Annotated in this window: 43 protein-coding genes and 1 riboswitch (2 of these 44 running past the window's edge); of the genes, 25 read left to right on the forward strand and 18 right to left on the reverse strand. The window is 40.0% G+C overall.

Annotated features, from left to right (window positions below; translation table 11 throughout):
* From C4F49_RS13085 to C4F49_RS13110, 6 genes are all read left to right on the forward strand, one after another.
* Positions 1-432, forward strand: the 3' portion of a protein-coding gene (locus C4F49_RS13085; protein WP_196936278.1) for a FecR domain-containing protein. Its footprint begins 588 nt before the window's first position; the window shows 432 of its 1,020 coding nt (coding positions 589-1,020); its start codon lies beyond the left edge, outside the window; the stop codon is at positions 430-432.
* A gap of 62 nt (positions 433-494) precedes the next feature.
* Positions 495-3,530: a SusC/RagA family TonB-linked outer membrane protein gene (locus C4F49_RS13090; RefSeq protein ID WP_196936279.1), complete on the forward strand. Its 3,036-nt coding sequence runs from the start codon at positions 495-497 to the stop codon at positions 3,528-3,530.
* Between the two features lie 11 nt (positions 3,531-3,541).
* Complete coding sequence (locus tag C4F49_RS13095) at positions 3,542-5,233, forward strand: RagB/SusD family nutrient uptake outer membrane protein (RefSeq protein ID WP_196936280.1); 1,692 nt, start codon at positions 3,542-3,544, stop codon at positions 5,231-5,233.
* A 36-nt stretch (positions 5,234-5,269) separates the two neighbouring features.
* The gene (locus tag C4F49_RS13100; protein ID WP_196936281.1) at positions 5,270-7,276 is read left to right on the forward strand and encodes an FAD-dependent oxidoreductase; all 2,007 of its coding nucleotides are present in this window, start codon (positions 5,270-5,272) and stop codon (positions 7,274-7,276) included.
* A 2-nt stretch (positions 7,277-7,278) separates the two neighbouring features.
* The gene (locus tag C4F49_RS13105; protein WP_196936282.1) at positions 7,279-8,922 is read left to right on the forward strand and encodes an FAD-dependent oxidoreductase; all 1,644 of its coding nucleotides are present in this window, start codon (positions 7,279-7,281) and stop codon (positions 8,920-8,922) included.
* A 67-nt stretch (positions 8,923-8,989) separates the two neighbouring features.
* On the forward strand, positions 8,990-9,643 hold the full coding sequence (locus tag C4F49_RS13110) for a DUF4919 domain-containing protein (RefSeq protein WP_196936283.1): 654 nt from the start codon (positions 8,990-8,992) through the stop codon (positions 9,641-9,643).
* A gap of 453 nt (positions 9,644-10,096) precedes the next feature.
* On the opposite strand, the gene C4F49_RS13115 is transcribed toward C4F49_RS13110, so the two are convergent.
* The 4 genes from C4F49_RS13115 to C4F49_RS13130 all read right to left on the reverse strand — a co-directional run bounded on the left by C4F49_RS13115 (position 10,097) and on the right by C4F49_RS13130 (position 14,134).
* Positions 10,097-12,376, reverse strand: a complete 2,280-nt coding sequence (locus C4F49_RS13115; protein WP_196936285.1) for a multicopper oxidase domain-containing protein — start codon at positions 12,374-12,376, stop codon at positions 10,097-10,099.
* A 12-nt stretch (positions 12,377-12,388) separates the two neighbouring features.
* A complete protein-coding gene (locus C4F49_RS13120; protein ID WP_196936286.1) occupies positions 12,389-13,228 on the reverse strand; it encodes a DUF3347 domain-containing protein in 840 nt (279 codons plus the stop codon).
* A gap of 96 nt (positions 13,229-13,324) precedes the next feature.
* Positions 13,325-13,657, reverse strand: a complete 333-nt coding sequence (locus tag C4F49_RS13125) for a hypothetical protein (RefSeq protein ID WP_196936287.1) — start codon at positions 13,655-13,657, stop codon at positions 13,325-13,327.
* Between the two features lie 33 nt (positions 13,658-13,690).
* Positions 13,691-14,134: a hypothetical protein gene (locus tag C4F49_RS13130; RefSeq protein ID WP_196936288.1), complete on the reverse strand. Its 444-nt coding sequence runs from the start codon at positions 14,132-14,134 to the stop codon at positions 13,691-13,693.
* 163 nt (positions 14,135-14,297) lie between these two features.
* Between C4F49_RS13130 and C4F49_RS13135 the strand changes: the two genes are divergently transcribed.
* Positions 14,298-15,059 (forward strand): LuxR C-terminal-related transcriptional regulator, encoded by a 762-nt coding sequence (locus C4F49_RS13135; protein WP_196936289.1) that lies wholly within the window; start codon positions 14,298-14,300, stop codon positions 15,057-15,059.
* 13 nt (positions 15,060-15,072) lie between these two features.
* Here C4F49_RS13135 and C4F49_RS13140 read toward each other — a convergent pair whose 3' ends face one another.
* From C4F49_RS13140 to C4F49_RS13155, 4 genes are all read right to left on the reverse strand, one after another.
* On the reverse strand, positions 15,073-15,687 hold the full coding sequence (locus C4F49_RS13140; RefSeq protein ID WP_196936291.1) for a deoxynucleoside kinase: 615 nt from the start codon (positions 15,685-15,687) through the stop codon (positions 15,073-15,075).
* Positions 15,688-15,696: 9 nt separating this feature from the next.
* Positions 15,697-16,695 (reverse strand): tryptophan--tRNA ligase, encoded by a 999-nt coding sequence (gene trpS / locus C4F49_RS13145; RefSeq protein WP_196936292.1) that lies wholly within the window; start codon positions 16,693-16,695, stop codon positions 15,697-15,699.
* 224 nt (positions 16,696-16,919) lie between these two features.
* Entirely contained in the window at positions 16,920-17,360 is a 441-nt protein-coding gene (locus C4F49_RS13150; protein WP_196936294.1) for a nuclear transport factor 2 family protein, read from the reverse strand.
* A 378-nt stretch (positions 17,361-17,738) separates the two neighbouring features.
* Positions 17,739-19,919: an ATP-binding protein gene (locus tag C4F49_RS13155; RefSeq protein ID WP_196936296.1), complete on the reverse strand. Its 2,181-nt coding sequence runs from the start codon at positions 19,917-19,919 to the stop codon at positions 17,739-17,741.
* Positions 19,920-20,168: 249 nt separating this feature from the next.
* Here C4F49_RS13155 and C4F49_RS13160 point away from each other — a divergent pair, with 249 nt between their 5' ends.
* Positions 20,169-20,672: a pyridoxamine 5'-phosphate oxidase family protein gene (locus tag C4F49_RS13160; protein WP_196936297.1), complete on the forward strand. Its 504-nt coding sequence runs from the start codon at positions 20,169-20,171 to the stop codon at positions 20,670-20,672.
* Positions 20,673-21,151: 479 nt separating this feature from the next.
* Here the strand turns inward: C4F49_RS13160 and asnA are convergent, their stop codons facing one another.
* From asnA to C4F49_RS13175, 3 genes are all read right to left on the reverse strand, one after another.
* Positions 21,152-22,156, reverse strand: a complete 1,005-nt coding sequence (asnA, locus tag C4F49_RS13165; RefSeq protein WP_196936299.1) for an aspartate--ammonia ligase — start codon at positions 22,154-22,156, stop codon at positions 21,152-21,154.
* A 158-nt stretch (positions 22,157-22,314) separates the two neighbouring features.
* On the reverse strand, positions 22,315-22,641 hold the full coding sequence (locus C4F49_RS13170; RefSeq protein ID WP_196936301.1) for a HesB/IscA family protein: 327 nt from the start codon (positions 22,639-22,641) through the stop codon (positions 22,315-22,317).
* A 79-nt stretch (positions 22,642-22,720) separates the two neighbouring features.
* A complete protein-coding gene (locus C4F49_RS13175; RefSeq protein WP_231388312.1) occupies positions 22,721-23,893 on the reverse strand; it encodes a cysteine desulfurase family protein in 1,173 nt (390 codons plus the stop codon).
* Positions 23,894-23,973: 80 nt separating this feature from the next.
* On the opposite strand from C4F49_RS13175, the gene C4F49_RS13180 reads away from it, so the two are divergent.
* Complete coding sequence (locus C4F49_RS13180) at positions 23,974-24,852, forward strand: mechanosensitive ion channel family protein (protein ID WP_196936303.1); 879 nt, start codon at positions 23,974-23,976, stop codon at positions 24,850-24,852.
* Positions 24,853-25,149: 297 nt separating this feature from the next.
* Here C4F49_RS13180 and C4F49_RS13185 read toward each other — a convergent pair whose 3' ends face one another.
* Genes C4F49_RS13185 through C4F49_RS13200 form a run of 4 tightly spaced genes read right to left on the reverse strand, consistent with a single transcriptional unit; the run spans position 25,150 to position 27,849 of the window.
* A complete protein-coding gene (locus C4F49_RS13185; protein WP_196936305.1) occupies positions 25,150-25,437 on the reverse strand; it encodes a Trm112 family protein in 288 nt (95 codons plus the stop codon).
* Positions 25,418-26,071 (reverse strand): thiamine phosphate synthase, encoded by a 654-nt coding sequence (locus tag C4F49_RS13190; RefSeq protein ID WP_196936307.1) that lies wholly within the window; start codon positions 26,069-26,071, stop codon positions 25,418-25,420. The genes C4F49_RS13185 and C4F49_RS13190 overlap by 20 nt, the downstream gene beginning before the upstream one ends.
* The gene (locus C4F49_RS13195; RefSeq protein WP_196936308.1) at positions 26,071-27,126 is read right to left on the reverse strand and encodes an AIR synthase-related protein; all 1,056 of its coding nucleotides are present in this window, start codon (positions 27,124-27,126) and stop codon (positions 26,071-26,073) included. Before C4F49_RS13195 ends, C4F49_RS13190 begins: the two co-directional genes overlap by 1 nt.
* Positions 27,127-27,849, reverse strand: a complete 723-nt coding sequence (locus C4F49_RS13200; RefSeq protein ID WP_196936310.1) for a class I SAM-dependent methyltransferase — start codon at positions 27,847-27,849, stop codon at positions 27,127-27,129.
* A 73-nt stretch (positions 27,850-27,922) separates the two neighbouring features.
* Positions 27,923-28,016: riboswitch (TPP riboswitch) on the reverse strand.
* Positions 28,017-28,737: 721 nt separating this feature from the next.
* Here C4F49_RS13200 and C4F49_RS13205 point away from each other — a divergent pair.
* From C4F49_RS13205 to C4F49_RS13215, 3 genes are read left to right on the forward strand one after another with little or no spacing between them, the layout of a single operon-like run.
* Positions 28,738-31,878 carry a SusC/RagA family TonB-linked outer membrane protein gene (locus C4F49_RS13205; protein WP_196936311.1) on the forward strand — a complete coding sequence of 1,047 codons (3,141 nt, stop codon included), beginning with the start codon at positions 28,738-28,740 and terminating at the stop codon, positions 31,876-31,878.
* An 11-nt stretch (positions 31,879-31,889) separates the two neighbouring features.
* Entirely contained in the window at positions 31,890-33,260 is a 1,371-nt protein-coding gene (locus C4F49_RS13210; protein WP_196936313.1) for a RagB/SusD family nutrient uptake outer membrane protein, read from the forward strand.
* Positions 33,261-33,303: 43 nt separating this feature from the next.
* On the forward strand, positions 33,304-35,847 hold the full coding sequence (locus tag C4F49_RS13215) for a M14 family zinc carboxypeptidase (protein WP_196936315.1): 2,544 nt from the start codon (positions 33,304-33,306) through the stop codon (positions 35,845-35,847).
* A gap of 68 nt (positions 35,848-35,915) precedes the next feature.
* Here the strand turns inward: C4F49_RS13215 and C4F49_RS13220 are convergent, their stop codons facing one another.
* Positions 35,916-36,269 carry a helix-turn-helix domain-containing protein gene (locus tag C4F49_RS13220; RefSeq protein ID WP_196936317.1) on the reverse strand — a complete coding sequence of 118 codons (354 nt, stop codon included), beginning with the start codon at positions 36,267-36,269 and terminating at the stop codon, positions 35,916-35,918.
* A 218-nt stretch (positions 36,270-36,487) separates the two neighbouring features.
* Between C4F49_RS13220 and C4F49_RS13225 the strand changes: the two genes are divergently transcribed.
* From C4F49_RS13225 to C4F49_RS13280, 12 genes are all read left to right on the forward strand, one after another.
* Complete coding sequence (locus C4F49_RS13225) at positions 36,488-37,909, forward strand: arylsulfatase (RefSeq protein ID WP_196936318.1); 1,422 nt, start codon at positions 36,488-36,490, stop codon at positions 37,907-37,909.
* Between the two features lie 126 nt (positions 37,910-38,035).
* Entirely contained in the window at positions 38,036-39,787 is a 1,752-nt protein-coding gene (locus C4F49_RS13230; protein WP_196936319.1) for a DUF4091 domain-containing protein, read from the forward strand.
* A gap of 93 nt (positions 39,788-39,880) precedes the next feature.
* The gene (locus C4F49_RS13235; RefSeq protein ID WP_196936320.1) at positions 39,881-40,426 is read left to right on the forward strand and encodes a lipocalin family protein; all 546 of its coding nucleotides are present in this window, start codon (positions 39,881-39,883) and stop codon (positions 40,424-40,426) included.
* Between the two features lie 649 nt (positions 40,427-41,075).
* A complete protein-coding gene (locus C4F49_RS13240; RefSeq protein ID WP_196936321.1) occupies positions 41,076-41,942 on the forward strand; it encodes a hypothetical protein in 867 nt (288 codons plus the stop codon).
* A gap of 178 nt (positions 41,943-42,120) precedes the next feature.
* Positions 42,121-43,089, forward strand: a complete 969-nt coding sequence (locus C4F49_RS13245; protein ID WP_196936322.1) for a TolB family protein — start codon at positions 42,121-42,123, stop codon at positions 43,087-43,089.
* Positions 43,090-43,109: 20 nt separating this feature from the next.
* The gene (locus C4F49_RS13250; RefSeq protein ID WP_196936323.1) at positions 43,110-43,718 is read left to right on the forward strand and encodes a hypothetical protein; all 609 of its coding nucleotides are present in this window, start codon (positions 43,110-43,112) and stop codon (positions 43,716-43,718) included.
* A 50-nt stretch (positions 43,719-43,768) separates the two neighbouring features.
* Entirely contained in the window at positions 43,769-45,793 is a 2,025-nt protein-coding gene (locus C4F49_RS13255; RefSeq protein ID WP_196936324.1) for a tetratricopeptide repeat-containing sensor histidine kinase, read from the forward strand.
* Positions 45,786-46,406 (forward strand): response regulator transcription factor, encoded by a 621-nt coding sequence (locus C4F49_RS13260; RefSeq protein WP_196936325.1) that lies wholly within the window; start codon positions 45,786-45,788, stop codon positions 46,404-46,406. Before C4F49_RS13255 ends, C4F49_RS13260 begins: the two co-directional genes overlap by 8 nt.
* A gap of 279 nt (positions 46,407-46,685) precedes the next feature.
* Positions 46,686-47,417 carry a YXWGXW repeat-containing protein gene (locus C4F49_RS13265; protein WP_196936326.1) on the forward strand — a complete coding sequence of 244 codons (732 nt, stop codon included), beginning with the start codon at positions 46,686-46,688 and terminating at the stop codon, positions 47,415-47,417.
* 75 nt (positions 47,418-47,492) lie between these two features.
* On the forward strand, positions 47,493-48,641 hold the full coding sequence (locus C4F49_RS13270) for an efflux RND transporter periplasmic adaptor subunit (RefSeq protein WP_196936327.1): 1,149 nt from the start codon (positions 47,493-47,495) through the stop codon (positions 48,639-48,641).
* 6 nt (positions 48,642-48,647) lie between these two features.
* Complete coding sequence (locus C4F49_RS13275; protein ID WP_196936328.1) at positions 48,648-51,815, forward strand: efflux RND transporter permease subunit; 3,168 nt, start codon at positions 48,648-48,650, stop codon at positions 51,813-51,815.
* Between the two features lie 17 nt (positions 51,816-51,832).
* Positions 51,833-53,212, forward strand: coding sequence for an efflux transporter outer membrane subunit (locus C4F49_RS13280; protein ID WP_196936329.1), 1,380 nt, complete (start codon positions 51,833-51,835; stop codon positions 53,210-53,212).
* A gap of 26 nt (positions 53,213-53,238) precedes the next feature.
* Here the strand turns inward: C4F49_RS13280 and C4F49_RS13285 are convergent, their stop codons facing one another.
* A complete protein-coding gene (locus tag C4F49_RS13285; RefSeq protein WP_196936330.1) occupies positions 53,239-53,952 on the reverse strand; it encodes a response regulator transcription factor in 714 nt (237 codons plus the stop codon).
* 26 nt (positions 53,953-53,978) lie between these two features.
* Positions 53,979-55,394 (reverse strand): sensor histidine kinase, encoded by a 1,416-nt coding sequence (locus C4F49_RS13290; RefSeq protein ID WP_196936331.1) that lies wholly within the window; start codon positions 55,392-55,394, stop codon positions 53,979-53,981.
* Between the two features lie 275 nt (positions 55,395-55,669).
* Between C4F49_RS13290 and C4F49_RS13295 the strand changes: the two genes are divergently transcribed.
* Positions 55,670-57,671, forward strand: the 5' portion of a protein-coding gene (locus tag C4F49_RS13295) for a SusC/RagA family TonB-linked outer membrane protein (RefSeq protein ID WP_196936332.1). It continues 1,094 nt past the right edge of the window; only the first 2,002 of its 3,096 coding nucleotides appear in the window; its start codon is at positions 55,670-55,672; the stop codon falls past the right edge of the window.

A 57,671-nucleotide genomic window follows, 5' to 3' on the forward strand; every position in this document is an offset into this window, starting at 1 on the left:
CTGGAAGGGAAGATTGTTGTCGAAGATGTCGAAAGAGCAAAAACGGGACAGATTTTCCTAGATACAGACCATTCCTTGCTGATCAATCCAAAGACATTTAGCTATACCATTGAGGGCAAGCAAAAATCAAGTTCTGGTAAACATTGGAAATTTGATCAGGAGGAATCCGAAATCCTCGGGGTTCTAAGTACAGTAGAATGGAGCAATTCAGAGGTTAAATTTTTGAAGATCGAAAATCAAGAATTATTTCACGTAATCGAAACAGTATTTGGAATTGCGGTCATCGCAAAAGACGATTCAATTTTACATGGAAATTTCACAGGAAGTCTATATAGGGGAGATGATATAGAAACCTTGATTGGAAATTTCTGCCAACTAAATAATTGTTCGTTTCAAATGAATGAGAACATGATTGAGATAACTAAAAATTAAGAAAGGAAAAGCATGAGCTAAACACATTCGAATAAAAAAATTATAACTCTAAAAACTAATTTATGATAACCAAATTAATAAACTACTTGCTGGTTGGCATGTTGCTATCTACCTATATAGCAGCGAGCGCCCAATCACCTATTCTTACAACGGGTAAAGTCATTACCATCGATGGCAAAGGATTGCCGGGAGCTACAGTTAAATTTGTAAATGCCCAAAATAATGAATTGGTCACGGAAATTTCGGCTGACGAAGATGGCGTGTTTCAGATAAATTCGCTATCCGATAAAATAGTCTATAACATATACGCGCAGCACGTTGGTTTTCACCAAGAAGCCATCCTCAATTTCGTCGTATCTGCCAACAAAACCAATTCGATTTTAATTCGTCTCAAAGATGATCAATCGGAGATTGACGAAGTTGTCGTTGTTGGATATGGCACTCAGAAAAAAGTAAATCTGACCGGTGCGGTTTCAACTGTTTCAGGAAAGGACATTGCAACACGTCCTGTCGGACAGACCACAGCCGCCCTTCAGGGGATGGCTCCAGGAGTCACCATTACCCAACGTTCTGGAAAACCGGGAAGTGATGGCGGCGATATTCGGATCCGTGGAATCGGTACGCTTGGTAGTGCTGGGCCAATGGTGTTAATTGATGGAATCGAAGGCTCAATCAATAACATCGATCCGAATTTAATTGAATCAGTTTCTATTTTGAAGGATGCCGCTTCTTCGTCAATCTACGGATCAAGAGCAGCAAATGGTGTTATTCTCGTGACTACAAAACGTGGCGCTGGCGATAAGATTTCGATTTCTTACAACAATTATTTCGGCTGGCAAAACCCAACAAACATGCCAGAGATAGTCAATGCGTTAGATCATATGTTGCTGACCAATGAGGCATACACCAATGTCGGAAGTTCTCCACTGTATCCTGAAGATATTCTCGAGGCTTATCGTTTGCAAGGTTCGGGCAGCTCGGATCAATATCCAAATACCGATTGGCAAAAGGAATCCTTGTTGGGAAACGGTTTCCAACAAAGTCATTTCGTCACCATTAACGGAGGAACCAATAATGTAAAAATGCTTGCTTCCCTCGGATATTATGACCAAAACGGTCTGACGCTCAACAGTGGTTTTAGGAGATACACGATCCGCAACAACATCGATATCAAATTTTCAGAGAAATTTTTGGCGAAGATCGATCTTCAATATGTGAATCCAATAGTGACTTCTCCATCAGCAGGGATAGAAAATATTTTTCAATGGATGAACAGTATTCCTGCAAATCAATCTTTCCGTAATTCGGATGGAACTTGGGGATTGGGATGGAATGGAAACAATTCGGTTTCTGCCGCAATGGATGGTGGCGTATCGCTAAATAAAGCACCGTTTGGGTCGATCAATGCGAGTGTTATTTACAAACCTTTAGATTGGCTGACCGCAGAAGTAAATTATGCGCCAAAATATGCTACTCAAGTAAATAAAAATTTCAGGGAAGTTGTGCAATCTCATCATCCAGATGGAACGCCAAGCTTCGCTGTGCCTGTGCGTGCTTCGCTCACTCAGTACAGTTCGCAAGATATGTACAATAACATGCGTGCGACGGTAAATATGGCCAAAGATTTCGGAGATCATAACCTGTCCCTATTGCTTGGTGCCTCTAGGGAAGATTTTACAACAGATTACATACAAGGTTTTCGAGATATTTTTGTCTTGCCGGAATTCCCAGTCTTGGATGCTGGTTCTGCTTTGAACCAATCCGCGACAGGAAGTGCTTCGGAATGGGCTTTGCAATCATTTTTCTCCAGATTCAATTACAACTACAAACAGAAATATTTATTGGAGCTCAATGCACGCTATGATGGGTCATCTCGTTTTCTAAAAGGAAACCGCTATGGTTTCTTTCCTTCGATGTCCGCAGGATGGCGCTTCACGGAAGAATCTTTTATGTCAGAAGCGAAGTCATGGCTGAATGAAGGTAAAGTTCGTTTTTCTTGGGGACAGCTAGGAAATCAAAACATTGGAACCTATCCAGCAGTTGCGGCGTTGAACCTCGGATCTTATACTTTAGGAAATGAAATTATTAATACAGCTGCGCTGAATGATCTATCCAATCCAAACATCACCTGGGAATCTTCGGAGGAGAAAAATTTTGGTATTGACTTAACCTTATTCAGGAATTTTACCTTGACTGCTGATTATTATTCGCGCAAGACAAGCGATATCTTGTTGCAGTTGAATATCCCTTTGATTTTGGGTTTGAATCCACCTTACCAAAATGCAGGAGTTGTTGAGAATAAAGGCTGGGAAGTTTCCTTGGGTTATCGGAATGATTTCGATAAAGAGTTTCGATACAGCTTTACGTTCAACTTATCGGATGTAAGGAATAAAGTGTTGGATATGAAGGGAATCAACCAAACTGGATTGACCGTCAACCGTGAAGGTTTTCCGATCAATTCTATTTTCGGATACGAAACAGAAGGCTATTTTCAGTCTGCTGATGAAATTGCAAGCCATGCTACACAATTTGGAACCTTGGCGCCTGGCGATCTGAAATACAAAGACCAAAATGGAGATGGGAAAATCAACGAGAGTGATAAGGTCATTATCGGAAATCCGATCCCAAGATATACCTACTCATTAAATAGCAACTTCTCGTACAAAGGAATAGATTTAAGCTTCTTGCTGCAAGGTGTCGGGAAAGCTAACGGCTATTTGTATGGCGCAGGGATCCAGCCTTTCACAACAACGGGCGCTATCGGAGGAACCATCCGTGAAGATAACAAAGATCGCTGGACTCCAGAAAATCCGAATGCGGCCTATCCGCGCTTGGCTTTTGGTCAGAATAACAATCAGCAGGCTTCGCAGTTTTGGATGCGCGATGCATCTTACCTGAGGCTTAAAAATCTGCAGATCGGATACAAGATTCCATTGAAAAACAATACGATTAAAAACCTTCGTGTTTTTGCCAATGGATCTAATCTATTCAGCATTGATAATTTCTGGGAAGGGTATGATGTCGAAGCGCCAATAGGCGTTGGAAATTATTATCCTCAGGTTCAGGTGTACACATTTGGTGTTGACGTTACTTTCTAAATTATAAAGAAATGAAAATATTTAAAACATGGAAATATTGCTTAGGATTGGTAATATTTAGTTTAACTGTTCAATCTTGCGATGATTACTTAGACCGTAAACCCTTGTTCGGTCCCTCGGATGAACAATATTTTGCGAATTTGGATGAATTGGTTTTGGTCGTTAATGGACTATATAGCGCAATGGTGTTTCACCCGATTGATGATATGCCGGTAAACATGACGATCGATGATGCAACGGATATTGGCTGGGACAGAAATACCTCCGCTTTGCAATCCATTGGGCGTGGCGATCATGATAGTAATAATGGTTATGTATTAAGCATTTGGACAAATGCATACAAAATAATCGGCAAGTGTAATTTCGTATTAAATAATATCAATAAGCTAGATGGAAAGATTGATGCGGCAATTTATAAGCGTTATGTCGCGGAAGCTAAGTTTATCCGTGCCTACACGTATCAGTATTTAGCTGATTATTTTGGTGGCGTGCCTTTGATGACGAATTCTGTAACCTTGAGCGAAGCACAAGTTCCCAAAGTCTCAAAAGATGCTGTAATAGATTTTGTTTTGGAAGAACTTCAAACAGCGTCTGTTGATCTGCCAGTCAGTTATGGCGGTGCAGACGTCGGACGTGCCACGAAAGGTGCTGCATTGGCTATTCGCGCAAGAGCGGCATTGAATAGCGGACGTTGGAGAGAGGCGGAGCAATCGGCGAAAGCCGTTATGGACTTGGATGCTTATAGTTTGCATGATGATTATGGGGAACTGTTTTCATACGCTGGCCAAAATTCGAATGAAATTATTTTTGCTTACCAATATTTGCGTTTGCAAAATACGAGAACGCATGGCGTTACGCGCGCATTCTTGTCAAGAAACGCGCAGGGCACATCGAATAAAATTCCTTCTCAATCCCTTATCGATGCCTTTTTATGTACGGATGGGTTAGAGATCGATAACTCGCCAACATTCAATCCTCAAAAGCCTTTTGAAAACCGAGACCCGAGATTATCTTTTACCGTTGCTTTGCCAGGTTCAGAATTTTTTGGCTTCCAGTTTGAAACGCATAAGGATAGCATACGGGTTTGGAATTACGCATACAATACATCCATTCCGATGCGAATTGCAAATGAAGATGCGATCAATGCTTATGCCTCGTTTTCGGGCTATTGCTGGAAAAAATATGTGGATTTTCTGGATAAAGATTTCACGATGCAGTCGGAATTGAATATTACCCAGTCTCGCTATGCCGAAATTTTATTGATTTATGCGGAAGCAAAAATAGAATTGAATGAATTAGATGCAACAGTGTACGACGCGCTAAATGATTTGCGCAGTCGCCCAACGGTAGATATGCCGATAATTGCTGCTGGTAAAAATCAATTGCAGCTAAGACAAATTGTTCGAAAAGAACGTTTATATGAACTGGCAAATGAAGGTTTTAGAATGGTCGATTTGAGAAGATGGGAATTGGCTGATAAATTTATGAATTCGAGTTTATACGGAAGGATTCCGAAAGGGCTGTTGAGCAATGCGCCTAGCATTGATGAAAATGGATTTGTAGATTATTCAGGCGTTGCAAATAGAGCAGAAATGAGGGTGATTGAAGTGCGGAAATTTAATCCAGCCAGAGACTACTTGTGGCCAATACCAAACATCGAAACAGTCACCAACAGTAACTTGGAGCAGAACCCAGGGTATTAAATTTTGAAAATTTAGTTAAACATAAAGAAACAAAACATGAAGAAATTAATGAGTATAGCCATACTGGTTTTAGCTAGTCTGACGGGGTTGAAAGCTCAGCAACAGATAAATGTCGATCTGTGTATTTATGGAGGAACTTCCGCAGGAATCATTGCCGCTTACACAGCGTCGAAAGCGGGCAAATCAGTATTGATTATCGAACCAAGCCAGCATTTGGGAGGCTTAAGTTCGGGTGGGCTTGGGATGACCGATATCGGAAATAAATACGTCGTGAAAGGATTGGCGTTGGATTTTTACCGCAAGCTCGGAAAGCATTACAATACATTTGAGCAATGGATCTTTGAACCTAAAGTTGCTAGCGCAATTTTTATGGATTATTTGAAAAACTGCGATGCTAAAGTCATGAAAGGTCGTGTATTGAGCAAAGTGAACAAAAATGGAACAACAATAGAAAGCGTAGTTATTCACGATGCTGAAAAACCAACAGCAGGGCAGGCTGTTGTAAACGCTAAAATATTTATGGACTGCACCTATGAAGGTGATTTGTTTGCACTTGCTGGCGCTTCCTATCATGTTGGGAGAGAAGATAATGCAGTTTATGGAGAAACGCTAAATGGTGTACAGCTCTTGGACGGCCATCAATTTCCTAACGGAATAGATCCATACGTAGAAAGAGGCAACAAAAATAGCGGTTTACTATGGGGGATCAATGCAGATCCCGTCTTGCCAAAAGGAACTGGCGATAAAAAAGTACAGGCTTACAATTACCGAATTGCATTAACAAATGTTCCAGCGAATCGGGTAGAAATTACAAAACCTGAAAATTACGATCCAGCGAAATACGAAGTGCTAAAACGGCAGAAAGAAATTCAGAAATGGAAAAGTCTTCAAGATGTTTTTATTTGGTCATTGATGCCCAATGGAAAAACAGATATCAATAATCGGAATGGTTTTTCTACAGACATGATCGGCGCAAACTGGGCGTATCCAGAAGCCAATTATGAAGAACGGAAAAAAATTATCAAAGCGCACGAGGATTATACCAAAGGTTTACTATACTTTGTTGGAAATGACCCAGCTGTTCCAGAATTTATCCGTCAGGAAATGAAAACTTGGGGATATCCGAAAGACGAGTATGTTGACAATAAAAACTGGTCGCCCCAATTGTACATTCGCGAAGCGAGAAGATTGGTAGGAGAATTGGTCATGACGCAACATCATTGCCAGGGTAGGGAAGTCGTAGCCGATGAGGTCGGTTATGCAGCTTATACCATGGACTCGCATAACTGTGATCGGGTGGTGGTTAATGGCATGGTTAAAAATGAAGGTAATGTGGAAGTCGGTGGATTTCCTCCGTTTCCGATTTCTTATCGCGCGATCATTCCTAAAAAAAATGAAGTCAGCAATTTAATTGTTCCCGTCTGTCTTTCAGCAAGCCACATCGCTTTTGGTTCGATTAGAATGGAACCTGTGTTTATGGTTCTGGGACAATCAGGAGCCGTGGCGGCATGTCTAGCCATTGATCAAGGCACGGACGTTCATGCCGTCAATGTGGATGATATCAAGCGAATCTTGAGTGAAAACCCAAAAGCTGACCATCGACAAGCAGATGAACTGATTCATGTTTCAGATTCAGACTTAGTTTCATTGACTGGAAATTGGGAAAATGGAAAGTCCAAAGGATATGGAATGAGCTATAAAGAAGCCGATTCGGAAGCAACTAGCGTAGCGAAATTCAATACTTCGAAAAATTTTAAATCTGGTAAATACAAACTTTATACGTATTTTCCCAAAACTGAAGCAAGTTCTTCGACCTTAACCATCAATGTCTTTAACGGAAAAGATGTAAAATCCAATTTGGTTGACTTGAATAAAGTTGAAATCAAAGGACAGACAACGAGTACTTGGGTTGACTTAGGTGAATATGCTTTTGACACAGCTTCAGATAAACCTTATATTGAAATTAGTACTGAAAACACAAACGGAACAGTTGCGGCAAATGCTGTTTTGCTTGTGCCGATTACTGACCAAAAAAATAAATAAACATGAGAAGATTTAATCTGACCTTCGTATTCATTGCCATATTTGCTTTTTCTGCTGCTTATGGGGCCTCTGTTCATAAAGCTGATGTGGTGATCTATGGTGGAACATCTGCCGCGATCACTTCGGCGGTAGAATTAAAAAGATCCGGTAAATCGGTTATTATCGTATCGCCCGACCTGCACTTAGGTGGATTATCATCCGGAGGATTAGGTTTTACCGACACCGGAAATAAAGCTGTAATCGGCGGCTTGGCACGTGAATTCTACCAAAAAGTTTACGACCATTACGAGCAAAAAGATGCATGGCTTTGGCAGACTAAAGAATCTTATGGAAATAAAGGACAAGGCACGCCAGCGATGGATGGCGCTAACCGAACAATGTGGATTTTCGAACCCCATGTTGCCGAATCCATTATGGAAAATTGGGTCAAAGAATATGATTTGCAGGTTTTTCGTGAAGAATTTTTGGACCGTTCTTCGACTGGGTTAACAAAAGAAAACGGGAAAATTATTCGATTCAAAACATTGAAAGGCAACACATTTGAAGCCAAGATTTTTATTGACGCAACTTACGAAGGCGATTTGATGGCAGCTGCGGATGTTAGCTATCATGTAGGTAGGGAAGCGAATGCCGTGTACAATGAGAAGTGGAATGGCGTCCAAGTTGGCGTGCTGCATCATGACCATTATTTCAAAACGGATATCAGTCCTTATGTTATTCCCGGAGATAAAAGCAGCGGATTGCTCTACGGTGTTTCTCCCGAACAACCGGGAAATTTTGGAGAAGGGGATGACCGATTGCAGGCCTATTGTTTCCGGATGTGCCTGACCAACCATCCTGAAAATCTCGTCGCTTTTCCTCAACCGGCGAACTACAATCCTGCAAACTATGAGCTGTTGCTTCGCGTACTGAACAGCGGATGGCGAGATACGTTTAGAAAGTTTGACCCCATTCCGAACAAGAAAACCGATACCAATAATCATGGCCCTTTCAGCACCGATTTTATTGGAATGAATTATGATTATCCTGAAGCCACATACGAGCGCAGAAAGGAAATCATTGAAGCACATAAAGAATATCAAAAAGGTCTGTTTTATTTCCTGGCGAATGATTCCAAAGTTCCGGAAGAAGTGCGTACGGAAATGCAGAAATGGGGCTTGGCAAAAGATGAATTTAAAGACAACGAGAACTGGCCTCACCAACTCTACATTCGCGAAGCGCGAAGAATGGTAGGAGATTATGTGATGACCGAGCATGATACATTCAGCGATCGGGAAATCAATAATTCAATCGGTATGGGTTCGTATGCATTGGATTCGCATAATGTGCAACGATATGTGAAAGAAAATGGTTTCGTCCAAAATGAGGGCGATATCGGTGTGCATCCAAAACAGCCGTATAGAATTTCGTATGGCTCGATAGTTCCGAAAGAAATTGAATGTACGAATCTCTTAGTTCCCGTTTGCATTTCAAGCTCGCATATCGCGTTTGGTTCGATTCGAATGGAGCCGGTTTTTATGATCTTGGGCCAAAGTGCTGCTTTAGCAGCAAGCATTGCTATTGATGAAAACCGTACGGTCCAATCAGTTGACTATGGCAAATTACAGAAAAAATTAATCGAACGTAAGCAGGTCTTATCGAATTAGTTTTTCGCCTATTTAATCCATTGTTTTCGATTTTTTATTCTTAGTTTAGAATACCCAAGAATGAATTATGAAACAATGGATTATTTTTATTTTGGCAGTTTCTAGCAGTTTTTGTGCTGCGCAAGAAATGAATAGAACAGCACCGGATTATGAGTCGATCAAAACCTTGATTGCTCAAGATGACGAACATAATTATCAAAAGCTGCTGTCGCGATTTCAGGATGCCGATTCTACTTTGACTAAAGAAGAATACGACCTGTTGTATTTTGGTCAATATTTTCAGCCCGATTACCATCCTTATAAAACATACAATAATGAGCTGATTAAATTATACCGTGAAAATAATATCGAAGAATTCATTAAACAAGGAGAAGAAAGTTTTCGAAAAAATCCTTTTGATTTGAGGTTGAATTATTACCTAATGATTGCTTATGAGGATTTGGGTGATGAAATAAACTTCGATCGTGTCTCCAGAAAATTTTATGCGATGGTAGAAGCAATCGGCATGAGCGGCGATGGGAATTCCTCCAAGACAGGATTCCATGTCATGAATGTCTCTGACGAATATGTAGTTTTAAACATTTTGGGATTCGATTCTAAATCTCAACGCGTCGTCGATTCCTGCGATTACCATGAACTAGAAGAGAATGATATTGATTTAAAAGGAATATATTTTGACGTCTCTAAGATTTTTGAAGCGTCGAATAAACTTTTTAAGTAGTTTTTGCAAGTAGCTGATCTCGTCTAAATCATAATCAGTTCTTGTTCGATTCTACCGATTGCAGATTTTGATGCTGGCTAATTATTGTAGATATCGCTCCGTAGCCATAGCATTCCATTCCATTCATAATTGCGTGCCATAGGTATAACCCCTAAGAAAAGAGTATTGCCTACGGCACACAATATTTTGATTGGATTTTTACAACAAAGCCGTTGAGCCTACGGCACATTGATTGGAAAATGTATTGCCTGTTGAATTGCTCCGTAGGAGCAAAATGTTTGTAGGAAAAGTATATGTCATAGTAGTAGCCTGCAGCAGGTACGTAACAATTTATATTAAAGCTGTATAGGTTCTTTTGATCGCATTGCGTACCTACGGCAGGCCATTATTTTTTTATTTCTAAAAATAGGTAGCCTCTTAACGAGGCTTTAAAAGGAAGCGCAATCCACAGCATTAATAATTCAATGCTAAGCCAATACCGAATCCCATATCGCTATCGTAATGCGTCCGTATTCCCATGTTCTTATGCAGGATGTAACGCAGATCAAGCATGTACTCTTTGTCGCTATTGAGCATAAATCCTGCTCTCAGTCGCCTTGAAATCGGAATATCTTCGCGCATTAGCGATAAACGCAAAATGCCATCATGATAGACTTCAGCTTGGAAGTTGACCAGCATCGGAAGGGTATACATAAATCCTAAACTTACAGCAGAGCGATTGTCTTTGGTATTCTTTTCACCAAACAGATTGATTTCCTCTTCATGCATGCCCATTTTCCGATAGCGCCAATCGAAACCCACAAAAGGCATAAACCATTGCATTTTGCCGATGTAACGACCTACATGCGTTTCCACTTCGTATCCATGCATATCGTGGTAACCCAGACGCCATTCTGTTCCTAGGCTCCAGCGTGCATTTTGAAGCATGGCACTTCCATCCAATCCGTTGGTCGCAAAGTCATTCTCTGCCATCAGGTGAATCATGTTGCTTTCCTTCTGCAATTCCTTGTAAGCTTTTTTCTTATCAGGAAGCAAGGGATTGTCATAATTTCCTACTTCAAACACACGGTTCATGCCCGCCATCATGTGGTAAAGAATATGGCAATGGAAGAACCAATCGCCATCCCGATTTGCTTCAACCTCGATTACATTCGTTTCCATAGGCATAATGTCCATGACATTTTTCATGGGCGAATAATCACCTTGCTCATTCAAAAGCCTGAAATCAAAACCATGTAAATGCATGGGATGGCGCATCATCGAATTGTTATACAAGCTGATGCGGAGAATTTCACCTTTCTTGACCGGAATCTTATCCGACTCAGAAAGCACGCGGTTGTCCATGCTCCAGACATAACGGTTCATATTTCCCGTCAGCTCAAATCGCAGTTCTCGGACAGGGGCGTTAGCAGGAAGATTCGTTTTTTCTGTGGACTTCAGCATCGAATAACTTAAGGTGCTGATTTCATTTTCTTCCACATGTTCGGAATGCTCATTTTTTTTCTCGTGTTGCATGTGTTCCATGTCATCCATCTTTTTTGGAACTTGTTTAGAATGTCCCGCATGAGCAGTCATATCCGTCGGCTTCATTTCTGGATACATCACGGTATTCATATCCATTTTCTGCAAGCTCATCTTCATGCCCATGTCGTTCATATCTCCATTCATCTTCATCATGTCATTCATCATTTTCATTCCCTCAAAATACTGAAGACGGGGTAGAGGCACCTGCAATTGGCGGATCCCTTCGCCGATAAAAAGCGAAGCGGAACCTGTTCGATCTTCGGCGGTCGCCAATAATTCATAAGAAGTCTGTTCAGCTGGAATGGTGACAACAACATCGTAGGTTTCTGAAACTCCGATAATCAGCCGATCTACTTCAACAGGCTCCACATCGTTTCCATCATTCCCCACAACCTTTATTTTGCCTCCCGCATACGTGAGCCAGAAGTAGGAGGATGCTCCTCCATTCGCAATGCGTAAGCGGACTTGATCACCAGCTTTGAATTGAGCAAGCTGGCTTTCCGTCTGCCCATTCAAAAGGAATCGCTCATAATACACATCACTGACGTCCATGGCTTCCATCCGTTTCCATTCATTGGTCACTTTTGTTTTGAATTTTCCCGTTTTGATTGCTTCTGCATAACTCTGAACGGTATTTTTTTTGATCGCAAACCAATCACTTCCGCTATTTAACATGCGTTGCACTTGATGTGGATTGAGATGTGTCCATTCGCTTAAGACAATCGGAATAGTTGGCAAATCATCTATCCCTTTTCTAAAAGTCGGGTCGTCCTTCTTTTTATGGAAAACCAGCGAGCCATACATGCCGATTTGCTCTTGAAAACCCGAATGGCTATGGTACCAATAGGTTCCATTTTGCACCACAGGGAATCGATAAGTATAGGTTGATCCGGGTTGAATGGGCATCTGCGTAAGGAACGGAACGCCATCTTCCCGATTGGGAAGATGAACACCATGCCAATGCAGAGAGGTCGATTCTTGAAGCAAATTATGCACGATAATTTCTGCCGTGTCGCCTTGGGTGAATGCTAAGGTTGGCATCGGAATTTGCCCATTGACAGCAATTGCTCTTTTCTCTTTATTGCCAAAATTGACAAGCGTATCCTTTACATACAGGTCATATCGAACAACTTTTTGGGCAAGTAGCGAATTGGAAATAAACAGACTGATCAGAAATACTATTCCCGGTATCTTAAAGCTATTTTTCATTTATGTTGAAAATTAAATTTTCTCTACTGTATTTCCACAAGTCAGCATCTGAGAGCCATAGTAGGGGTTTTTTATCGCATCTTCTTTGCTAAGCCAATTTCCGCCTTGTCCATCATTATACATCGGACAATGCTGGTAGTAAATCGTTTGCTGTGTATCGGATGTTTTCATCAATTCATACATCTTTGTGGAAAGGGTATTGAATTCCGCTCTTTGCTTTTTCAGGTCTTTCTGTTTAGCAATCAGTTTGCTTTGCTCGATTAACGAATTTTTCACGTTCATCCAGCTTGTATGTTCCTCCGCTGATAGTTTATCCATTTTAATCGCTTCCAATGAAACAAGCATGGCACTTGCTTGTGTTGAGCTTGCGTTCGCATCTGACTTAACTAAAGCATCTTTTAGTTTGAAGTAACCGTCAAAAACAGTTTGCAACGTATTGATTTGTTCCTGATTTTCTACGGTTCCGTGCTGATGTTCCGACGCATTTTCTGCTGATGGGTTTTCTTCTGCCTTTAATGTGCGTTCGTATTGGCAACAAGCGTGAAGATTTTGATAGGTTTCCTCTGGAGCGAGGTATTTTTCATTGTCATAGCCTGCCAGTGCGATGCGTTTCAGAATTGCATCTTCAGACGTTTTTGTGCTGTCGAAAGTCAACTTAGCGGATTCTGAATCAGCATCCCATTCAACGATAGCTTCTTTAGTAACTGAGCCGGCTTGCTCGATTGTTTTTTTACACATGCCACAATTGCCATTTATGGAAACGGTCATTGTTTGAGAATTTTTTACTTGCGCGAACGCAAAGATGGTCAGTAGCAACATGCTTACTGTCATCCAATATCTTGATGATTTCATTTTTTTGAAATTAAGAGTTCAATAGAAAGATTGTGAATTATTTGGGCCATTATGCGCTTCGAAAAAGACGCAACTATGGCTAACAGGATAGTGAAACTAGCTTATTTTAGGCTTGATAAGGATTGAATGAAATCCTACTTGTGTAAAGCTAGGCTTGCTGGAAGAAAAGACTTTTACAAAAACGGAAGGATAATATTCTACGCTTTTGTACGAGCTTATTTGCATAGGGACTTTGATTAGGCTACAATGGCACGAAGAGGAATCTCCGGTTTTTTCGCAGCCATTTGTCTGCTTAGCATCGCTTTCCTTTTCCTTTTGACAACAAGACTTTTCAGTCGTATCGCATTTCTTTTCGCACGCAACAGCTTGGTTCGGAATCAGGAAGAATCCAAAAACAACCAAAAGCATGATGTAGAAATGTGTTGTCATCGCCAAACAAAAGTATAAAAACTTTTTTAAAGTCTACACGACTTCCAGTTCATCGGCGACGTCGCTATGCTTTCTTAGTTCTAAAAATTCCCCGAACTGTAGTTCTATACTAAGATTTTCAAGCAACGAACGTGCACGGATATGTTTAGGATTTACTTCAGTAACGATCGCCAAGCTCAAGTATGGAAAATTCTTGCCTTTGTTATCAACAGTTATCTTGATGGTATCGCCAAGATCCGGCCTGACGGTAAACAGCTGATTACCGACAATATCCAACCCTTCCGTGTTGCAGATGTCTTTTAGTTCGTAGTAGCGGTCCCGTGAGTTGTGATCCAAGGACAGCGCATAATGCCTTTGGTCTTTCGAATCGTATTGGATAAGCAGGGGATAATAAAATTCTCCTTTTAGGGTATCACCTAAATAGATATTTTCGCCTGAAGCCGTATCATAACCCGTGTAAAATAATTCTTTTTTCATAAATAGTTCAGTTGTTTGAGAATAACTATAAATTCAGGTTGGTTGATTCTCAATTAATTTTGCAAATCTCCGCAAATAGAATTAAAAAATAAATACCCATAAGTAGGTATATTTCAATTGGTTTTTTGCTAATTTTAGGGCACAATTATTAGTCTGTGAAAAAATGACACATCAGCTTAAATCAGTCTGGGATAATTACCCGGAATTTTTCACCAATGATTTTAATTCAATTGAAGCACCAGTTGTCGAAAATTTTATTGCTGAAATGTTCTCCTTAGGCGAGTTTTATTACTATGTCTTAAATGTTTCCGATGGAACCATCAGCAACATCCATCCAAAAATATTAGCGATGCATGGTTTGCCGAATTTTCCGACTCAGTTGCATGAAATTATTGACCTGATTCATCCGGATGATGTTTCCTTTGTGGTGGCTGCCGAAAATGCGACATTAATAAAAATGCGTGAAATCGGATTTCAATACCAAATGCAGCTCAAAAGCAGTTATTGTTTTCGAATGAAAGTGGCTGATGGGGAATACGAACTTTTTCATCACCAAGCTTTGCATATTGCGAGAAATGAAGCGGGACAATTGCTTCAAGCGATTAATATTCATACCAATATCAATCACCTGACTAAAGAAAATAATTACATCGTGACGGTTTCTGGTGTCGCTGGGCGATCAGATTTTCATCAGATACAGTTGAAACCTATCCATCAGGATAGAGTTTTCCAAGAAAAATTGACTCGTCGTGAGATTGAAATCTTGCGCTTAGTCATCAAAGGTTTTTCGAGCAATGAAATTGCGAAGCAACTATTTCTATCTGCTTACACGGTAAAAACGCATCGCAAAAATATCCATAAAAAGACATTTACGAAAAACAACGTCGAACTGATTAAGAAAAGTTTGGAATGGGGCTATGTTTAGGCGATTGATCGTTTTAAAATAAACCGAATAATTCTGCCTCTATTTTATGGATAATGGTTCCCAAATCTTCTGGATTGTTTGTGAAATCCAAATTATCCTTATCCAAAACCAATAACTTTCCATCGGTATAACCGCCAATCCATTTGTCGTATTTATCATTCAATTTCGATAAATAATCCAAACGAATCCCTGATTCATAATCACGGCCACGTTTCTGGATATTATTGACCAATGTAGGAACGGACGCCTTCAAGTAAACCAATAAATCGGGAGGTTTGATGTAATGGATAATGCTTTGGAAGATGTTGCTGTAGTTTTCAAAATCGCGTGCACTCATCAACCCCATGTCGTACAAGTTTTCCGCGAAAATATAAGCATCTTCATAAATCGTACGGTCTTGAATCATGTTGATGTTTTGGCGCTGCAATTCAACAATATGGCGAAAACGGCTATTTAAGAAAAATATCTGCAGGTTGAATGCCCAGCGTTTCATGTCGCTGTAGAAATCTTCTAAGTAAGGATTGTTCTCAACGGCTTCGAATTGAGGTTCATACTTTAAATGACGAGCCAACAATTCCGTTAATGTTGTTTTTCCTGCTCCGATATTTCCTACAATAGCTATATGCATCTCTAAATTTTAGTATAGTTTTTTAAGTCCAATGATTTCTCTAACCTCTTTTATGGTTTTTTGTGCGCTTGCTCCAGCTTTTTCAGCACCTAATTTAATCACTTTTTTGATGTATTCATCATCGCCTTCGATTTCTTTGATGCGATTGCGAACATCTTGCGTAGCTAAAATCATGTCTTCCGCCAGCTGTTTTTTGAAATCGCCATAGCGTATTTCACATCGGTTGTATAAATCGTCAAAATGGCTAACTGTATCTGGCGTAGAAACAATGGTCAATAAATCGAATAGATTTTGAATCACTTCAGGTTTTGGCTGGTTCATTTCCGTTGGTCCGGAATCTGATACCGCGCGCATTACTTTTTTGCGGATTGCTTCCGGTTCATCCGAAAGGTACACACAGCTCGCATCACCATTTGATTTGCCCATTTTCCCTTGTCCATCTAAGCCAGGGATTTTTACTAATTTATTGGAATAAGAAAATGCAAAAGCTTCTTTGAAATAATCCACGTTGTACAATCGGTTGAATCGATTTCCGAACGTACGGGTCATTTCCAGATGCTGTTCTTGGTCTTTTCCGACAGGAACTTTTGTTCCATGATGCAATAAAATATCGCTCGACATTAAGACAGGATAAGTCAACAAACCTGCATTGACGTTGTCAGGATTCGCACGCACTTTATCTTTAAATGCTGTTGCGCGTTCCAGCTCGCCCAAATATGCATTCATGTTCATATACAAATACAATTCAGCAACTTCCGGAACATCTGATTGGATGTAAATGGTTGATTTTTCTGGATCAAGGCCTGCCGCTAAATACTCGACAACAACTTGTCGTATCGTGCTGCCCAAATCTCCAGGAGTTGGGTGCGTTGTCAGGGAATGCAAATCAGCAATAAAAAAATAGCAGTTGTATTCATCCTGCATTTTCACAAAATTGCTCAACGCACCATAATAATTCCCTAAATGTAATTTTCCGGTACTTCTGATACCACTAACAACAGTTTCCATATGCTTGCGAAATTAAGCAAATTCTTGATAATAATAATGTAAAAACCGTCCGCTGGAATGCTCCAAAAACTCAATACACTCGTTTTTAGAATTCTTAACTTCATTTTAGCGATAAAATTCGAGGAGATTCTAAAATTAGAAAAGCACATATCGCTGTCATCAAAAAAGCCAGCGAGAAGATTCCTGCTGGCTTTTGATTGTATAAATATAAACTAAACTAAATCTTATTTTTTGTTGTTGTCGTAGCTCGTTACGACTTGAGTGATTTCCCAAGCATCTTTTGAGTTACATAAAGTTACGTAATCGATACGTGTGAAAGTTGGGTAAGCCATTACCACTTTAGCTACGCTATAATCTTTGTTTTGTTCAATGATTTTGTAGCTAGTTTCGCAGTTTTGAACATAACCTTCTTGTTGTTTCAAAAATGTCATTACCTCTTTCTTTGTGTACTGTTTGTTCGAGTTGTTGCTAGCTTGGATTTGTTTGAAATCTTCTGCAAATAAGTACTGGCTGTTTTTTGCATTTCCTAATGAAGTTGCTTGGATGTAGCTGTCGATAATTGTAGGTGCTGATGCAAATTTGAAAGGATTAGCGGTGTTTGCAAATGAACTCATCGAGAAAACCATCATGGATACTAGAGCGATTGTGGAGATTAAATTTTTCATGTCTTTAATTTTTAAGTTTTTTATGTTGTTAATTTTTTGTTTTACTTTATGATTCAAAAGTAGGTTGCATTTGCTTTTTTAACCATCCTCTTTAGACTAAAGACGTAAAAACTCGGTAAGCGTTGCATTGCTGTCGGTGAAAGTTTCGTTAAATAATGTAAATCGGTGAAAATCCCATTTCTTTGAGTCAGGGCTCAATAAAATAAGGACAGAAATCTTTTGCGTAGGCATGATTGAGGTTAAGAAATCATCAAACGAAGATTAAGTTTTGGTAGGATTGGATTTTTAAGCAAAAAGAAAATGCAACTAATCTTTTCAACTAGTTGCATTCAATCGTTATTCAAAAGAAATTTTTTGCGGTATTTGTTTAGCTATGGATTAAGCATTCAGAAAACGCAATTCAAAAATAGAACCTCCAGTATCTGCTGCATGGATGCTGATTTTGCCATCCAGGCGTTTCATAATCTGCTGCACAATGGAAAGTCCGACACCCGAGCCTTTAAATTCTTTAGCGTTGCTCAAGCGATGGAAGATATTGAAAATCTTTCCGACTTCATCTGGGTTGATTCCGATTCCGTTGTCTTCAATCGTATATATTGTATAAGGTTCTTCAACATAACTGTCAATAATCACTTTCGGTTCTTCCGCTTTCGAAGAATACTTTACCGCATTCGAAATCAAATTTGAAAAAATCTGATACAACATAGTGCGTTCAATATAAACTGGCAATGCCTGCTTAAGTTCCAGTTCACAGCTCAGGTTTTGGTGATTGATTTTGCAGTCTTCAAAAAGCTGTTCGATAATGGGTTTTGGTTCTTGGATGCTTAATTCGATTTCAACAGATTTCGAACGGCTTAATTCCAGGATATTGGAAATCATGTCGGTCATTCGGTCGATTCCTTCCACAATCAGCGACGCTCTCTTTTTTAAGAATTCTGGGTCAAGTTCCTGACGGCCAATAATCATTTGTGCATTTAACTTCAATACGGACAAAGGATTTTTTAAATCATGGGAAATGGTATATGCATAAGAATCTAATGCATAGTTCAATTCCTGAAGCTCATCGTTTAGGCTTCGGATTTCTTCCGATTTTAACAATGCAGATTCTACCGCTATTTTGCGGATGCTTTCCGCAATGTAAATGTCTTTTTCGGACCAAGGAAAGGCGGTTCCTTTGACGGTTTCTTTCCATGCTTCGAAAGATGTCCTTGGCGAGACCTGCAATTCATTCAGATTTTGCGTCGGTTTCAATATTTTTTCTGGATTTCCTGCCCAAGTAATTTCTTGTTGCTGTTCCTGTCTGAACCATAGGATGCATTCCTTCCGCGTTCCGCTAATCGCAATCCATACAATGCCGGATGAATTCGATTCGATTTCAAACTCATCCTTGAAATCTTTGGAAAAATTATTGGTGGAATAGAGATATGCTCTTTGTTGCTGCGCAATGCGCTTGCTGATTTCTAAAATGGTCGTGTCATTCTCTTGGATACCCGATTTAAAAACGGTGTCATTGACAATGTATGCAATGCCATGTGCACCTAATAAATTGTTCAATGAGCCCAAGCTTTCAATGATTGCTTCTTTAACAGAATTCTTTAATAAGGATTTGCTCTGAATTTCTAATTCGATGCTTTTCAATATTTCCGAACTTTCGGCATATAGGGCATTGCGGTCATTGATGAATTTATTCGCAGCATATTTTGTGAGCGCAACTGCTTGATTGCGGGCAAACAAATCCAATTGCTTTGGTTTTTCATTCTGGCAAGCAACCAATCCCCATAATTTTCCATCGATAACGATTGAAATGCTACAGCTCGCTTCCACGCCAGCATTCTTCAAATATTCCAGGTGGATAGGAGAGAGCGCTCGGATATTGCTCAAAGTCAAATCTAACGGTTCCGATGAGGTAGAATAGATTTTGCTTAAAGGCGCATTGATGTCAGGGACAATGCGAAATGCTTTTTTTGTATACAGCGCGCGCGCCTGCAGAGGAATGTCAAATTCGGGGTAATGAAAATTCATGTAGCTGTTTAGCCCATCTTTCACTTTTTCGGCAATGACTTTTCCGCTATGGTCTTCCCTAAATTGATAGATCATGACGCGGTCGAAATCAATGATCTCCTGAACGATCGAACAAAGTGTCGACCACAAGTCTTTTTTATAATCGATTGCGTCGAAATAATTGAGCGCAAGCGGAATGCTTTGCCGTTCAGAAAGCTTAAATTCAAATTCAAGATATAAAAATCCATCTAACTCATACATGCTCAGATAAAATGGCGTTGTGGCCGATTCGACCTGCAATGTTCTTCCATTTTTTGATTCATGAAGTTGGTCAATGGCATCTAGTATAGCCTCACTGCTTTCGGGAAGATGTTGTTGGATAAATTCCTCGATTGAGATACCAAAGAATTTTGTGTAAGAATCTTGTGTAAGCGCAACGCTGTTTTCACTTATGTATGTCAGTTTTTTTAGGTTATTAAAAACGCATAAAATACCAAATGATTGTACGTGATTGGGAATATGAATCTGTTCATCTTCACAATTTACTATGTTAGCCATAACCTAAAATTAACTATTAGAAAAATACTTATATGAATAGGAACGGCAATGCACGTAACAAAAAGAAAAACTCAGGTTAAAACTAAAAATTATCAATGGCATCTATTCGCTTTCATAAACTTCTTTAAATATAAAAAATAAGATTTACACTCGTTTGATTTTATACGCAAAACCAAAACATTTTATCTAAATCTTTGTTCTACAACTGATAATAATAATCTGATTGTATCATCATAAATCAAATAAACCATGAGCAAGGAAAATGTTTCAAATGAAGAAGGAATAGAAAAATTAAAAAAATTAGCTGAAGGGATCGATGTGTGCATGCTTTGTACAGGTTTGGATGAACAGCCTATCGAAGTTACGCCAATGAGTGTTCAAGAAGTCGATGATTCAGGTCATATCTGGTTTTTGGCAAGCAAAGAGAGCGATAAATACGTGAACATTAAGCGCACGAATTCCGTTCAGTTGCTTTTCGCAGACAATAGCAATTACCATTACTTAAGTGTTTATGGCGAGGCAAACTTTTCGGAAGATCAAGAGCGCATCGACCAGTACTGGAATAAAATGATTGAAGCTTGGTTTGAAAAAGGCCGTGAAGATCCAAATATTGTATTAATACGAGTCAAGCCTTTTGATTGCTATTATTGGGATACGAAAAACAATAAGATGATTTCAATATTAAAAATGGCCTATAGCGCAATTTCAGGAAGTAAAATGGACGAAGGCCGAGAGGGCAAGATTGAGATTTAGGGGTTTCAAAGTAAAGATTCAAAATTCAAAAGTAAAAAACCTTTCTAGGGTGTTATTGGTGGGTATATATTCAGGATGTTCTTTAAGGGCATCCTGTTTTTTTATTGGCTTTTTTGTCGCTCTGTGTTGTGTCTGTCACTCTGAGTGAAACGAAGAGTCTCAAATATTAAGTATTACACGATCGCTAGTCAGGATGTTCCGAAGGGTCATCCTGAATTCCTGATAAAAGCGGATTTGTAATCCGCTCCGCTACTTCGGGATTAAAAATCCCGTTTATTCTGAGTTCGACATCTCCCTGCGGAAGATATCGAACAGCGTTATCTACTTTAAAGCCTCGTAGAGGCTAAATATTTGTAGAATAATCAAATGGAATTAAAAGCGTACCGTAGGTACGCAACCTATTAATCTTATAAAACAGCCCTTAAAAACGAAAGTCTCTAACTTAGAGACTTTCAAAAAAATAAACTAACTGTCTTCGCTTACAGTAAATTAATATTCTTATCGGCTAATAACTTACGATGCTCGTCATTCCAGATGCTGACTTGAACTTCTCCGATATGTGATTTTTTTAACATAAACATGCAGACGCGCGATTGACCGATTCCTCCGCCGATGGATTCGGGAAGCTGGTCGCTCAGTAACATTTTGTGAAAAGATAAACTTGCTCTTTCCAGGCTATTTCTGATTTCTAATTGATACTGCAACGCTGATTTGTTCACACGGATTCCCATGGACGATAATTCAAACGCGGCATTGATAATCGGATTCCAAACTAAAATATCGCCATTCAAACCTTTATAACCCTCTTCATTATCTGTGCTCCAATCATCATAATCTGCCGCTCGGCCATCATGCGGAAAGCCATTGCTTAATGCGCCACCGATTCCATAAATGAATACAGCACCATACGCTTTGGCAATTGCATTTTCTCTTTCCTTTGGCGTAAAGTCAGGATATAACGCTAGCAGTTCTTCAGAATGGATAAACTTGATTTCTGCTGGCAAGATTGCTGTTTTCTCTGGATAACGAACGGCAACTTCAAGCTCAGTTTCGTACAAAGCTCGGTAAATCATTTCTACCGTCGTCTTTAAATACGAATAGGTTCGGCTTTCAGCAGCAATGCGCTTCTCCCAATCCCATTGGTCGACATAGATGGAATGGATAGGCGAGTAGTCTTCATCTGGACGTAAAGCACGCATGTCGGTAATGATTCCTTCGTTTTCTTCAATTTCCAAATCGCGCAAACGCACGCGTTTCCATTTGGCCAAACTATGGACCACAACCGCGCGCTGTTCATTGAGCGATTTAATCGGGAAACTTACTGGACGTTCGGTTCCGTTTAAGTCATCATTGATTCCTGTGCCATCCAGCACAACTAAGGGCGATGAAATTGGAATTAGGTTTAGTGTTTCTGTTAATTTTTTAGAAAAAGTATGTTTAACAAAAGTAATTGCTTGCTCTGTCTTTAATAAATTGCGTCCCATTCAAACTGTTTTAATACCATAAAAAAAATGCCCGATCGGGCATTTTAAATTTTATAATTGCTAATAAATTGACGCAAATTTAGTGAATTTATTAGTAGAAAAAAGGCTTTTCTATAATATTCGTAATATTTTGGCGTTTGTTGTTCGCTTATGACATTTTATACAGAAAAACTCTCTCCGCATGCACAAGTTCTCGACGCGTTTGGATTATGAAATTCAAAACCTTTTCCATTCAACCCATCCGAGTAATCTAATTCTGTACCTGCTAAATATAAATACGATTTTATATCCAAACAGATTTTAATGCCCTTATCTTCACAATATTGGTCGCCTTTCAATTCTTGATTATCAAAATTCAATTTGTAAGACAATCCCGAACAACCTCCGCTTTCCACAGCAACGCGAACAAAATAGGAGTGGTCATATTGCTCGTCTTGCATTATTTTCTCGATACGTTCTTTTGCTTTATCTGTTATTGTAACCATGACTTCCTTGTTTTAATATACAAAAATACGCAATAATTTATCCGAATCCCAATAGGCCTAAGTTTGTAATTTGTCACAATTAATCGAGCAGTCCCGACTGATACATGCTCCATATCGGCGATTGGCTTCGAATCTTTTCGCAGGCACTTTCTAGAAGGAGCAAAGCCCTGTCCAATTCTTCTTTGTTCGTCCATTTCGATAAGCTAAATCGAATGCTGCAAAATGCATCCTCATCAGCATAGCCCATTGCTTTTAATACATGCGATGGATTCCTGTCACCAGAGACGCATGCCGAACCGGATGCGATTGCCATCTCAGGCAGGTTGACCATAAGCTCGGATGAGCGGACATGTTTAAATAGAATATTGCTGCAGTTGGCTGTGCGAAGCTGTTCTTTGCAGTAAATGGATGTTTCGGGAATACGTTGTATGATTTGCGCTTCGAAATAATCTCTTAATTCGTTGATTGACGTTGAAGGTGTTGCAATTTCAATGGCTTTTCCCAATCCGGCGATAGCGTGAACCGGATAAGTTCCGCCCCGAAAACCATGTTCTTGTTTACCGCCAACAATTAAAGGTTCAATCTGTATAGGTTTTGATTTTCTTCTGATAAATAAAGCGCCAACGCCTTTCGGCCCATGTATTTTATGTGCGCTCAGACATAAGATATCAATCGGAATCTGAGCCAAATCGATTTTTTCTTTTCCGATATATTGCGTCGCATCACAAAAATAAAGTGTATCTTTTTCTTGGCAGCGCATCGCGATATGTTCTATGGGATGAATAAATCCGGTTTCATTATTCGCAGCCATTAAGGTCACCAAAATCGTATCTGGACGAATGCTTTCTGAAAGTTCATCCAAGTCGATTGCTCCGGATGCATCGGTTGACAGGTAGGTAATTTCTGCACCTTGCTTTTCAAGCTGTTCGCAAACCGTCAGAACCGCTTTATGTTCGGTTTTAACTGTAATAATGTGTTTTCCTTTCCGCTGATAGTTGTCGAACACACCCTTAATCACGGTGTTGATGGCTTCTGTAGAACCTGAAGTGAAGAATATTTCTTTATCTTTTACGTTTAAAGAACTGGCAACCTGCTGGCGGGCTTTTTCAATGGCAGCGTTGGCTTCCCTCCCCAAGCGATGCTGTATGCTAGAGGCGTTTCCATACTGTTCTTGAAGGTATGGCAATAAGGTTTCCAGGACCTCAGGGTCGATTTTAGTCGTTGCGTTATTATCTAAGTAAATGATAGACATAGAATAAAGGTAGGCTAATTTTCACATTAATTAAATTCAAAAATTGATTGCAATGTTTATTTTTGCATAAATTTGAAAATATGGAAGGCGTAGAAAACATAAGACAAATAGAAACAACATTGGATAGACTAATTGATTCCATCGTGCTAAAGCTTCCTAGCATAGCCATTGGATTTATTATTCTGTTTTTGGGAAGATATTTTATCCGATTTGCGATTAACATGATTAACAGGCGTTTCGACCGTCGAAATGTTAGTCCATCCATACGTACATTCATCACCAGCTTGCTCAAGTTTGTACTTTATACGCTACTGATTCTGACAGTGGCGAATACAATGGGTATTCAAACGACTTCGTTTATTGCTATTCTTTCTGCTTTTGGTTTGGCTGTCGGAATGGCCTTGCAGGGAAGTTTGTCTAACTTCGCCGGCGGCGTATTAATTCTTGTGTTCAAACCTTTTGAAGTTGGCGATTACATCAGCGCGGCCAATGGTTCTTCCGGTACAGTCGGCAAAATCGACTTGTTATATACCACGATGACGGATGATGATGGTGTTACGGTTTTCAGTCCGAATGGCCCATTGGCAAACTCGGTGATTAAAAACTACACGAAAATCACCAAAAGAAGATTTACCCATTCATTTACGGCTTCTTACGATACGGATATGAAAACTGCACGTGCGGCAATTTTGGATTTGTTAAAAAATGAAGGCGCAGTTTTGGAAACTCCGGCTCCGACAATGGAAATCGGTGAATTAACGGATGGAGGATTGAAATTGCAGATTCGTGGCTGGACAGAACGTCCAGATTATTGGGCTACTTATTATGCGACTGCGGAGAAGATTAAAACGATTCTGAACGAAAGCAAAATCATGATGCCGCAGGCGAGCATCAAAGTGTTGAGCGATGCGGTTAATCCAGAGAATTTACCAGACAATAATACCGATAAGCCACAATAGCCTGTTGCGTCTTCGTTAGTTTCGAAGGGTCTTTTTTCGTATAACTTGGCAGAATGGATTTGTTTATGGTGTTGAGAAATTTAAAGAATTGCTTTTTCATAGACATCAAATTTTCTCTAATTTACGAAAATAGCTGCTGTTCAGCATAGATATTCACGATTTTTTTAGCTAAACAAGCAATGCATTGCAGGTAAACTGGAATAGCATACTCACAAAACTGCGCTGATTTTAGTCGTAAAATACGTGCTAAAATCAGCGCCATTTCTTTTTGTTATTTGGACGATTGTAAAGATACTTTTAAGGTTGTCCTATTAATTTGTCATCCACAATCCGAAATCCTTCAATTTTCTTTCCCTCCAGGTGTGCTTTCCATTTGTCCAAAATCGGCTGTTCCAATGGAAATTCTCGGTATTCATCCGGACTCATAATCGGTACGCCCGAAACAATCGGATATAGGCGTTTGCAATCCTGACAAATCAAAAAACCTTCAATAATATTTTCCGACAGGTTTTTGCGGATAATCGTTAATTCTAAATCCGCTTTATCAAACGGACAGCATAATTTATTAATAGTTTCTATTCTCATCGTATTCTCCTAAGTGTTTGTAATATGTTTGAATGGCTGTTTGGGGGTTTTCCGAACCCATTATTCCTGAGATAACAGCAATGCCATTGCATCGCAGTTCGGATAATTCTCCCACATTTTGGGGATTGATTCCTCCAGCCAAAAAAATCGGTTTGTTAAATAGTCTTTTCGCATCGCGAATGGTTTGAAAATCCACCAGCTCACAGCTTGTTGAGGTCGCTGATGGAAATATCGAACAAAAGGATATGTAGTCCATTCCATTTTCGGCGGCCCATTGAACTTGAGACAAATCATTGTTGCAGGTTAATCCTTGAATAAATGGCCGTTGAATGGTCTTTCGGATAGCGGCTAAATCGGAAGGTATTTCATCAAAATGAACTCCGTCTAAAGGAACAGATTCCAGATAGCTCCATTGGTTATTAATGAGCAATGGAATGTTTGCCTTTGAACAGAGCAAACTTATTTTTGTTAGCAACGATTCGACAGCCTGTCCTTCACGAAAGTTATCCCACACTTGAACCGCAACAATCCGTTCTTGGACGATAATGGCCAATTTTGATAATAAAGTTTTTTCGTCCATAGATGGGTCAATGACCAAATAGATGCCCGAAGAAAGTACAGTTTTAGTTTCCATTATTTCCATCCTAAATGATAAGCCTTAAAAAATGCAACCCAATAGGGGTCTTCCGCTTGGTAGTTCAGCCATTTCGTTTTTCCCACCTCAATGAGTTGAATACCTTGTTCTTTGGCTGTCAGCTGACCGACTTCGGTACAAGCGATATTCTTTTGAGCCAATCGCTCGATAACCGCCGGAGCGCTTCCCGCATTGCAGGTGATAATCATCGAACCTGCACCCACACAATGGCGAGGGTCTAGAGAAAATACATCACAAACCGAAGCTTGGACAGCAGCAATTGGCAATTTTTCGGAATGTATCGTTGCTCCGTTTCCTGAAGCGGTTGCTAATTCATAAATCGCTCCCAAAACACCTCCTTCGGTCACGTCATGCATCGCGGTAACGTCTGTATGCTCATGAAGGTAGCCGACTGCCGTCAGCGCGTCCAAGAGGGAAGAGGTTTGGTAAAAAGATTGGCAAGCATCCTGATAATGCTGTTGGCCAGCTTTGTTTTTGACAGTTTCTGGATAGCTCATTGCGAGAATCGCAGCCGAGGAAATTGCACAGGATTTGGTCACAAGAATGGAATCTCCCGCCTGCGCATATTTCGAAACCAGCAATTTGTCTTTAGGAGCGATGCTGATGAAAGTGCCTCCACCTGCAATAGTCGAGTTCTGTCCTTCGATAAATCCGGTATGTCCTCCTGTGATGGCGATGCCAATGGCTTCGCAATACCGATGGATGTAATCCCAATAGGTTTGGAAATCTTTCTTTGGGAAATGAGCCGGTAAATTCAATACGAATTGCGCGTATTGCGGTGCATAGCCTGTAGTTGCCATATCATTCGCCAGCAACTGCACCGAAAGCCAAGCGGATTCCTCCAGACCCAGTGAGGGAATTAAGGATAAAGGGTCGCTGCTCATTGCTATGCATAAACCATTCGGTAAATCAATCAGCGATACATCCACGCCAAACTGCGAGCCGACTCGAACCTCCTGACGGGAATGACCGCATTTCTGCTGAATAAATTCGTCGACTAGATGTTGGTCTATTTTTCCTAATTGCTGTTCCATCTAATCGACATCATTAAATTTGACGTACAAACCAAAGAAATCGCCGTAGGGCAAGCTCCATTGCTGTACCGGAAACCATTTTGGAAGTCCGGTGCATGTCCATTCGATGCTGTATTCCCGTCCTTTCAATGCTTCATGGATAATCTCGCTAAGCATGCTGGGCGTATAAAATGTTGCGGTGACATAAAAGGGATTCTTCCCAAACAACTGCTGCACTCTGCGGCGTACAACTTTAGGCGAATTTCTATTCATCATGCCCATGGCAATACCATATTTTGCAACACGAGCCGCTTCACGAATGACTTTCACGGGGTCTTTGTAATATTCGAATGTTGTGATAAAAGCCAATGAATCGAAGGTATGGTCTTTAAAAGGCATGTGATGCGAATCGGCCATCACCAAATCGCCTTCAAACAAATGAATCGCTTGCGAAAGCATTAATGGGGACAAATCGCCACCGGTAGCTTGAATGCCTATTTCCTTCCACCATCGCGTAAAACGTGTGGTACCACAGCCAAATTCAAGTAAAGTTTTGACGCGCGCATCTTTGGAAACCAGTTGTTCCATGACTTTCTTCTGCCAGATTTCCGCGCGCTTATAGCGCCCTTCATACCATTGCTCATAGGTGTCGGTATGCTCCCGGTTAAAAAACCATTCTTCTCTACCTTGCCAATTCTGTTGTTGCTGGGGGATTAGGCCTCCCGAAAACTGTTCTATTTCCATATGTTTCAATCTGATTAAAATCAAAAAATCCACTCGTCTGGAAACCAAAGGAATGGAGCAAAAACATGCAAAAATAAGTTTCGGCATACAATCCCTACGTTGGCATTATCCAAATCAGGTGTCGGGTATTATCTCAGCCTCTCAACGAAGCACCCCGTGTATTATGAAAGTAAAGATAGGGAATTTCAAAGTAAAAAGCCTTTCAAAGTAAAAAGTAAAAATTCAAAAGTAAAAAACCTTTCTAGGGTGTTATTGGAGGGTATATATTCAGGATGTTCTTTAAGGGCATCCTGTTTTTTTATTGGCTTGTTTGTCGCTCTGTGTTGTGTTTGTCACTCTGAGTGAAACGAAGAGTCTTATATAAGTTTAGCACACGCGGAACGCGTGCGCTAGCAATTCTCACATCTCCAATCTCCTTCTCACTTCCAAATTCCACCAAACAAGCCAATTTTAACATTCTTTCACTTAAAATAAGTAGTATTTCTACCTAAATAGGTAGGTATTATACATTTTTAATTGTTACACAAAATAATACCTTTGGACATGTAAAAATTAAATCTACTAAATTAGTAGACTAATCGAAAAATCAACATTTACATTAATTGGTACACAACACTTACATGAAGAAAAACCTTTACCAAACTGTCCCCGATGTTCTTGTTTCTAACCGAAACAGAACAACCGTAAATCTTTCCCAAATGCACGTTGCAAACGTTGGCGCATCTACCTATGAGATGACATGCCGAATGTGCATGTGTTGCTAATCGTTTAATTCCCACATCTTTTTTAAAGTATATCGCTGAGGCAAATCGCTTCAGCATGGGATTTCTATATCCGAATCATTTTGATTCTAATTAACCGTATCCAATCAATTAGTTAAAATAAAACATGTCTTTGAAATCAATCTTAAAGTATCATATTGCGGATAAGCGTCTACTCTTTATCCTGTTGACAAGCTTCAGTTTATTAAATGTAGCTTGGGCACAACAAAAAATTAGCGGAACTATTCTGGATGACGAAAAAAAGTCAGCTTTGCAGGGTGTTTCGGTCAGGCAACTAGACAATAGAAATAATGGAACCTTTACATCTGCAACAGGTAATTTTCAATTATCGGTCCCGAAATTTCCGGTGACTTTAGAGGTGAGCAGTGTGGGTTACGAAACGCAGCAAATCAAAGTAAATGATGACAAACAGCCAATCACGATTAACTTGTTGGTCTTGGGCAATTTCTTAGATGAGGTGGTCATCACTGGTTATACAACTACACAGCGAAAAGCAGTCAGCGGTTCGATTACGACCGTCAATTTTGATGAGCGCAATGCCAATCAGGCTGATCAAGATGTTGTTAAGCTCTTGCAGGGTAAGGCTGCTGGAGCGCAAATCACAGCGACATCAGGAACGCCTGGGGGAGGCGTGAGCTTTGTAATTCGCGGAAATAACTCCATCAGCGGTTCGGTAGAGCCATTGTATGTGGTGGATGGTGTATTTATGAACACAAGTTTGCCGGTAACGGGTGGAGGTGGAAATTTGCTTTCCAATCCTTTGGCGGATATCAATCCGGCAGATATTGAAAGCGTTACTTTATTGAAAGATGCGAATGCGACTGCAATCTATGGTTCGCAAGGTGCAAATGGCGTTGTGGTTATCCAAACCAAAAGAGGAAAGCGAAATACAGCTTCTAGGATTAATTTTTCAACCAAACAAGGTTGGTCTGAGGCTGTCAATAAATTCAAAGCGACAACGGGCCCTGAAACTGGGCAGTTATTAAAAGAAGCTTGGGTAAACACAGCTTTGGAAAATGGCGAATCGATCGGTACGTACCTTAACCGCGAGAAGCCGACAAACTGGGATTTGGTCTATCCTTTTAAAGATTCTAATGGCGATGTAGACTTCGGGCGCGACAACATTGCTGATCTTCCAACTTACGACCGTATCGGCGATTTATTTCAGCGTGCAAAAAACACGGATTATCAGTTGTCTCTTTACGGCGGTTCCAATACCAGCAACCATTACATCGGTTTGGGTTATGCAGGGCAGGAGTCCATTGTCAAACCTAATAAATTTCAGCGTTTCTCGGCTCGGGTAAATTATGACAACAACGTAACGGATAAGTTAAAAGTTGGGACTAGCTACAGCCTTGCACGCACGACACGTGCGAATGTACGCAACAACGACAACGATCCAGGAGGTATTATTAATTCAGCAATTTTCCCGCGTTCCTTTTTGCCAATCTATGATGCAAATGGCAATTATTTAAATCATGCGACCTTTAATAACCATTTGCGCTTGATTGAGCATTTGGATAATAACTATACAACTTGGCGCAATACGGTAAATCTTTATGCGGAATATAGCTTTTTGCCGAATTTAAAATATAGAACGAGCGGCAGCTTTGATTATACAAGCAATGGCTCGCGCAGTTTTTCCGATTTTGCATTGAGCAATGCCGGAGCTGCGACAGCGTCGAATAGTTTGATACAAGTATATACTGCCGAACAGTTATTGACTTATGTCAAAACATTTAATGAGAAGCACGATTTCAATGTGTTGTTGGGGAACACAATCAATGTAAATCAATCACAAGGAGTTTCGGCTTCTGGGTCGAATTATATTTTTGATGTACTGCGCGAAGTTTCTTCTGGAGGAACAACAACCGGAGGTTCGTCGCGGGATGAAAACCGCTTGGTTTCATTCTTTGGAAACGCAGGGTATACGTATGATGACCGCTATTCGTTGGAATTTAGCCTTAGGGCAGATGGTTCATCCCGTTTCGGACAAAATGTTCGTTGGGGCTATTTTCCAGCAGGTGGTTTTATCTGGAATGTAGGAAACGAAAGTTTCTTAATTGATAATCCAACCATTAATGGATTGAAAGTTAGAGCAACGTTTGGGTATTCAGGTAACCAAAATGGAATTGGAAATTACGACGCTTTAGCCATTTGGTCTACGAGCGCAGAGTCCTATTTGGATCAGCCACGTTTGTCGCCAGGCCGTCTGGCAAATCCAGATTTGACATGGGAAACCACACGCCAAACGAATTTGGGAGTTGATTTGGCTTTGCTAAGAAACCGCTTCAATGTGAGTTTGGATTGGTACCATAAATACACGACAAATGGTTTGCAAAGTGTGATCGTGCCTTCGCGTAGCGGTTACAGTACGGCGATTCAGAATTACACAGAGATCAGCAATAGAGGTATTGAGCTGACCATCGAATCCATGAACATCCGCAAAAATGATTTCTCTTGGTCAACATCCTTTAATATTTCGAACAACCGCAATAAAATTGAGAAGATCCCTCAAGAACAAACGATGGGAGCGACTAACCGCGGAACGTCTATCTTGAGACAAGGTTATCCAATCAATTCATTTTTCTTGTACAAACAATTAGAGGTTGATCCTCAGACAGGAAATGCAGTGTATGAAGATGTGGATGGAAATGGCATAATCAACTATGCTGACAGACAGATATTGGGAAATACAGAGCCTAATTTTATTGGTGGATTGACCAATACATTTACCAAAAAAGGATTTGATTTGAATGTGTTCTTCTATTTTACCCAAGGGAATGATATCCTGAACATGCATAACTTCTTCCTTGTTCACGGTGGTACGCAAAACGGAATTGGTTTTGATCCGCGCCAGTTGAATCGTTGGCAAAAACCGGGTGATGTGACTGACATTCCGAAGATGACTAAATTCACTTTAAACCCGGAGCAAAATAATTCTTCTGCAAATAACTACACAGGACAGGTAGCGAATCTGAGTAGCCGTTATTTAGAAAATGGTTCTTTCTTGCGCTTGCGCAATGTTGCTTTAGGTTACACTTTGCCACAAGATATTGCCTCGAAGCTTAAAGTAAACCGCTTAAAAGCAACGATTTCTGCAACTAATTTATGGACTTTAACGAACTACAAAGGTCTGGATCCTGAAGTGAGTGCACAGAGCACAAACCAAAATACCGCAGGATACGATTGGGCTACAGTGCCTCAGCCTCGGACTTTTGAATTTATCTTAAACATCACATTATAATCGATTACCTCATGAAAAAAATAGTTAAACAAGTATATATAGGTGCGTTCGCTCTCCTAACATTGACTACCTTTAGCGGCTGTGAGAAGTTTTTGGATTTAAAACCGACGAATGCGTTGCTTGCCGACAATGCGGTATATGATGCGAAAACATCTCGGGCATTGGTGAATGCTGGATATTCGAATCTAAAAAGTTATTCTATCGGCTCTGCGCTTACCTTGGCGGTTCTTCCTGGAGACAATGTTTTTTTCGCGGGAAGCCAAAGCCAAAACATTGAATTGGACAACCATGCCTTTACCGTGACCAATTCAGCAATCGTTGGAGCCTATGCTTCGAGTTATGCATTGATCAATGTCGTGAACTGGGCGATATCGGAAATTCCGAAAGTGGAAGATGCGACATTCGCCGAAGGCGAACAAAACAAATTAATAGGTGAAGCCTATTTTATTCGTGCTTTTGCATATTTCAATTTAGTGCGCAGTTGGGGAGGTGTACAATTGCAACTGAATCCAACGACAGATTTGACTTCCTTGGGAGCGATTTCCAGAAGTACGGAAGAACAGACCTACGCACAGATATTGTCAGACTTAAAATCGTCGGAGGATTTGCTTCCAGCTGACGACGGCCAAACGCGGAATAAATTGCAAAAGGCAATCGTTAGGGCTTTCAGAGCAAAAGTTTTGCTTTATGCAAAACGATTTGAAGAAGCAGAAACGGAAGCGACAGCCGTTATTCAGAATCCTAAATATGCGCTCTTAAAACCATACAATAAGTTTTTTGTTGCGCCATTTTTAACATCGGAATCTGTTTTCGAACTTTCAGCCACTGCGACAAACGCAGGGACAAGCGGAAGCGCGTGGTTTCCTGCTTCGGGAACGCCAAGGGGTTCTTATGAATTTAGGCCGTCGAATGAAATCATCAACCTGCTGAATGACCCAGCTAAAGGAGGGAATAGAAAAAGCCTGATTGCGACACGGGGAACAGATGTTTTTGTGAATCTATACCATACGGTTTCTCCAAATATCAATCCGGCTTATGTCATTCGAATTGCTGATTTGCACTTGATTCGTGCGGAAGCTCGTGCCCGAAAAGCAAATCCAGATTATGCTGGTGCAATAGCAGATTTGAACTTGATCAAGGACCGTGCAGAAGCGACGCTTTATCCTGTGGGAAATACGGATAAAGATGCCATAGTTCAGTCAATCTGGGATGAACGCCGTTTGGAATTTGCTTTTGAGGCTGATCGTTGGTACGATTTGGTGCGGACCGAGCAGGCGGAAGAAGTTTTGGGTGTAAGCAAGAACTTTTGGATTTTCCCAATCCCGCAGTCTGATGTGCTTTCGGATCCAGATTTAAACGGAACGAATAATCCTGGCTATTAATGCTTTTAATTTTAAAAATCAATCGAACTAATTTATATACAGAATGAAAAACAAAATCATACTTATTGGGCTAATCCTTTGGGCTTCCATAGGGTCAGCGCAAAACAATTATTACTTCAATAGCACGGAAAAATTCAGCGCAGCGATTCCAACACCTGATGAGTTTTTCGGATTTGAAATCGGAAAACATTTGGTGCGCTATGATAAAGTTGTTGAATATTTTAAGCTTTTGGCAGAAAAATCTGACCGCGCTTCCTTAGTTGTTTTTGGACAGAGCTGGGAAAAGCGCGATCAGGTGAAATTGATTATCTCGTCTCCAGATAACCAACGCAATTTAGAGCAAATCCGTGTGGACCATTTAAAGCTGATCGACCCGAAAGCGAAAGTAGATTATGCTTCGCAAAAAGCAATTGTCGAATTGGCTTATAACGTGCATGGTGGAGAGATTGCGGGAACGGATGCAGCCGTTTTAGCGGCTTATTATCTAGTGGCTACAGAGAATCCAGAGATTACAAATCGCTTGAATGATGCGGTTGTTTTGATTGAGCCTTCTCAAAATCCGGACGGGCGCGAACGCGCAACGACATTTATCAATGGTTTTCATTCAGAGCCTGGGATTTCAGATCCCGCGGATTTAGGCCATAGCGGAGGCTGGACGCCTCATCGCGGAAATCATTTTTGGAATGATTTAAATAGAGATTGGTTGGCTCTTTCGCAGATCGAAAGCAGAAACCGTGTTGCTTACTACCATCAATGGTATCCAAATGTGTACCTTGATTTCCATGAAATGGGAAGCGGAAGTACTTATTATTTTGAACCTTCGCCTTTGACAACTTGGAATAATATTTTACCTAAAACGAATTATGATGTGCTGACTGGAATTTTGGCAAATTACTTCTCGAAAGCATTAAATAATATAGGTTCATTATTCTTTACAAAAGAAAGTTTTACCAATCTTTCTCCGATTTATGGTTCTACTTATCCAGATTATCAGGGCGGTGCCGGCATAACGTTGGAAGTGGGTTCTACCTCAGGTGTCGTTGTAGAAACGCCTGCCGGAATACGTACATTTTCGAGAAACTTAAAAGATAACTTTGAAATCAGCATTGCAGGTTTATTGGCGGCGACAGATAACAAAGAGGCTTTCTTGAAAGAGCAAAAAGAGTTTTTTGAAAGCGCATTGGTTCAGGCAGATAAATTGGCTACGAAGTCTATCGTATTTGGAAGCCAAAAAGACCAAAGCTTAAACCGTTTATTTCTTCAGCATTTGCTGAATCATAAAATAGAAGTCTATGCCTTGAATAAAGCATTTACGCAAGATGGCAAAACATTCGAACCGGGAACAGCTTATGTAGTTCCTTTAAAACAAGCCCAATTCCGAATCCTTCAATCCATTTTTGAAGAAAATGAAACCAACGGCTTTGATAAAACCACTACATTCTATGATGTTTCGGGATGGAGTACGGTGCATGGGTATGGCGTTCCATTTTCGAAATCAAAAGCGGTAGTTGGTCTAGGCGAGCGTATTTCGGAATTGCCTGCGTTGCCACAAACGGCTGTTGATCAATCGAATTTAGCCTATGCATTTGAGTATGCAGATTATTTAGCTCCAAAAGCAGTTTATTTCTTGCAAGCACAAGGAATTGTACCTCGGGTGGCAAGTCAGCCATTTACAATCAAAACAAGCAAAGGCGAGCAGAAATTTGGAGTAGGTAGTATTGTCATTCCGGTAGCTTATCAATCCGTCGAGCCCGCAAAACTGTTGGAATTGGTCCAGCAAGCAAGTGCTAAAACAGGAATTCCTATTCACTCCATCAGTGACGGATTTAGCGTAAGTGGAATTGATTTGGGAAGCAACAATATCCGTGTAATCAAGCAACCGAAAGTAGCGTTGGTTTCTGGCGGGAGCTGGACAAGTTTTGGAGAAATCTGGGCTTTGCTGTCATTGACGCATGACATTCCAGTGGTTAAATTAAATGGAGACAATATCGAGCGCACTGATTTAAATGCCTATACGTCGATTATTCTTACGGGTGGGCAATTCTCTGCGGATTTCGCTAGAAAATTAGGCGCTTGGGTTGAGAATGGCGGTACATTGATTAGTTTAAGTACGACGAATGCATGGGTAAATGGGTCTGTGTTTTCATCGCAACGAGTTGGTCAAGCACCTTCAACCTCCGCGCCAGTCGTTTCCACTCCAGCTCCAGAAGTTTCTCCAAGAGGTGGTTCTGGTCCACGATTAAACGGAGTGATTCTCCGTGCGGAATTGGATTTGAAAAGTCCTTTGACGTATGGAATTGAAAATAAAGATACGTATACATTGAAAAATAATGTGGTTGGTTTGGACCAGTCGCTCATCGATTTTGCCGTATTAAAAAGCAATGCTATTTTGGTAAATGGCTATGCGGATACAACAGCCTTATCTCGCCTGAAAGAAAGTATAGTTGTCGGTGCTTCGAGTAAGGGCAGAGGGTCTGTAATTTATTTTGCTGAATCCCCTACATTTAGAGGCTATTGGCTGAACTCAAGCAGGTTGTTGACCAATGCGATTTTCTTCGGTGGGGGAGCTTCATCCAGAAGATATTAAAGATTTTTATAATTAGTGATTAACCTTTTAATAAAAAATCCCGGACGCTTCGTTCGGGATTTGTTTTGTTAGATGCAATTGTTTTCTCGGATAATGTTTCTATAGAACTTCAAGCTCTCTTCCAATCGCTCGATGTAGGTTTCTTTTTCTTTGATAATTTGTTTGTACAAGTCTTTTTCTTCCGATTGAAGGCCTGTTAACTCGATTCCTTTCTCTTCTGTATTCCCCAATAAATCATGGATATCGGTGTTTAAAATCTGCGCAATATTTTGCAGACGTTCGATATCTATTTTGGTGACTCCGTTTTCGATATTCTGATAGGTTTTCAAAGCAATAAATAAGTTTTCAGCCATATCGGTTTGGGATAACTTATTTTGTTTTCGAAGTGCCCTTATTTTGTTTAAGATGATTGTGCTGTTCATGTTTCCTCCAGTTAATTATGTGCCCTCAGGTATTAGGTATGCCTGTTTATTATAAACTTAAAAGCAAATATACATAAACACATTTAGTCTACCAATTTTGTAGTATTTAATTTTTTATGACAATTTAGATTTCAATTTCGCCTAAATAAAAAGATAAAAACGGACAGTTTCAAATAGGATAAATTGGTTTATTCCAAGACTTTTTCTAGTTTTAACTTATGAAATCTTTTCTATCAATCATTTTCCTTTTCCTAATTTTCCAAAGTCTTTCCGCACAAGACAACGTCCGTAAACCGAATATCGTTTTTATTCTGGCTGATGATTTGGGATATGGTGATTTAGGAGCATATGGTCAGGCAAAAATCAAAACTCCACACATCGACCAGCTTGCGAAAGAGGGTATGCGTTTCACAAACTTTTATGCCGGAACTTCAGTTTGCGCTCCGTCGCGCTCGGCGTTGATGACTGGCCAACATACTGGACACACACCGATTCGAGGGAACAAAGAATTAGAACCTGAGGGACAACAGCCTTTGCCGGATTCGGTACAAACTATTGCGATGCTCCTAAAGGCAAATGACTATGTCACCGGTGCTTTTGGAAAGTGGGGCATGGGAATGGTAGGAACTTCGGGAGACCCGACAAATAAAGGATTTGACGAGTTTTTTGGGTACAATTGCCAACGGCAATCCCATCGATATTACCCAACACATCTTTGGCATAATCAAACAAAAATTGAATTGGAAGGCAATGATTTGTCGAGTAAAGTTGTGTATGCTCCTGAATTGATTCAAGAAAAAACACTAGAATTTATTGAAAAAAATAAAGACAAACCTTTTTTTCTTTTTGTTCCTACGGTTTTGCCACATGCGGAATTAGCAGGTCCTGAAGATGAATTTTATGCATTGTATGAACATGCTTTTGAAGAAAAAGCACATCGTGGCCAGCCTTATGGCCCACAGGCCACGATTGCTGGCTATACCTCTGTAGGCAAACCTCGTGCAACCTTTGCTTCAATGGTTACAAGAATGGATGCCTATGTCGGACAGATTTTAGGTAAGCTGGAAGAGTTGGGCTTGAGCGAAGAAACGATTATCGTGTTCAGCAGTGATAATGGTTCGCATCGGGAAGGCGGTGCTGACCCGGATTTCTTTAACAGCTCAGGAGGTTTGCGTGGCAACAAACGAGATTTATATGAAGGTGGCATAAAAGTACCATTGATTGTCAAATGGCCAAAGCAAATACGACAGAATGTGACAAGCAATTATCTTGGCGCTTTTTGGGATATTTTGCCGACTTTGACAGATATTTCAGATTCTCCAAATACAGTATACACAGATGGAATTTCGTTTAAGCCCACTTTATCCAATTCCAAAATGCAAAAGCAACATGCTTATCTGTACTGGGAGTTTCATGAAGATGGTGGTCGGCAAGCGGTGCGAATGGAGGATTGGAAATTAGTCAAGCTGAAAGTTCGAAATCCCAGCCAAAGCACCTACGAACTTTATAACTTAAAAAACGACCCATCAGAATCTAGAAATGTCGTGAAAGAGCACGTTGCAGTGTTCGAACAATTAAAAAGATATATGGATGAAGCGCATGTGGAAACGGATGTATTTCCTCTGCTGACAAAAGAGTAGTATGTATCCATTTTGATGAAAATTTGAATTGGTCTTTTAAATTTATTAATTGTAATGGCTATTTTAGCCCATGATAATTTACAGCCATCAAAAGCTTCTTGATTGGTTAGATATTTATAAAACATTATGAACAAGAATAAATTTTTGCTCCTTTCATTAATCGGCTTATTGACCGTACAAGCACACCCTTTATTCGCACAGAAAACTTCGGAAACTTTTGTGGAAATGGCGGATCCTACAGCAGACACACTTGCGGATTGGTCCAAAGTGAAAAATGGCCTTCATGTTTCCTTTGCATCAATCGATAAACGCTTTGCGAAATCATTTGTTCCTGAAGTAACAAATCAACAAACAGCAGTGGTTAGAGGCTGGAAAGGAGAGACTGTTTCTGCACAAGTTCTATTGTGGACTAAAGATGAAATTCCAAACGTCGAAGTGCAACTTTCAGATTTTGTTTCAAAAAATAACACAATTCCAAAATCGATTTCGCAAGCTAGTTTCGTTCGCTATGTGATGACCGATGAATTTGCCGAAGGATGTGGGCATCGAAAGCCAGAAGATTTCGCTTCTTCATTATCGCCGGATATGCTGGACGACTTGACAAGCTACGATTTGGAGGCTAAAAAAGTTAGACCTGTTTGGTTAACCATTCAAATTCCACGTGATGCTCCCAAAGGAGAATATAACACCGCTGTTTTGATCAAATCGGAGGGTAAAACGCTTCGAAAATTAACGCTCCGATTGGAAGTGCTTGATCAAATTTTACCAGAACCAAAAAATTGGACATTTCATTTGGATCAATGGCAACATCCCTCAGCAGTAGCGCGTACAGCAGGTGTGGAGATGTGGAGCGATGCGCATTTCGAAGCGATGAAACCTGTTATGAAAAGGTTAGCCGATGCGGGCCAAAAAGTAATTACGGCGACTTTAAATAAAGATCCTTGGAACGTACAAACATACGATCCGTACGCAGACATGATTATTTGGGAGAAAAAGAAAGATGGTACATGGACTTACGATTACAGTGTCTTTGACAAATGGGTAAGTTTTATGCTGGATCTCGGCATTACAAAAATGCTAAACTGCTATTCGATCATTCCATGGAATAGCACCGTTCATTATAAAGACGAGGCTACAGGTCAGTTTGTTGATGTCGTTGCGAAAGCAGGAACACCGATTTTCGAAGAAATATGGGAGCCATTTTTAACCGATTTTGTGAAGCATTTGAAACAGAAAAATTGGCTATCCTTTACAAATATTGCGATTGATGAACGTTCGAAAGAAGAAATGGACGCTGCATTCGCTTTGCTTAAAAAAGTATCCCCAGAATTAGGGATTTCATACGCGGATAATCAAAAGACATACAAACGTTTTCCTGACAGCGAGGATATTAGCATTGCTGTAGGACACCCTTACTCTAAAGAGGATATTGCTGATCGCCGTGCCCGCGGGCTGAATAGCACATATTATATTTGTTGCAGTGATGAATTTCCAAACTCATTTACATTTTCTGATCCTGCTGAGTCTACTTTTTTAGCGTGGTATGCTTTAGCGTCTGGCTTCGATGGCGTATTGCATTGGGCATATAACTCTTGGGTCGAAAAACCATTGCAGGATTCTCGTTTCAGAACCTGGCCGGCTGGCGACACATATATCGTCTATCCAGGAAACCGCAGTTCGATTCGTTTCGAGCGGATGCTAGAAGGTATCCAAGATTATGAGAAAGCATTGGTGCTTCGCAAAAAACTTCAAGAAACTGCACAAACAGAAAAGCTAGCGACATTGAATAAAGCAATTGAATTACTGGATAACCCAACGCGAACCGCGACTTGGAACGCAAATTTAAATAAGGCGAAAGAATTATTGAACAGTTTGTAGTCGTTATTATTTTATTTGGATTTTCAGCATCATTCATTCATTTCAAAACTTATCTGGGTATTTTGCGTTAAACAAGTACTTAAACTATACAACATGGTAAATTCAAAAAAATGGTTGACTCCAATGATGCTTCTTATTGGGGCTAGTTCGCTTTTCTTTCTGAGCGGATGTAAAAATGTACAAGTTCCAGATGGTGTAACTGTAGTAGATAATTTTGATATCAATAAATACATGGGTCAGTGGTACGAGATTGCTCGATTTGATTTTAAACAGGAGAAAGATTTAAGCCAAGTGACAGCAAATTACTCCCTAAATGAGGATGGTTCGGTGAAGGTGCTGAACCGCGGATTTCATGATATTGATAAGGAATGGAAAGAGGCAAATGGTAAAGCCAAGTTTTTAGATGAAACGGACAAAGGAGCTTTGAAAGTTTCCTTTTTCGGTCCTTTTTATTCGGGATACAATGTGGTAATGCTAGATCCTGACTACCAACATGCCTTAATATTCGGCGAGAGTACAGAATATATCTGGTTCTTATCAAGGGAAAAAACTTTGCCCGATCAGACAAAGGAACTTTTCTTAGCCAAAGCAAAAGAAGCCGGCTATGATTTAAATCGCTTAGTTTGGACCAAGCAATAGCAAAAATGATTTACAAAATATTCAAGCCAAAGAAAGCGTTTCTTTGGCTTTTTTTGTGGCTTATGAAAAGTTGATTTGCTTTAGATGTATTTTTCAATAAATGAGTATTCATACTCATCCATATCTTTAGTATAAAGTTTTGCTTAAAAATCAGTGAATTAAGTTTTGTCCCCGATTTGTCCCCTTAAACAAATCGCTGATTTGCATCGCAAATCATAATTTTAGGTTTTGAATTCTTAATTACTCACAACGTTTTGAATTCTACTGAAAGAACATGGTAACACTTATACGAGCAATCAAGAGAAGTTTTGCATTTGGTCCGATTCGGCGCCGAAGTCTATTCAGACGTCCTTCGGGCTTAATCGCGATTGATAAAAACGTTAAGCAACTTATCATAGCCTTTATCTTGTTTTTAATCGTCCTATTTCAGCTTTATGTATTAGAAAGCTGAGTCAAATAATATTTATAACCAATCTATGAAAACTTTGTGGAAAATCTTTGTGGTTCAAACTTTTCGAATCACAAAGAACACAAAGAATTTATCTTCCTTTTGAAGATCAAATTAAGTGTATAATTTAAGACTGTACACAGTCAAAAAATTGACAGAAATAAGTATGTTTGTTTATACGTAAATCTATAGATTCTTAACATGCTTAAACACACAACTCTGCTTTTTCTAGTTGCTTTTGGATGGACTGTTACTGCTTTCGCTCAACAGAAAATTCCTTTTCGATTGACGAAGCACAACAACATTATCGTGAAAGCTTTGGTAAATAAAACAGACTCAGTTGATCTCATGTTTCAGATTGCAATGCCTGACGCGTCTTTAGCGCCGGATCGCAAAAGCAAAGTAGAAAGCGTACAATTCGATTCGACGGAATATTCGGGAGGCTTAAGCAGAAACAATACCGTAAAAGTCGGGCCCATCGAAAAGGACGGAATATTATTCTTCGATAATGAATATACCGGACATGAAGCCGAGGGCAAAATCGGGACCGGTATTTTTGGAGGCAAAGCTTTCAAAATCGATTACGATACAAACGAATTTGTTGTTTATGACCAATTGCCATCTGTGGATGATTACGATGCCATCCCACTAGTTTTTAAAAGAGGACAGTTTTTTATTCCAGCTAACAGCATCATTCAAGCTGTTTCGTATCCAACTGAGTTTTTGCTTCAATCAGGTTATTCAGGAAGTTTGATTTATGAACAGAACTTTTCAGATGAACATCAGTTCAACGATAAAATGACGTTTATTAATGAAAAGACACTGAAGAATTCGAATGGTCAATCTGTACTTACTAAAAATGGAGTCATTGACCAGCTCAGTGTCGGAGAGTTTTCGTTAGGCGATGTGCCTGCCGGGGTATTTGTCGGCGATCTTAAAATACAAAAATTAAGCTATTTCGGAGCAGATCTGCTGCGTCGATTTAATTGGATATTTAATGCGGACAGGAGCATAGCTTATATTCAAAAAAGCAAATATTACAATGAAACTTATTATATTTTGAATTAAGGATTTAGACGCACTTAATGCTATCGATTACTAAGCCACAGAACTTCCATCTGTGGCTTTTTTCGTTGATTAAATTTGAGCTTACTATGTAATCATTGTTAAATATCCCTGTTTTCGTGGATTGATGGACAGACCTCGATGCCCTAACTTTGATATGAACTATATGAAAGGTTAGCATATGAAAAAGCAGATAATTGGTTTGAGTATTTTACTGTGTTTTTTTTTGGCATGTTCAAAAGATGGCGAAGATGGACCGGATGGTTCTGGAAATCTATATCCTGCAGCACTTAACGGAACGATTTATTACGATTGGGCAACGGAAGGTATTCTTAAAATGAGTTTGCCCGATGGTGTCGGCGCTGCATTTATTCCGGATGACACCAAACTCAATAATTTTGATATTTCGCGAGATGGCAAGTTTAAATTAACGGTTATCAACGCCAGTACACTGGGGCAATATGATATCCGGTTTACCATAAGCGATATTGCAAACGGAAGTATTGTGGAGGAATTTATTTACAATGGCCCCGGGCTGAGTGGTTTATGCAAGGGTTATCTTTCTCCAGACAATAGTTTGATTTTGGTCACTTCGAATGAAAAAGAAGATGGGATAACTATTTTAAAGCGAAATGGAGAGATGGTTGGACGTATTCACGATATCAATGGCGAAGAATTTGATTTAAACGAATCCCGACTTTGGTTACCAAATAATGCGCTACTGCTAACGCATAAAAATTACATTCTCCGCTTAGACCCGCCATACACTTCCGGAACATTGGTCAAAGAAATGGATTATCAGGACTGGGGCGAGCTGGAAGTTAATCAAGCTGGAACCCAATTGGCCGTGCAAATTGCAAATCATATCTATACGATGGGTATTGATGGTTCCAATCTAAAACAAGTTACGACGAGTAATTTTAAAGAATCAGTTCCCGTATTTTCTCCTGACGGAAAATACTTGTTGGTCGGAACCGAGTACAGGCAGACAGGTCCCTTCGGTTTTATGTGGTCTCTAAAAATCATTCCTAATGACGGACAGCAGTATAATGTTGATCCTGTAGAAGCAAATTCTCCAGGAGTAATTCCCGTGATTTTGAAAGGAAAAGATCATATTGAAACTGCCGGAGGCCAAATGATTTGGCGATAACAAACTTAATCTTAGATAAAATGAAAAGTATTATAAAGCTGTGCATAGGCATACTCGTATTTACGAGCTGTACTAAAGATTCCGAAGAAATAAATAGCAAAGAAAATTTTACGGCGAGGTATGGAGGAAAGCCTTTCGTGGGAACTGCAAAAGGGGCTCGTTCGCAGGATGGTGTGACCAACTACACCTGGAATGGGGAAGGCCGCGTAGCATTAATTGAAGCTTTGGATGATTCAGTTTCGATGGTCTTTATGGCTGACTTTGGAGATAAAGGCGAGATTAATTTCAAGGTTCGCGGAAAATTTGATGAATCTACTTATCGCATGGAAACTAGCGACCCTACAATTTATTTTCGAATTCTAGAAGAGCAGATAACGGGTTCAATTAAGAATGCAGGACAGCAGATGCTCTTTCAAGGTTCGATGCAGCAAGAGCAGGTAAAGATGACCATGCAAGTGGATTTTATGGAAGAGAATGGCCCGTTTCCGAAAGGATCAAGTTTGAATTTATCGTTTGATACGAATCGTGAAGTCAGTGAAAATGATGGGGATGGTTCTGGATGTGGCACTAGGTTGGTTCCAATTTGGAGTCCTTCCGGAGTTACGATGGGATTGGTTCCAGATTGTTAGTTTAAAGATTAATCCGTATTTTCAAAAATAATCAACCAGCTTTCGTCTACATGTCAAAGAATCTCGGTCTTTCTATCTTTTGTTTGTTGCTTTTAATTGGGCAAGGATTTGGACAATCAAAAGAGGAATTAAAGCTTCATAGCGATAGTCAATACCGTCAGGTTCTGTTGATAAATAATAATGAGGAAAAGGCATTGGCACTCTACGACCTAAGTTTCTTTTGGTCAGATTATGATACTGCAAAAGCGAAAACTTTCCTTGAAGAAGCTACAAAAGAATTAGGGAATAAAGCCAAGTCCAGCTATTACCAAGGTGTGTATAAGTTTTATCTAGCAGCGATTCATTTTGATGTCGACCCTGCACTCGCCAAACAGCAATACATGGAGGCTGAGGGTTTTTTGAAACATGTCGAAGATGCGTATAAATCGCAAGCAACGCGATATCGTGCTAGGTTATGGGGGAGTTATGGTGCCTTGCTTCAGCGAGATGGCGATGCTCATGCGTATGTTGAGGTTTTGTTGGAGAAAGTGATTCCGATGGCCAAACGAATTTCGGACACGACACTAATTGGGAATAATTACCAGAATGTTGCCATGGCTTTGATGAATTTGCAGGAGTATGCAAAGGCTGATCGGTTTTATGATGAAGCGTTAGCACTGTTGAAAGGGAAGAGGGATTCGGAAGAGCAACAATTTACTTTGTTTGTCAATGGTGCACGAAATTCAATTCAGAACAAAGATTTTGTCCGCTCGCGCAAGTTATTGGATCAGGCGCAAGAGGTTTTGAAGTCAATTCCTTTCTCATCCTACAGCCCTCTGTATTATGCTGTTGAAGGAAGTTATTGGGAAAAGCAACAAGATTTTCAGAAGGCAAATAGTTATTTCGAAAAAGGCATTGCGGCAGCAAAAGAACAAAATAATCAAGACATGGTTGCTACGATTCTTTTCGATCAATCTGCGGCTTTTCAAGCAAACAAACAGCCGGAGTTGGCTAGGCAAAAACTGCTGGATGTATTGCCTTATGTAGAGCAAAAACCTTCGCTACGGAATAAGCAAATGGTTTATTATAACCTAGCAACAACCGCTTCGCAGTTGGGAAAAGACAAAGAGGCTGTTCAATGGTTCGAAAAATATAAGATCATTGCTGATTCCATTTTTTTAGACAAAGCTGAAATCCGAACGCTGGAACTTGAAAAAAAATACCGCACTGCGGAGAAAGAAAACGAAATTTTACGAATAGATGCAGAAAATCAACAACATCAACTTGCGTTGCAACGTTCCCGGATTGTGATTGGTTTATTGATTCTTGCCAGTATCATTTTAGCGATGTTGAGTTTTATTTGGTATTCATCGCTAAAAAATAAAAAGAAATTGGCTGCGCAAAATGAATTGTTGCTGCAAGAAGAATTAAGAAACACAAAACAGCAGGAAAAGCTAAACTTGTTTAATGCGATGGTGCAAGGACAGGAGAAAGAACGTTCTCGAATAGCAAGAGATTTGCACGATGGTTTAGGGGGAATGCTGGCTAGTGTGAAATTGAAGCTTTCGGCAGTCGCAAGTAAGAATGAAAAACAACAGGAGGATTCAACAATGGATTTATACACGATCATCAATCAATTAGACCATTCGGTCAATGAATTGCGAAGGGTAGCTCGAAACATGATGCCTGAGTCGTTGTTGTACATGGGCTTGGAGGCAGCTTTGCGCGATTTATGCAATGCGATGGCTCATTCGAATTTGCAGATTGATTTTCAGGCGTCGAATATGCGCAGCGAATACAAACAATCCTTTTTGATTGCAGTCTATCGAATTGTGCAAGAATTGCTAACGAATGCGGTCAAACATAGCGGCGCATCTCAAGTCTGGGTGCAATGCGCAGAAACAGACGGATATTTTTACATAACGGTTGAAGATAATGGACTGGGATTTGACGCGAAGAAAGAAAACGTTCTTAGCGAAGGAATCGGCTTATCAAACATTCGCAATCGCGTAGATATTTTAAATGGACAACTAGAAATTGATGCAGCTGAGGGCAAAGGCGCATCGTTTCATATTCAGCTTCAAATAAATGGATAAAATTATTTCAGTGCTTATCGTTGACGACCATCCTTTGGTATTGAGTGGCTTCGAATTTATTCTAAAAAATAGGTCTTCCATATCGCTTAGAGGCTCATTTACCCGTGCGCAGGAAGCCGTTGATTTTTTGAAAAATAACGCCATCGATGTTATTTTGATGGATATTAATATGCCAGATATTAACGGAATCGATGCAACCGAATTAATCAAAAAGCAGTATCCGCAGACGAAAATTATTGCGATAAGTAATTTAAATGAAGGAAGCATTGCGATGCGAATGCTACATGCTGGTGCGTCTGGTTATTTACTTAAAAATGTGTCCGCAGAAGAGCTTATCGATGGAATTCAGCGTGTGATGGATGATGAACAAGTGCTAAGCCGTGAAATGAGTTTTGTTTTAAAAAACAATAGCGACTCAGTGCCGAATGTCACGCAACGGGAGCGAGAGGTATTGGCAATGATGGCTCAAGGCCATACGACAGCAAAAATTGCGGACATGATGTTTATCAGCCCGTTGACTGTAGAAACCCATCGTAGAAATCTTCTTCAGAAGTTTGCAGTGTCCAATTCTGCATCCTTAATTCATAAAGCGACTGAAATGAAATTTATATAAAGTCAGCTTATAGAACCTGCCTTTATTCAAATCATAATCCCTTTTCACGCTTAAACTAAATAAATGTAGCTGGTTTATTAGTTTGAGTTTTTCTCTCGAAGTCTAAAAGCAATACATCCGATTCTTTCCGTTCCGTCTACTTGTCTTTTATATGAAATCATTTGATACTAAGTGGTTAATGCTCTTCCTTGTCAAGAGATAAATTTTACAATTTTTAACTAAATAATTAATTTTAATTAAAAAAGATTTTTATAAATTTATAGTAAAATATCTATCGACATGAAAAATTTAATCAAAGTTCTCTTGCTTTGCGCTGTTTTTTTAGCTTCGGCGTCACAATCAAATGCACAAGTACAAGTTCGTATTACCACAACCATAGCTCCACCAGTTTTACGAGTTTACACGCAGCCATTTTGTCCAGGCGACGGATACATATGGATTCCTGGGTATTGGGCATATGGTGATGACGGTTATTATTGGGTGCCCGGTGTATGGGTCTTGCCACCTGCTGTAGATTTATACTGGACACCTGGATATTGGGCATTTGAAAACATGCTTTACGTTTGGTACCCAGGTTACTGGGGTGCAAGCGTCGGATATTACGGCGGGATAAATTACGGATTTGGCTATTTCGGAACCGGTTATATCGGAGGTAAATGGCAAAATGGCCGTTTTTATTATAACACAGCTGTAAATCGCATCAATAAAAACCACATTCGGAATGTGTACGTGGATAATGTAGGCATTCGCAAAGTCGCAGATAACAGGCCGAGTTTCAATGGTGCTGGAGGTGTGAATTACAAGTCGCAACCAAACGAGCGACGTGTAGAAACTGCGAGGCAAGTACAGCCAACGCAAGAACAGAGAACGCATGACCAATCTGCTGTGAAAGATAAAGGACAGTTTTCTTCTCAAAAGAATAAGCCAACAACCATGTCAATGGATAAGGTTGGCGGAAATCGGTACAAATCTAACGGACGTTCCTCAAGCAAAAGCAGTAAAAGGAAATAGCTGCTGTCGGTTTTTATGCCGATGGCACAATATTCTATTACTAAAGCTTCTAGCTAAGGACATTACTTGCTGAAAATGAGAATAACCCCACTAAATTTCATTTGTTGGATTGCTCTTCTAGTCACGGGATGCAATCGTTCGGAAAATAAAAATCAGAAAGTGGAGACCATCAAGGATTATGATGTGATTGTCTTAACGCCTCAGACTGCCAGCATATTTGTGGATTACCCAGCGACTATCGAAGGACAGCAGGTCGTGGAAATCAGGCCGATGGTTGACGGGTATTTACAGAATATTTATGTCAAAGAGGGCGCTTCGGTGAAGAAAGGCCAATTGTTGTTTAAGATTCGGAATCCTCAATACGACCAAGAAGTCATTACTTCCCAAGCTGCGATTCAAAGCGCACTAGCAAATGTTAACGCTGCAAAAATGGAAGTGGAGAAAGTGCGGCCATTGGTCTCGAAAGATATTGTAAGCAAGTATCAATTGGATGCTGCGCAATACAATCTGCAGGCGCAGGAAGCGGCTCTTGAAGAAGCAAGAGCCGCTTATGCAAATGCGAAAACAAATCAAGGATACACGACGATTGTGAGTCCGCAGGAGGGAGTAATTGGTACAATACCTTACAAAGTCGGTGCATTGGTCAGCAGTACGAGTGCAAATGCCTTGACGATTTTATCGAACATCAAGTATGTGTACGCTTATTTTGGCTTAAATGAAAAACAGTTGCTTTCCTTTTCTACAACGATTAAAGGCAATACCATGCAGGAGAAATTGAACCAATTGCCGGCTGTTACATTATTGCTTGCTGATGGAAGCGAGTACCCCGAACAAGGGAAATTAGAAACTGCAAGCGGACTTATCGATACTGAAACTGGCTCTGCTCAATTTAAGGCAATTTTTCCAAATCCAACGGGTTTGATTCCCAGCGGAGCAAGCGCGGTCGTTCGTATTCCAAGAACGATTGATACCGCTCTATTGGTTCCTCAAAGTGCGTCCTACGAAGTGCAAGACAAACGATTTGTCTTCAAAGTGAACAATGATAATCAAGCAATTAGTACGGCGATAACGGCAATTCCAACCAACGACGGTCAGTTTTGGATTGTGCAAAATGGATTGACTGTAGGTGACCGTGTGGTTATCAACAGCGCTACATTAAAGGATAGTACGTTGATAAAAGTTCGTTTGCTTAATGCAGATTCGCTGTACAACGCGATAAAATAGAAGCCCATGTTAAAAACATTTATAGAACGGCCGGTGTTAAGTACAGTTATTTCTGTTCTGATTGTTTTATTGGGTGTTTTGGGGTTGATGAATTTACCGATTGCTCAGTATCCGGATATTGCGCCTCCAACAGTTCAAGTCAGCGCCTCGTACGCCGGTGCAAATGCGGATGTGGTTCTGACAAGCGTTATTATCCCATTGGAACAGCAGATTAACGGCGTTCCGGGCATGTCTTATATTTCTTCAAGTGCAACAAATACTGGTTCCGGATCGATTAGTGTATTTTTCGAAACAGGAGTTGATCCGGATCAGGCGGCGATTGATGTGCAGAATCGAGTCGCTGCGGCAACAAGTCTGTTACCCGCTCAGGTTATCCAAGCGGGAATCACCGTGCGCAAACAACAAAGCAGCAACGTGCTTATTTTTTCTGTTTTCAGTGAAAATAACAGTTATGATCAGATTTTTCTTCAGAATTATGCGGCAATAAATCTCATCCCTCAATTACAGCGCGTGAACGGTGTGGGAGGAATTACCGTGTTCGGAGCGACCATGACCTATAGCATGCGGATTTGGCTCAAGCCAGATGTTATGGCTATTTACGAAATCAGCCCAGAGGATGTTACTGCTGCTTTATCGGAACAAAATTTGGACGCCGCTCCGGGAAGTTTTGGAGAAAATGAAAACCAAAGTTTTCAATACATGATCAGTTATACAGGAAGGCTTCAGTCGGTAGAAGAATTCGGAAATATCATCATAAAAACAACAGGACAGGGACAATATCTGCGCATAAAAGACATTGCGCGAATCGAGCTTGGCGCGCAGACTTACAGTGGCAACAACAGCACCAATGGAAAACCTTCTGTGGGTATAGCGATTAGCCAAACACCGGGGAGTAATGCCAGTGAAGTCATTAAAAATTCGAAAAAAGTAATTGAAGAAACCGCTAAGTCGTTTCCAACGGATATTGAGTTTACATATTTAGTTGATATCAATCAATTTTTGGATGCTTCGATCTCCAAAGTGGTCAGAACACTCGTGGAATGTTTTCTATTAGTTTTTCTAGTCATCTTTATTTTTTTGCAGGATTTTCGATCCACACTTATCCATGGAATCTCGGTGCCCGTTTCTATTATCGGCACTTTTTTCTTTCTCTATTTATTCGGTTACAGCATTAATTTATTGACGCTCTTTGCTTTGGTTTTAGCTATAGGAATTGTGGTAGACGACGCGATTGTTGTCGTTGAGGCGGTTCATTATAAACTCGAACATGGATACGTGTCGCCTCGGAAGGCGGCCATCCACGCAATGGATGAAATATTCAGTTCTATTATTGCGATTACGCTTGTTATGGCAGCCGTATTTGTTCCGGTGACGTTCTTTACAGGATCTTCGGGAATATTTTATAAGCAATTCGGAGTCACATTGGCTATTGCGATTTGCATATCTGCAGTCAACGCATTGACGTTATGTCCAGCATTGGCCGCTCTGTTTCTAAAAGCTCCCGTGCACATAGAAGATCAATCGGCATCAAAAAAGGATTCTCTATTGAAACGTTTTGGAAGGTCATTTAATCGGGCTTATGATCGGATCGTTGCTAGATATGCGAAAGCCGTTACGTTTTTATCTGCAAAAAAATGGATTGTCGCAGTGATTGTTTTGGGGAGCAGTGTTGGCTTGGTTTTACTGATCCGATCTACGCCAACGAGTTTCGTTCCCAACGAAGATATGGGGACTATTTTTGCAAATGTATCCCTGCCTCCGGCATCATCAGCCGAACGTTCGAAAAAAGTTGCTGACCAAGTGGATAGCATTGCGCGTACCATTCCCGAGGTCGGAGTGACAATGGTTAGCGTTGGCCAAAATCAGATAGGAGGAAGCGGCAGTTCTTATGCAATGGTGATTATCCGGTTGGTGCCTTGGGATAAGCGGCCTGGAGTTGACAACAATAAAATCGTTCAGGAGTTAACTAAAAAGACATCTGGAATTCGGGATGCTAACATCGTGTACATGTCCGTAGCTACAATTTCGGGATTTGGAAACAGTGGCGGATTTACATTTGTGCTTCAAGATAAAGAAGGAAGGCCTACCGATGAATTTTATAAAGTTTCTCAGGACTTTTTTGCTGCTTTAAATGAACGCCCGGAAATTCAGTACTCAACGACTTCATTCAATCCGAATTTTCCTCAATATGAATTGAGTATCAATGTTGCTAAATGCAAAGATGCAGGGATTCTAGTTTCCGATGTGATTTCTACGATGGCCGTATTTTATGGAAGTTCCTACGCCTCAAATTTCAACCAGTTCGGACAGCAATATCGCGTCATCTTACAAGCCGATACTTCTTACCGGTCTAGCCCCGCGAATTTGGAACAAGTATTTGTCAAGACCGGTTCGGGTGTCATGGCGCCAATAACTGAATTTATAACCTTGAAGCGAGTTTTTGGCCCTCAATCGGTGACTCGATTTAATCTGTATAACTCCATGTCTGTCAATGGTGCTCCAGACGTAGCTCATAGCACAGGGGAGTCTTTAATCGCTATTGAAGAAGTCGCCGCACAGGTGTTGCCTTCGGGATACACCTTTGAATATTCAGGGATAAGCCGAGAAGAGAAAAGCAGCGGTTCGCAGACCTCGTTAATTTTTGGTTTATGTGCAGTGTTTGTGTTTTTGTTGCTTAGCGCCTTGTACGAAAGTTATCTTTTGCCATTTGCCGTTATGCTTTCATTGCCCGTAGGGCTAATTGGGGTCTATGTTTTTGCAAAGCTGTTCGGGATTGATAATAATATTTACATCCAGATTTCGGTCATTATGTTGATTGGATTGCTTGCCAAAAACGCGATTTTGATGATTTCTTATTCCTTAGAGCGACGGAGGAATGGCATGTCAATCATAAACGCCGCGATTGAAGGAGCAAAAGTGCGGTTGCGTCCGATTTTGATGACTTCTTTTGCGTTTATTTTCGGATTGATGCCCTTAATGTTTGCGAGCGGAGTTGGTGCAAATGGAAATCAATCGATTGGAGTTGGCGCGATTGGAGGAATGGTTTTCGGGACATTTTTCGGTGTCTTTGTGATCCCTGCACTGTTTGTTGTTTTCGAAACTTTGCTGGAAAAGTGGAGGCCTCAAAGAAAAGAGGATGCTGAGGATTTGGATGTTAAAGCAGGTAACGATTAGCTCTAAAAGAAATGGAAATGCTCAAAAATAAAAGCTGGATAATTCTGTTCTCAATACTGATTTTAATGTTGGAATCATGCAAAGTTGTGCAGCCTTATCAACAACCTTCTGTCGATCATCCAGATGTATTTCGTCATGTTCCTAATTCGGATACCACATCAATCGCATCTATTCCTTGGAGAACTATTTTTACAGACCAGAAACTACAGGCGTTGATTCAAGAAGGGATTGAAAATAATTTGGATCTTAAAATTGCAACAGCGAGAGTGAAAGCGGCGCAAGCTAATCTAGCACAATCAAAGGTCGCATTTTATCCAAATCTATCGGCGAATACTAGCGTGACTTATCAAAAGGTAAATGCTAACATGATCAACATGAACCAGCCTTATCAGCTGTCGGCAAGCAGCAGCTGGGAATTGGATATCTGGGGAAAGTTAAGCAGCTTAAAACGCGCATCGCTAGCCGCTTTCCTCCAAAGCGAAGCGTATCAACGAGCTGTTCAAACAGAGCTTATCGCGAGCATTGCGAGCCAATATTATGCTTTGTTGGCATTGGACCAACAGCTGAAAATCAGTCTTAAAACGGTTGAAAATAGAAAGTCGGATGTTGCCACCATGAAGCTGTTGAAGGAAAGCGATGTGGTCACGGGAGCGGATGTAGTTCAGAGCCAAGCCAGCGAATTGTCCTTGACCGCAACAATTCCTGACTTAAAACAGAATATCCGCGAAATGGAAAATGCAATTTCTATTTTATTGGGCCGTGCTCCAGGCAATATCGACCGGGATAGTTTGTCGAATCAATCCATAGCGGTCGATTTGAACATCGGAATTCCCAGTCAGTTGCTTGCGAACCGGCCTGATGTGCAACAGGCTGAATACCAATTCCGGTATTCTTTTGAATTAACCAATGTGGCTAGAACGTATTTTTATCCGACGTTAAGCATAACCGCGCAAGGAGGATTGTCCAATAGTTCGCTCTCCGATTTTTTCAATGCCTCCTCGGTTTTTGCGAATATTCTCGCGGGCTTGACGCAACCAATTTTTAACAATGGATTGAACAAACAACGTTTGGCCGTTGCCCAAGCTACACAAGAAGAGTCTTTTTCAACTTTCAAACAATCTTTGCTTTCCGCAGGAGCAGAGGTGTCCAATGCTTTGTACAATTACCAAATGGCTCTGGAAAAAATCGAAATCAGGAAGCAAGAGATTTTTTACTTGCAAAAATCGGTGGAATTTACACAAGAATTGCTGAAATACAGTTCGAATACCAATTACAATGATGTTTTGGCTTCCGAACAAAACCTATTAAATGCAGAACTCAATAGCATCAGCGACAAACTTCAACAGCTTCAAGCGACTGTGGAACTCTACCGAAGTTTAGGCGGTGGCGTGAAGTAAGCGCATTTCAGTATGCTTTATGGGAATTACGACACTCGAAAAATAAATCCCGAACCATACACAGTTTCTATTTTGACTTTTGATGATTTTTTCAAGATTTTTCTTATTCTGGAAATAAATACATCTAAACTTCTTCCCATAAAATAATCATCATCTCCCCAAATGTTTACTAGAATATCTTTTCTTGAGAGCAAATGACCTGTGTTTTGGTTTAAATATTCCAGAACTTCAATTTCTCTCAGCGTAATATCCACAATGGTTCCATCCGGAAAACTTAGTTTATGCGTGTCTTTATTAACAATTAAATCTCCAATTGGCAAGGTTGCTGTCTGAAGAATGGATGAAATTACCGGGTGTGCAGGAGCGGATATGCGTTTTAAAATATTTTTAATGCGCAAAACTAATTCGTCCACGTCGAAAGGTTTTAAAATGTAATCATCCGCACCAATATTCAGTCCTTCAATTTTATCCTTTTTTTCATTGCGTGCAGTCAGAAAAAGAAAAGGTTGGTCTGGCTTACACGACATTATTTTTTTAGCCAGTTGAAATCCATTATAGTCCGGTAACTGCACATCAATAATGATGAGGTCGAAATTATTTTCCTTCTGAAAATAATCCCATGCAGAAGTAGCTGTTGTGATCCAGCAAACATCAAAGCCCATAATTTCAAGGTATTGTTTGACCACATTGCCAAGATCCTGCTCGTCCTCAACGTATAGCAACCTTCTTTTCTCTTCCATGATATTAAAATGTTCGATAGTATCGTTTAAGGATGAATGACGTCCATCCAGACATAGAATTTGGAACCTTTGTTAATTTCGCTTTCCAATTCTAGATTCCATTCATGCGCTTCAGCGACTTTCATCACGTAAAACAATCCGAGGCCTAAGCCAGGCAATTTATTGCTGGAAGAGCCTCTGTAGAATTTCTGAAATATCGATTTGCGTTGTTTGTCGGATAATCCAATTCCATTATCCTGTATGCATATTGCTACTTTGTTTTCTTTCTTGGTAAAGCTTACTTGAATGACTTTTAGTTCAGATATGTTATATTTTATTGCATTATCAAAAATATTGTATATCGTCGTGATAAACAAGAATTTATTTAGTTTTATCTTGATTTTCTTAATGACTTCTGGATTATCGATTAGAATCTCAGTATTCCCAGACAAAGAGAGCTTATAATCATTCACGATCTCAGTCAGCAGTTCATCCAAAACGTATTCTTCTTTCTGCAGTTCGTATTTATTTAGCTGTGTAATATTTAAAGCTTGTTTAATTAATTTTTGTAGCCTAACTATCTGACGTTGAACGATATTTGTTATTTCCTGCTTTTTATCCATGCTGACAGGAAGTTCCATATTTTGCAATGTTTTATTTGCTACCGCAATCGTTGTGATTGGCGTATTAAATTCATGTGTTATGCTATTCAAAAAATCTGAAGTCATTTCAGTCATTTTCTTTTGCCTAATCCAATTTCTATAAGTCAAGTAATACAATCCTACGACGAGGATTATGGAGGTAAAAGATAACAGAAGTGTCGGCGCCATTTGTTTGATTATCTTTTGAAACCTAGAATCTAAATCGTCCGCATGCAACGAAAAATTAATTTTATACGAGTGTGCAAGCGGTGTGCTGACCGTTAATCCCGTAATTAGATTTTGAGGGTTAATTTCCGAGAGATTTCCGTCAATGATTACAAAGGACTTTTTATGCTGGGTTCTGATGTAACTTGAATTTGAAGGTACAATATCTATGTATTTCTTGCCATCAAAAGTTATCTGTAAATCGGTTATCAATAAAGCATATTCTAGATTTTTGTCAAGTTGATTCTCAATAACTAATGCGCGAAAGACGGAATCCATTATGCTTCTTCTTCGAAGTTCAGTTAGTAAAGTGTCGCAAAATTCTTCGCTGAACCTGTTAAATTGATCTGAACTAGAGGTGTAAAGTTTTTCAAATTCAGCATATTTTGGTTTAATGATCGAATCGATAATAGCCTGAGCTCCAGGATACAATTTATCGTTTGATAGTAAAGACCGATATGCACTATCTAATGTTTTGCGTTCTTGAACTTGATATTGGCTGTTTCTCAATGAAAATGTATTGAAAATCAGCATGTATTGCACGCTAAATAGAATTATAAAACTAATAATCGATATAGGTATATGTTTTTTCTTCATATAGTGGACTAATTTAGGTATAAAATCAATTCGAAGCTGTAAATAGGAAACTATTATGCAGTAATTAATCTAAAACGTTAATCGTTCTCAAATATTCTACCTTTTATTTTAATAAAAAAGCAAAAAAACAGTCATTAACATTTGGTTAACATTCTTTTAGGAAGTTATTAACAGCCTGTTCTGACATTACTTGCTAATTTCAGCCTATCAATCCAAAATTATTAATTAATGATCAGGACTTTTTTTAGTAAGTGTCTGATTTCAACACTAGATTTATGAAAGAAAAATTACGATTTTTTTGCAAAAATGGTTTAGCAATTTTTCTGATAATCAGTTTTCACAGTTTATTTGCACAGACTTCGTCTGATCAAATGACGATTACTGGTAAGGTCAGAAATAATTTAAATCAACCTGTAGCAGGTGTGTCTGTCACCAATTTAACAAGCTTAAATACGGTGGCTACTAATGACCTCGGATCTTACCAGGTTACTGGAGCTCGAGGCGACTCCATCGAGTTTAGGTACATTGGTTACAAAACGCAACGTATTGCGATTAACACGACCATCGAATTGAACGTGGTTCTGGAAGGTGAAGATAATTCCCTAAATGAAGTCGTTGTTGTCGGTTATGGCCAGCAACGGAAAATCAACATGGTCGGTGCTCAATCGACTGTTAAGGTTGAAGATTTAAAACAGCCTGTCGCGAATTTAAGTGCAAGTCTAGCGGGTAGAATCGCCGGATTAGTAGGCGTGCAAAGGACGGGTTTGCCGGGTAGCAATTCGGCCGATGTTTGGATCCGCGGTATTTCAACTTTTAATTCACAAAATAGCGCATCACCTTTAATCGTTGTTGATGGGGTGCAGGGTAGGGATTTAAATGCCTTCGATCCAGAAGATATTTCTACGCTGACTATTTTGAAAGATGCATCCGCAACAGCAGTTTATGGTGCTCAAGGTGCGAATGGTGTTATCTTGATTACGACCAAAAAAGGCCGTTCGGGAAAACCGACATTGATGTTCAACTATAATCAAGGGATGGTGGATTTCACGAAAACGCCAGAATTGACGAATGCTGAACAATATATGCGTTTGCGCAATGAAGCAATGGTTTCTTCGAATCTTAGTCCAGAATACAGCGAAGAATATATCCAAAATACATTGAACGGGACTGATCCTTATTTGTATCCTAATGTAAATTGGATGGATGCTTTATTCAAAAATGCATCTTATAACCGCAGAGCAAATTTCAGCGCACGTGGCGGAAGTGACAATACACAATATTATACGTCACTTGCATACTATGATGAATCGAGTTTGTTAAATACAGATGCTTTGCAAAGCTATAAAGCAGATACACGTTTCAGACGATATAACTTTACTTCGAATGTGGACATGAACTGGACCAAAACAACGAAATTTACGTTGGGTGTTCAAGGTTATGTAACCAATACAAATTATCCGGGAACAAATCCTCAAACGGCATTTAGCCGTGTGATGCAGACAAATCCTGTCTTGTATCCATTGATGTATCCAGGAAATTTGATTCCTTCGGTAAACCAATCTTCAGATGCACAGCCTAATCCTTATGCATTGGTCACTCAGACTGGTTATCAAAATATTTTTTCTAGTCAATTGTATTCGAATGCGCGTATTACGCAAGAATTGGATGTGTTGACAACGGGATTATCAGCTTACGCAATGTTCTCATTCGATACATTTAATTCGCATACCATTTCTAGAACACGTAATAGAACAACATACAATATCGATCGTGCGAATCCATACAAAGAAGACGGGTCGCTGAATTTGGTAATCATGTCCAATGGCTCAGATGATTTGAGCTATGCACGTGCTAACAGTGGAGATCGTCAATTCTATTTTGAAAGTGGATTAAATTACAACAGACAATTCGATAAACATGGTTTAAGCGGTTTGTTGTTGTACACGCAAACAGATGAAGTTTCTGCATTTGCAGGCGATTTAACTTCGTCATTGCCATTCCGTACACAAAGAATTGTTGGTCGTGCGAATTACTTATACGACGACCGATATGCTGCTGAATTCAACTTTGCTTATGATGGTTCAGAAAACTTTCTACCTAGCAGAAGATTCGGATTTTTCCCTTCATTCGGTGTGGGATGGATTTTATCCAATGAGCAATTCTTCGAGCCTCTAAAAGAGACCTTCCAAATGGTTAAGTTGCGTTATTCGAATGGTATCACTGGTTCAGGAGGTGGCGGTCGCCGTTTTGGATTTATGACGATCGTTTCTACTGGAG

Source organism: Sphingobacterium hungaricum (assembly GCF_015210005.1).
Taxonomy (GTDB): Bacteria; Bacteroidota; Bacteroidia; order Sphingobacteriales; family Sphingobacteriaceae; genus Sphingobacterium; species Sphingobacterium hungaricum.

Coding starts and splice junctions, on each gene's coding strand:
- C4F49_RS13090 (WP_196936279.1), top strand. CDS start 495: ATGATAACCAAATTAATAAACTACTTGCTGGTTGGCATGTTGCTATCT.
- C4F49_RS13095 (WP_196936280.1), top strand. CDS start 3,542: ATGAAAATATTTAAAACATGGAAATATTGCTTAGGATTGGTAATATTT.
- C4F49_RS13100 (WP_196936281.1), top strand. CDS start 5,270: ATGAAGAAATTAATGAGTATAGCCATACTGGTTTTAGCTAGTCTGACG.
- C4F49_RS13105 (WP_196936282.1), top strand. CDS start 7,279: ATGAGAAGATTTAATCTGACCTTCGTATTCATTGCCATATTTGCTTTT.
- C4F49_RS13110 (WP_196936283.1), top strand. CDS start 8,990: ATGAAACAATGGATTATTTTTATTTTGGCAGTTTCTAGCAGTTTTTGT.
- C4F49_RS13115 (WP_196936285.1), bottom strand. CDS start 12,376: ATGAAAAATAGCTTTAAGATACCGGGAATAGTATTTCTGATCAGTCTG.
- C4F49_RS13120 (WP_196936286.1), bottom strand. CDS start 13,228: ATGAAATCATCAAGATATTGGATGACAGTAAGCATGTTGCTACTGACC.
- C4F49_RS13125 (WP_196936287.1), bottom strand. CDS start 13,657: ATGACAACACATTTCTACATCATGCTTTTGGTTGTTTTTGGATTCTTC.
- C4F49_RS13130 (WP_196936288.1), bottom strand. CDS start 14,134: ATGAAAAAAGAATTATTTTACACGGGTTATGATACGGCTTCAGGCGAA.
- C4F49_RS13135 (WP_196936289.1), top strand. CDS start 14,298: ATGACACATCAGCTTAAATCAGTCTGGGATAATTACCCGGAATTTTTC.
- C4F49_RS13140 (WP_196936291.1), bottom strand. CDS start 15,687: ATGCATATAGCTATTGTAGGAAATATCGGAGCAGGAAAAACAACATTA.
- trpS (WP_196936292.1), bottom strand. CDS start 16,695: ATGGAAACTGTTGTTAGTGGTATCAGAAGTACCGGAAAATTACATTTA.
- C4F49_RS13150 (WP_196936294.1), bottom strand. CDS start 17,360: ATGAAAAATTTAATCTCCACAATCGCTCTAGTATCCATGATGGTTTTC.
- C4F49_RS13155 (WP_196936296.1), bottom strand. CDS start 19,919: ATGGCTAACATAGTAAATTGTGAAGATGAACAGATTCATATTCCCAAT.
- C4F49_RS13160 (WP_196936297.1), top strand. CDS start 20,169: ATGAGCAAGGAAAATGTTTCAAATGAAGAAGGAATAGAAAAATTAAAA.
- asnA (WP_196936299.1), bottom strand. CDS start 22,156: ATGGGACGCAATTTATTAAAGACAGAGCAAGCAATTACTTTTGTTAAA.
- C4F49_RS13170 (WP_196936301.1), bottom strand. CDS start 22,641: ATGGTTACAATAACAGATAAAGCAAAAGAACGTATCGAGAAAATAATG.
- C4F49_RS13175 (WP_231388312.1), bottom strand. CDS start 23,893: ATGTCTATCATTTACTTAGATAATAACGCAACGACTAAAATCGACCCT.
- C4F49_RS13180 (WP_196936303.1), top strand. CDS start 23,974: ATGGAAGGCGTAGAAAACATAAGACAAATAGAAACAACATTGGATAGA.
- C4F49_RS13185 (WP_196936305.1), bottom strand. CDS start 25,437: ATGAGAATAGAAACTATTAATAAATTATGCTGTCCGTTTGATAAAGCG.
- C4F49_RS13190 (WP_196936307.1), bottom strand. CDS start 26,071: ATGGAAACTAAAACTGTACTTTCTTCGGGCATCTATTTGGTCATTGAC.
- C4F49_RS13195 (WP_196936308.1), bottom strand. CDS start 27,126: ATGGAACAGCAATTAGGAAAAATAGACCAACATCTAGTCGACGAATTT.
- C4F49_RS13200 (WP_196936310.1), bottom strand. CDS start 27,849: ATGGAAATAGAACAGTTTTCGGGAGGCCTAATCCCCCAGCAACAACAG.
- C4F49_RS13205 (WP_196936311.1), top strand. CDS start 28,738: ATGTCTTTGAAATCAATCTTAAAGTATCATATTGCGGATAAGCGTCTA.
- C4F49_RS13210 (WP_196936313.1), top strand. CDS start 31,890: ATGAAAAAAATAGTTAAACAAGTATATATAGGTGCGTTCGCTCTCCTA.
- C4F49_RS13215 (WP_196936315.1), top strand. CDS start 33,304: ATGAAAAACAAAATCATACTTATTGGGCTAATCCTTTGGGCTTCCATA.
- C4F49_RS13220 (WP_196936317.1), bottom strand. CDS start 36,269: ATGAACAGCACAATCATCTTAAACAAAATAAGGGCACTTCGAAAACAA.
- C4F49_RS13225 (WP_196936318.1), top strand. CDS start 36,488: ATGAAATCTTTTCTATCAATCATTTTCCTTTTCCTAATTTTCCAAAGT.
- C4F49_RS13230 (WP_196936319.1), top strand. CDS start 38,036: ATGAACAAGAATAAATTTTTGCTCCTTTCATTAATCGGCTTATTGACC.
- C4F49_RS13235 (WP_196936320.1), top strand. CDS start 39,881: ATGGTAAATTCAAAAAAATGGTTGACTCCAATGATGCTTCTTATTGGG.
- C4F49_RS13240 (WP_196936321.1), top strand. CDS start 41,076: ATGCTTAAACACACAACTCTGCTTTTTCTAGTTGCTTTTGGATGGACT.
- C4F49_RS13245 (WP_196936322.1), top strand. CDS start 42,121: ATGAAAAAGCAGATAATTGGTTTGAGTATTTTACTGTGTTTTTTTTTG.
- C4F49_RS13250 (WP_196936323.1), top strand. CDS start 43,110: ATGAAAAGTATTATAAAGCTGTGCATAGGCATACTCGTATTTACGAGC.
- C4F49_RS13255 (WP_196936324.1), top strand. CDS start 43,769: ATGTCAAAGAATCTCGGTCTTTCTATCTTTTGTTTGTTGCTTTTAATT.
- C4F49_RS13260 (WP_196936325.1), top strand. CDS start 45,786: ATGGATAAAATTATTTCAGTGCTTATCGTTGACGACCATCCTTTGGTA.
- C4F49_RS13265 (WP_196936326.1), top strand. CDS start 46,686: ATGAAAAATTTAATCAAAGTTCTCTTGCTTTGCGCTGTTTTTTTAGCT.
- C4F49_RS13270 (WP_196936327.1), top strand. CDS start 47,493: ATGAGAATAACCCCACTAAATTTCATTTGTTGGATTGCTCTTCTAGTC.
- C4F49_RS13275 (WP_196936328.1), top strand. CDS start 48,648: ATGTTAAAAACATTTATAGAACGGCCGGTGTTAAGTACAGTTATTTCT.
- C4F49_RS13280 (WP_196936329.1), top strand. CDS start 51,833: ATGCTCAAAAATAAAAGCTGGATAATTCTGTTCTCAATACTGATTTTA.
- C4F49_RS13285 (WP_196936330.1), bottom strand. CDS start 53,952: ATGGAAGAGAAAAGAAGGTTGCTATACGTTGAGGACGAGCAGGATCTT.
- C4F49_RS13290 (WP_196936331.1), bottom strand. CDS start 55,394: ATGAAGAAAAAACATATACCTATATCGATTATTAGTTTTATAATTCTA.